The sequence below is a fragment of the Streptomyces sp. NPDC006512 genome (assembly GCF_040611935.1).
In the GTDB taxonomy this organism is placed as follows: domain Bacteria; phylum Actinomycetota; class Actinomycetes; order Streptomycetales; family Streptomycetaceae; genus Streptomyces.
This window is the reverse complement of record NZ_JBEXPG010000007.1, coordinates 1-54,810: the sequence shown is the minus strand read 5'-3', so window position 1 is coordinate 54,810 and position 54,810 is coordinate 1. Positions and strand designations below refer to the sequence as shown.

General features: G+C 73.2%; 54 protein-coding genes and 2 pseudogenes. 30 read left to right on the top strand and 26 right to left on the bottom strand.

Annotation, left to right across the window (positions count from 1 at the left end):
- Positions 1–64 precede the first annotated feature (64 nt).
- Positions 65–586, top strand: coding sequence for a hypothetical protein (locus ABZZ17_RS07305; protein WP_356872971.1), 522 nt, complete (start codon positions 65–67; stop codon positions 584–586).
- A gap of 183 nt (positions 587–769) precedes the next feature.
- Here ABZZ17_RS07305 and ABZZ17_RS07300 read toward each other — a convergent pair whose 3' ends face one another.
- Positions 770–1,087, bottom strand: coding sequence for a hypothetical protein (locus ABZZ17_RS07300; RefSeq protein WP_356872969.1), 318 nt, complete (start codon positions 1,085–1,087; stop codon positions 770–772).
- 257 nt (positions 1,088–1,344) lie between these two features.
- Here ABZZ17_RS07300 and ABZZ17_RS07295 point away from each other — a divergent pair, with 257 nt between their 5' ends.
- The gene (locus ABZZ17_RS07295) at positions 1,345–2,148 is read left to right on the top strand and encodes a polysaccharide deacetylase family protein (RefSeq protein WP_356872967.1); all 804 of its coding nucleotides are present in this window, start codon (positions 1,345–1,347) and stop codon (positions 2,146–2,148) included.
- 15 nt (positions 2,149–2,163) lie between these two features.
- On the opposite strand, the gene ABZZ17_RS07290 is transcribed toward ABZZ17_RS07295, so the two are convergent.
- Both ABZZ17_RS07290 and argG read right to left on the bottom strand, forming a co-directional pair.
- On the bottom strand, positions 2,164–2,613 hold the full coding sequence (locus ABZZ17_RS07290; protein ID WP_356872965.1) for a peptidase inhibitor family I36 protein: 450 nt from the start codon (positions 2,611–2,613) through the stop codon (positions 2,164–2,166).
- Positions 2,614–2,821: 208 nt separating this feature from the next.
- Positions 2,822–4,267 (bottom strand): argininosuccinate synthase, encoded by a 1,446-nt coding sequence (gene argG, locus ABZZ17_RS07285; protein WP_356872963.1) that lies wholly within the window; start codon positions 4,265–4,267, stop codon positions 2,822–2,824.
- A 294-nt stretch (positions 4,268–4,561) separates the two neighbouring features.
- Between argG and ABZZ17_RS07280 the strand changes: the two genes are divergently transcribed.
- The gene (locus ABZZ17_RS07280) at positions 4,562–4,936 is read left to right on the top strand and encodes a hypothetical protein (RefSeq protein ID WP_356872961.1); all 375 of its coding nucleotides are present in this window, start codon (positions 4,562–4,564) and stop codon (positions 4,934–4,936) included.
- Between the two features lie 186 nt (positions 4,937–5,122).
- Positions 5,123–5,479: a metalloregulator ArsR/SmtB family transcription factor gene (locus tag ABZZ17_RS07275; protein WP_356872959.1), complete on the top strand. Its 357-nt coding sequence runs from the start codon at positions 5,123–5,125 to the stop codon at positions 5,477–5,479.
- Positions 5,480–5,537: 58 nt separating this feature from the next.
- On the opposite strand, the gene ABZZ17_RS07270 is transcribed toward ABZZ17_RS07275, so the two are convergent.
- Entirely contained in the window at positions 5,538–6,188 is a 651-nt protein-coding gene (locus tag ABZZ17_RS07270; protein WP_356872957.1) for a maleylpyruvate isomerase family mycothiol-dependent enzyme, read from the bottom strand.
- A gap of 71 nt (positions 6,189–6,259) precedes the next feature.
- Here ABZZ17_RS07270 and ABZZ17_RS07265 point away from each other — a divergent pair, with 71 nt between their 5' ends.
- Both ABZZ17_RS07265 and ABZZ17_RS07260 read left to right on the top strand, forming a co-directional pair.
- Positions 6,260–7,180 (top strand): LysR substrate-binding domain-containing protein, encoded by a 921-nt coding sequence (locus tag ABZZ17_RS07265; RefSeq protein ID WP_356872955.1) that lies wholly within the window; start codon positions 6,260–6,262, stop codon positions 7,178–7,180.
- A gap of 187 nt (positions 7,181–7,367) precedes the next feature.
- On the top strand, positions 7,368–8,816 hold the full coding sequence (locus ABZZ17_RS07260; RefSeq protein WP_356872953.1) for a carotenoid oxygenase family protein: 1,449 nt from the start codon (positions 7,368–7,370) through the stop codon (positions 8,814–8,816).
- 70 nt (positions 8,817–8,886) lie between these two features.
- On the opposite strand, the gene ABZZ17_RS07255 is transcribed toward ABZZ17_RS07260, so the two are convergent.
- Positions 8,887–9,561, bottom strand: coding sequence for a macro domain-containing protein (locus ABZZ17_RS07255; RefSeq protein ID WP_356872951.1), 675 nt, complete (start codon positions 9,559–9,561; stop codon positions 8,887–8,889).
- Between the two features lie 336 nt (positions 9,562–9,897).
- Here ABZZ17_RS07255 and ABZZ17_RS07250 point away from each other — a divergent pair, with 336 nt between their 5' ends.
- The 4 genes from ABZZ17_RS07250 to ABZZ17_RS07235 all read left to right on the top strand — a co-directional run bounded on the left by ABZZ17_RS07250 (position 9,898) and on the right by ABZZ17_RS07235 (position 13,579).
- Complete coding sequence (locus ABZZ17_RS07250; RefSeq protein ID WP_356872949.1) at positions 9,898–11,541, top strand: ADP-ribosyltransferase domain-containing protein; 1,644 nt, start codon at positions 9,898–9,900, stop codon at positions 11,539–11,541.
- Between the two features lie 92 nt (positions 11,542–11,633).
- Entirely contained in the window at positions 11,634–12,038 is a 405-nt protein-coding gene (locus ABZZ17_RS07245) for a VOC family protein (RefSeq protein ID WP_356872947.1), read from the top strand.
- A gap of 201 nt (positions 12,039–12,239) precedes the next feature.
- The gene (locus ABZZ17_RS07240) at positions 12,240–12,791 is read left to right on the top strand and encodes a type 1 glutamine amidotransferase domain-containing protein (RefSeq protein WP_356872945.1); all 552 of its coding nucleotides are present in this window, start codon (positions 12,240–12,242) and stop codon (positions 12,789–12,791) included.
- 359 nt (positions 12,792–13,150) lie between these two features.
- Positions 13,151–13,579: a hypothetical protein gene (locus tag ABZZ17_RS07235; protein WP_356872943.1), complete on the top strand. Its 429-nt coding sequence runs from the start codon at positions 13,151–13,153 to the stop codon at positions 13,577–13,579.
- A gap of 16 nt (positions 13,580–13,595) precedes the next feature.
- Here the strand turns inward: ABZZ17_RS07235 and ABZZ17_RS07230 are convergent, their stop codons facing one another.
- Positions 13,596–13,766, bottom strand: coding sequence for a hypothetical protein (locus ABZZ17_RS07230; RefSeq protein WP_356872941.1), 171 nt, complete (start codon positions 13,764–13,766; stop codon positions 13,596–13,598).
- 386 nt (positions 13,767–14,152) lie between these two features.
- Here ABZZ17_RS07230 and ABZZ17_RS07225 point away from each other — a divergent pair, with 386 nt between their 5' ends.
- From ABZZ17_RS07225 to ABZZ17_RS07190, 8 genes are all read left to right on the top strand, one after another.
- Positions 14,153–14,641: a flavin reductase family protein gene (locus ABZZ17_RS07225; protein ID WP_356872939.1), complete on the top strand. Its 489-nt coding sequence runs from the start codon at positions 14,153–14,155 to the stop codon at positions 14,639–14,641.
- 91 nt (positions 14,642–14,732) lie between these two features.
- Entirely contained in the window at positions 14,733–15,698 is a 966-nt protein-coding gene (locus tag ABZZ17_RS07220; protein WP_356872937.1) for an LLM class F420-dependent oxidoreductase, read from the top strand.
- A gap of 243 nt (positions 15,699–15,941) precedes the next feature.
- On the top strand, positions 15,942–16,445 hold the full coding sequence (locus ABZZ17_RS07215; protein WP_356873250.1) for a 2Fe-2S iron-sulfur cluster-binding protein: 504 nt from the start codon (positions 15,942–15,944) through the stop codon (positions 16,443–16,445).
- The gene (locus tag ABZZ17_RS07210; RefSeq protein WP_356872935.1) at positions 16,442–17,443 is read left to right on the top strand and encodes a xanthine dehydrogenase family protein subunit M; all 1,002 of its coding nucleotides are present in this window, start codon (positions 16,442–16,444) and stop codon (positions 17,441–17,443) included. The genes ABZZ17_RS07215 and ABZZ17_RS07210 overlap by 4 nt, the downstream gene beginning before the upstream one ends.
- A 33-nt stretch (positions 17,444–17,476) precedes the next feature.
- The gene (locus ABZZ17_RS07205; RefSeq protein WP_356872933.1) at positions 17,477–19,564 is read left to right on the top strand and encodes a xanthine dehydrogenase family protein molybdopterin-binding subunit; all 2,088 of its coding nucleotides are present in this window, start codon (positions 17,477–17,479) and stop codon (positions 19,562–19,564) included.
- A 53-nt stretch (positions 19,565–19,617) separates the two neighbouring features.
- Positions 19,618–20,280: an HAD family hydrolase gene (locus ABZZ17_RS07200; RefSeq protein WP_356872931.1), complete on the top strand. Its 663-nt coding sequence runs from the start codon at positions 19,618–19,620 to the stop codon at positions 20,278–20,280.
- Between the two features lie 79 nt (positions 20,281–20,359).
- Positions 20,360–20,902, top strand: a complete 543-nt coding sequence (locus ABZZ17_RS07195; protein ID WP_356872929.1) for a hypothetical protein — start codon at positions 20,360–20,362, stop codon at positions 20,900–20,902.
- Position 20,903: 1 nt separating this feature from the next.
- Positions 20,904–21,515, top strand: coding sequence for a hypothetical protein (locus tag ABZZ17_RS07190; protein WP_356872927.1), 612 nt, complete (start codon positions 20,904–20,906; stop codon positions 21,513–21,515).
- Positions 21,516–21,610: 95 nt separating this feature from the next.
- Here ABZZ17_RS07190 and ABZZ17_RS07185 read toward each other — a convergent pair whose 3' ends face one another.
- On the bottom strand, positions 21,611–22,717 hold the full coding sequence (locus ABZZ17_RS07185; RefSeq protein ID WP_356872925.1) for an NAD-dependent epimerase/dehydratase family protein: 1,107 nt from the start codon (positions 22,715–22,717) through the stop codon (positions 21,611–21,613).
- Between the two features lie 168 nt (positions 22,718–22,885).
- On the opposite strand from ABZZ17_RS07185, the gene ABZZ17_RS07180 reads away from it, so the two are divergent.
- The 3 genes from ABZZ17_RS07180 to ABZZ17_RS07170 are packed head-to-tail and all read left to right on the top strand — an operon-like array spanning position 22,886 to position 24,575.
- A complete protein-coding gene (locus ABZZ17_RS07180) occupies positions 22,886–23,584 on the top strand; it encodes a nucleotidyltransferase family protein (protein ID WP_356872923.1) in 699 nt (232 codons plus the stop codon).
- Positions 23,581–23,835, top strand: coding sequence for a hypothetical protein (locus ABZZ17_RS07175; protein WP_356872921.1), 255 nt, complete (start codon positions 23,581–23,583; stop codon positions 23,833–23,835). Before ABZZ17_RS07180 ends, ABZZ17_RS07175 begins: the two co-directional genes overlap by 4 nt.
- Complete coding sequence (locus tag ABZZ17_RS07170) at positions 23,832–24,575, top strand: metallophosphoesterase (protein WP_356872919.1); 744 nt, start codon at positions 23,832–23,834, stop codon at positions 24,573–24,575. The genes ABZZ17_RS07175 and ABZZ17_RS07170 overlap by 4 nt, the downstream gene beginning before the upstream one ends.
- Positions 24,576–24,643: 68 nt before the next feature.
- Here ABZZ17_RS07170 and ABZZ17_RS07165 read toward each other — a convergent pair whose 3' ends face one another.
- Positions 24,644–25,942: an AI-2E family transporter gene (locus ABZZ17_RS07165; RefSeq protein WP_356872917.1), complete on the bottom strand. Its 1,299-nt coding sequence runs from the start codon at positions 25,940–25,942 to the stop codon at positions 24,644–24,646.
- Between the two features lie 148 nt (positions 25,943–26,090).
- Between ABZZ17_RS07165 and ABZZ17_RS07160 the strand changes: the two genes are divergently transcribed.
- Complete coding sequence (locus tag ABZZ17_RS07160; RefSeq protein WP_356872915.1) at positions 26,091–26,672, top strand: DUF2231 domain-containing protein; 582 nt, start codon at positions 26,091–26,093, stop codon at positions 26,670–26,672.
- Positions 26,673–26,704: 32 nt separating this feature from the next.
- Here the strand turns inward: ABZZ17_RS07160 and ABZZ17_RS07155 are convergent, their stop codons facing one another.
- Positions 26,705–27,796, bottom strand: a complete 1,092-nt coding sequence (locus ABZZ17_RS07155) for a glutamate--cysteine ligase (RefSeq protein ID WP_356872913.1) — start codon at positions 27,794–27,796, stop codon at positions 26,705–26,707.
- Between the two features lie 91 nt (positions 27,797–27,887).
- On the opposite strand from ABZZ17_RS07155, the gene ABZZ17_RS07150 reads away from it, so the two are divergent.
- Positions 27,888–29,402: a hypothetical protein gene (locus tag ABZZ17_RS07150; RefSeq protein WP_356872911.1), complete on the top strand. Its 1,515-nt coding sequence runs from the start codon at positions 27,888–27,890 to the stop codon at positions 29,400–29,402.
- A gap of 23 nt (positions 29,403–29,425) precedes the next feature.
- Here the strand turns inward: ABZZ17_RS07150 and ABZZ17_RS07145 are convergent, their stop codons facing one another.
- Positions 29,426–29,725 (bottom strand): hypothetical protein, encoded by a 300-nt coding sequence (locus tag ABZZ17_RS07145; RefSeq protein WP_356872909.1) that lies wholly within the window; start codon positions 29,723–29,725, stop codon positions 29,426–29,428.
- 167 nt (positions 29,726–29,892) lie between these two features.
- Between ABZZ17_RS07145 and ABZZ17_RS07140 the strand changes: the two genes are divergently transcribed.
- Complete coding sequence (locus tag ABZZ17_RS07140; protein ID WP_356872906.1) at positions 29,893–31,371, top strand: MFS transporter; 1,479 nt, start codon at positions 29,893–29,895, stop codon at positions 31,369–31,371.
- Positions 31,372–31,475: 104 nt separating this feature from the next.
- Here the strand turns inward: ABZZ17_RS07140 and ABZZ17_RS07135 are convergent, their stop codons facing one another.
- From ABZZ17_RS07135 to ABZZ17_RS07115, 5 genes are all read right to left on the bottom strand, one after another.
- A complete protein-coding gene (locus tag ABZZ17_RS07135) occupies positions 31,476–32,048 on the bottom strand; it encodes a hypothetical protein (RefSeq protein ID WP_356872904.1) in 573 nt (190 codons plus the stop codon).
- 32 nt (positions 32,049–32,080) lie between these two features.
- The gene (locus ABZZ17_RS07130) at positions 32,081–32,329 is read right to left on the bottom strand and encodes a hypothetical protein (RefSeq protein WP_356872902.1); all 249 of its coding nucleotides are present in this window, start codon (positions 32,327–32,329) and stop codon (positions 32,081–32,083) included.
- Positions 32,330–32,420: 91 nt separating this feature from the next.
- Positions 32,421–34,133 (bottom strand): glycerol-3-phosphate dehydrogenase/oxidase, encoded by a 1,713-nt coding sequence (locus ABZZ17_RS07125; protein ID WP_356872900.1) that lies wholly within the window; start codon positions 34,131–34,133, stop codon positions 32,421–32,423.
- A 43-nt stretch (positions 34,134–34,176) separates the two neighbouring features.
- Positions 34,177–35,694, bottom strand: coding sequence for a glycerol kinase GlpK (gene glpK / locus ABZZ17_RS07120; RefSeq protein ID WP_356872898.1), 1,518 nt, complete (start codon positions 35,692–35,694; stop codon positions 34,177–34,179).
- A 66-nt stretch (positions 35,695–35,760) separates the two neighbouring features.
- On the bottom strand, positions 35,761–36,609 hold the full coding sequence (locus ABZZ17_RS07115; RefSeq protein ID WP_356872896.1) for an MIP/aquaporin family protein: 849 nt from the start codon (positions 36,607–36,609) through the stop codon (positions 35,761–35,763).
- A gap of 230 nt (positions 36,610–36,839) precedes the next feature.
- Between ABZZ17_RS07115 and dhaK the strand changes: the two genes are divergently transcribed.
- Positions 36,840–37,844, top strand: a complete 1,005-nt coding sequence (gene dhaK / locus ABZZ17_RS07110) for a dihydroxyacetone kinase subunit DhaK (RefSeq protein WP_356872894.1) — start codon at positions 36,840–36,842, stop codon at positions 37,842–37,844.
- 114 nt (positions 37,845–37,958) lie between these two features.
- On the opposite strand, the gene ABZZ17_RS07105 is transcribed toward dhaK, so the two are convergent.
- The 6 genes from ABZZ17_RS07105 to ABZZ17_RS07080 form a co-directional block, all read right to left on the bottom strand.
- Entirely contained in the window at positions 37,959–38,195 is a 237-nt protein-coding gene (locus ABZZ17_RS07105; RefSeq protein WP_356872892.1) for a hypothetical protein, read from the bottom strand.
- Between the two features lie 120 nt (positions 38,196–38,315).
- Complete coding sequence (locus ABZZ17_RS07100; RefSeq protein ID WP_356872890.1) at positions 38,316–39,944, bottom strand: MFS transporter; 1,629 nt, start codon at positions 39,942–39,944, stop codon at positions 38,316–38,318.
- A 92-nt stretch (positions 39,945–40,036) separates the two neighbouring features.
- Positions 40,037–40,489, bottom strand: coding sequence for a hypothetical protein (locus ABZZ17_RS07095; RefSeq protein ID WP_356872888.1), 453 nt, complete (start codon positions 40,487–40,489; stop codon positions 40,037–40,039).
- A gap of 108 nt (positions 40,490–40,597) precedes the next feature.
- Positions 40,598–41,584 carry an alpha/beta hydrolase gene (locus ABZZ17_RS07090; protein WP_356872886.1) on the bottom strand — a complete coding sequence of 329 codons (987 nt, stop codon included), beginning with the start codon at positions 41,582–41,584 and terminating at the stop codon, positions 40,598–40,600.
- A gap of 108 nt (positions 41,585–41,692) precedes the next feature.
- Positions 41,693–42,640, bottom strand: a complete 948-nt coding sequence (locus ABZZ17_RS07085; RefSeq protein WP_356873248.1) for an SDR family oxidoreductase — start codon at positions 42,638–42,640, stop codon at positions 41,693–41,695.
- The gene (locus tag ABZZ17_RS07080) at positions 42,637–42,984 is read right to left on the bottom strand and encodes an SH3 domain-containing protein (RefSeq protein WP_356872884.1); all 348 of its coding nucleotides are present in this window, start codon (positions 42,982–42,984) and stop codon (positions 42,637–42,639) included. Before ABZZ17_RS07080 ends, ABZZ17_RS07085 begins: the two co-directional genes overlap by 4 nt.
- Positions 42,985–43,272: 288 nt before the next feature.
- On the opposite strand from ABZZ17_RS07080, the pseudogene ABZZ17_RS07075 reads away from it, so the two are divergent.
- The 3 genes and pseudogenes from ABZZ17_RS07075 to ABZZ17_RS07065 form a co-directional block, all read left to right on the top strand.
- Positions 43,273–43,401 (top strand): annotated as a pseudogene (locus tag ABZZ17_RS07075) (GNAT family N-acetyltransferase); the annotation flags it as partial.
- A gap of 81 nt (positions 43,402–43,482) precedes the next feature.
- Positions 43,483–43,635: a hypothetical protein gene (locus tag ABZZ17_RS07070; protein WP_356873263.1), complete on the top strand. Its 153-nt coding sequence runs from the start codon at positions 43,483–43,485 to the stop codon at positions 43,633–43,635.
- Positions 43,636–43,860: 225 nt separating this feature from the next.
- Positions 43,861–45,366 carry a UDP-N-acetylmuramoyl-L-alanyl-D-glutamate--2,6-diaminopimelate ligase gene (locus ABZZ17_RS07065; RefSeq protein WP_356872882.1) on the top strand — a complete coding sequence of 502 codons (1,506 nt, stop codon included), beginning with the start codon at positions 43,861–43,863 and terminating at the stop codon, positions 45,364–45,366.
- A gap of 312 nt (positions 45,367–45,678) precedes the next feature.
- Here the strand turns inward: ABZZ17_RS07065 and ABZZ17_RS07060 are convergent, their stop codons facing one another.
- The 3 genes from ABZZ17_RS07060 to ABZZ17_RS07050 all read right to left on the bottom strand — a co-directional run bounded on the left by ABZZ17_RS07060 (position 45,679) and on the right by ABZZ17_RS07050 (position 48,066).
- Entirely contained in the window at positions 45,679–46,680 is a 1,002-nt protein-coding gene (locus ABZZ17_RS07060; RefSeq protein ID WP_356873246.1) for a hypothetical protein, read from the bottom strand.
- A 233-nt stretch (positions 46,681–46,913) separates the two neighbouring features.
- A complete protein-coding gene (locus tag ABZZ17_RS07055) occupies positions 46,914–47,402 on the bottom strand; it encodes a DUF4265 domain-containing protein (protein WP_356872880.1) in 489 nt (162 codons plus the stop codon).
- 58 nt (positions 47,403–47,460) lie between these two features.
- Positions 47,461–48,066: a DUF6461 domain-containing protein gene (locus tag ABZZ17_RS07050; protein ID WP_356872878.1), complete on the bottom strand. Its 606-nt coding sequence runs from the start codon at positions 48,064–48,066 to the stop codon at positions 47,461–47,463.
- A gap of 289 nt (positions 48,067–48,355) precedes the next feature.
- On the opposite strand from ABZZ17_RS07050, the gene ABZZ17_RS07045 reads away from it, so the two are divergent.
- Complete coding sequence (locus ABZZ17_RS07045; protein WP_356872876.1) at positions 48,356–49,765, top strand: SWIM zinc finger family protein; 1,410 nt, start codon at positions 48,356–48,358, stop codon at positions 49,763–49,765.
- Positions 49,762–52,386, top strand: a complete 2,625-nt coding sequence (locus ABZZ17_RS07040; RefSeq protein ID WP_356872874.1) for a DUF6493 family protein — start codon at positions 49,762–49,764, stop codon at positions 52,384–52,386. The genes ABZZ17_RS07045 and ABZZ17_RS07040 overlap by 4 nt, the downstream gene beginning before the upstream one ends.
- Before the next feature lie 12 nt (positions 52,387–52,398).
- On the opposite strand, the gene ABZZ17_RS07035 is transcribed toward ABZZ17_RS07040, so the two are convergent.
- Positions 52,399–54,117, bottom strand: a complete 1,719-nt coding sequence (locus ABZZ17_RS07035) for an ABC-F family ATP-binding cassette domain-containing protein (protein ID WP_356872872.1) — start codon at positions 54,115–54,117, stop codon at positions 52,399–52,401.
- Between the two features lie 327 nt (positions 54,118–54,444).
- Positions 54,445–54,810 (bottom strand): annotated as a pseudogene (locus tag ABZZ17_RS07030) (DNA topoisomerase IV subunit B); the annotation flags it as partial.

Below are 54,810 nucleotides of genomic sequence, written 5' to 3'. Positions count from 1 at the left end.
CCGGATTGCTACGAATCATTGGTACCACTGCCTTGTGGAATACACGCACGAGTAGGTGAGTTCCGTGAGAGCTTCCATCCGGATCCGGCACCTCGCCGCCGGTGTCGCCGCGACGGGTCTGCTCGCCGGAGGCGCCGCCTTCGGCGCCGCGGGCAGCGCGTCGGCCGCTCCCGCCGCGACGTCGGCGACGGTGAGCTCGCCGGTCGCCGACGACCGAGACCGGCAGGACCGCGGGGACGGCCAGCGGGACAGGCATCAAAACAGGTATCAGGACAGGCAGCAGGACGGGCAGGACAGGCGCTATCGCTCCGACAGGCAGGACAAGCACGACCGGCGTGATCGGGACGACAAGCGGGACCGCCACGACCGCTGCAACTGGGTGAAGGGCCACTCGGGCAAGACGTGGGTGAAGGGCCACTACGAGAAGAAGTGGCACTCCGGGAAGTGGCACCCCGGCTACTACGACCACCACGGCCGCTGGCACCCCGGCTGGAAGAGCCCGGGAGGCTGGGAGAAACACTGGGTGCCGGGCCACTACAAGACGTACTGGGTGCAGGGGCACTGGAACTGCCACAGCAAGTGGTGAACGGACAAGAGACCTGCTGCGGGGGCCGGAACACGTGGCGAGCCCCCGCCGCCGGCTCCCGGAACGGTGTGGCGGCAACCGCTCACTCGGGTACAAGACCCGACGGTAACCAGCCCGCGAGTAGACCCGCAGCACCGTTCTGGGCCTCCGGCCGGGGAAACCGGCCGGCCCCCGTTCCCGGCCCTACTCGGTCGCGATGCCCGTGATGACGGGATCGCCCAGCCGGGCCCCGTCAGCGTCCAGCCCGGCGCGCCCCAGCGCCGCCGTGGCCAGGTCGCGCGCCTTCCCCTCGGCCGCACGCGTGTCCGGCGCCTCGACCTCCAGGTGCAGGGCGAAGGCGGGCGAGTCCGGGTAGAGCTTCAGGATGTGCAGGTCCTCCTCCATGCCGACGTCCGTGGTGCGGGGGTCGGCCGGACGGAGGGCGCGGAGCAGCTCGGAGCGGGCGTCCGGCGTGAGCTCGGTCAACAGGGTCCCGGGAACGGTGACGACGTAGAGGGTCATGCGGGACCGGATGCCCACCGCCGCGCAAAGAATGCCCCCGCAGACCGCCCGGCCCCACGGACGGCGCCCAGAAGTGACCCGACTGGCCGCCCCGGGAGGGCGCCCGGCCCACCGGCCGCGGCGCGCCGACCGTGGTGATTGTCACGTCCCCGACGGACAAATGGGGACGTTCGGACGATGGGGGAGCGGCGCTCGCCCCCTAGCCTGGACTGGCAACGCGAGTCCAGGGGGGCCGAGCGCAAGGGAAGAACGCATCCATGGGCACCACCACCTCCGGAAGCCGCCGTCGGGCCGGTATCACCGTGACGGCAGCCGTCCTGGGCCTGCTGGCCGCGGCCGGCGCACCGGCACTCGCCGACGGCAGCGGCACCCCGGGCAAGGCTCCCGCCGCGCCCGGCTCCGGTCCCGTACCGGCGCAGCCGCACGCGCCGCAGGCGGCGCCCGCGAAGATGCCGGCCGGGATATCCCGGGTCGCCCAGGGCGCGGGCCACGACATCGCGATCACCATCGACGACGGCCCCGACCCCCGCTGGACCCCGCAGGTGCTGGAGGTGCTCAAGGAGAACGACGTCAAGGCCACCTTCTGCATGATCGGCACCAAGGCCCAGGCGCACCCCGACCTGGTCCGTCAGGTCGCCGCCGCCGGGCACCGGCTGTGCGACCACTCCGTCGACCACGACGTCACGATGGACCACAAGCCCGTCGCCTACCAGAGCGCGCAGATCCTCGACGGCAAGAAGATGATCGAGAAGGCGGCCCCCGGGGTCTCCGTCGACTACTACCGGGCGCCGGGCGGCGCCTTCACCCCGGAGAGCCGGGCGATCGCGGCCGCGAACGGCATGCGGCCCCTGGGCTGGAGCGTCGACCCCCAGGACTGGAGCCGTCCCGGCCTCGACGCCATCGTCTCGGCCGTGGAGAAGGCCCTGCCCAACCAGCCCACCGTGCTCTTCCACGACGGGGGCGGAGACCGCAGCGAGACCGTCGCCGCCCTGAAGCAGTACCTCCCCTGGCTCTCCGCCCGGGGCTACAGCTTCACCTTCCCGGTCAGTACCGCGCCCTGACCGCGGCCCGCCGGGTCAGGACGGCCGGCACGAGTGGAACCGGTTGGAGCGGACGCCGTCGAACGATGCCGGGAGCCGGGAAACGCCCTGGTCGGGACGGACGGTCAAGCTCTTCCCCCGGTAGCCGGCGCCGCTGTACACGGTGACGCACCTCTTGGTGCTGTTCCACACCGACGCGCCACCGTTGAACCCGACGTACGCGGTCGTCTCCGGGTACCGGGCCATGTCCTGCGACACGAGGCTCACCACCCCGGTGTAGCCGGGATCCGTCCAGCCGCACACCCAGCCGGCGCTGCAGCGCTCGGACGGGGCGGAGAGGCTGCCGGTACCGGCACCGGCCGTGGGTGCGACGAGGAGGCTCAGCGCGAGCCACGCCGCCGCGAGGGCGCCGGTCGCACCCGTCCGCGCACCGGAGCGCCGGCGACGGCCGGGACGGCCGGCGACGGCTTCGTCGGGCAGGGTCACGGGGATCACCGTCGCTCTCCGGCGTACGCCGGACCCGTGGGGATCGCGGCCGGGCGGGGCTTCCATCGCACCTCGCACCGGCCTTGATCGCACCCCGAACACGTTCCGGTCCCCGCGCGGAGCGCGATCGCTGAAGGGGGACGGGGACAGGGCCCGCCCGGCGCCGTGAGCGCCGGGCGGGCCCTGTCGGGGTGCGTCGTGCGTCCGGTCAGTCCGTACCGGACTCCATCGCGGCGCGGTCCAGCACTTCCTCGTCGGCCGAGACCTCGCCGCGCGAGGCGATCGCCTCGGCGCCGCCCTCCTGGAGGCTGCCGATCAGCCCGGTCGCGGCGGCCTGGGCGGCGCCGATCGCGGGGTTCTCGGAGCCGATCAGGCCGAGCACGGCGTACTGCTCCAGCTTGGCCCGCGAATCGGCGATGTCGAGGTTGCGCATCGTGAGCTGGCCGATCCGGTCCACCGGGCCGAACGCCGAGTCCTCGGTGCGCTCCATGGACAGCTTGTCCGGGTGGTAGCTGAACGCGGGGCCCGTGGTGTCGAGGATCGAGTAGTCCTCGCCGCGCCGCAGCCGCAGCGTGACCTCGCCGGTCACGGCCGCGCCGACCCAGCGCTGCAGCGACTCGCGCACCATGAGCGCCTGCGGGTCCAGCCAGCGGCCCTCGTACATCAGGCGGCCGAGGCGCCGGCCCTCGTTGTAGTACTGGGCGAGGGTGTCCTCGTTGTGGATCGCGTTGACGAGACGCTCGTACGCGGCGTGCAGGAGGGCCATGCCGGGCGCCTCGTAGATGCCGCGGCTCTTGGCCTCGATGATCCGGTTCTCGATCTGGTCCGACATGCCCATGCCGTGCCGGCCGCCGATGGCGTTCGCTTCCATCACCAGGTCGACGGGGGAGCCGAACGACTTGCCGTTGATCGTCACGGGGCGGCCCTGGCTGAAGCCGATCGTCACGTCCTCGGTGTCGATGTCGACCGACGGGTCCCAGAACCGCACGCCCATGATCGGCTCGACGGTCTCCACGCCGGTGTCCAGGTGCTCGAGGGTCTTGGCCTCGTGCGTGGCGCCCCAGATGTTCGCGTCCGTGGAGTACGCCTTCTCCGCGCTGTCACGGTAGGGCAGGTCGTGGGCGAGCAGCCACTCCGACATCTCCTTGCGGCCGCCGAGCTCGGTCACGAAGTCCGCGTCGAGCCAGGGCTTGTAGATGCGCAGGTGCGGGTTGGCGAGGAGGCCGTAGCGGTAGAACCGCTCGATGTCGTTGCCCTTGAAGGTCGAGCCGTCGCCCCAGATCTGCACGTCGTCCTCGAGCATCGCCCGGACGAGGAGCGTGCCCGTGACGGCGCGGCCGAGCGGCGTGGTGTTGAAGTACGAACGCCCGCCCGAGCGGATGTGGAACGCCCCGCACGTCAGCGCGGCCAGGCCTTCTTCCACCAGGGCCGCCCGGCAGTCGACCAGGCGCGCGACCTCGGCGCCGTAGGTCTTCGCACGGCCGGGCACCGAGGCGATGTCGGGCTCGTCGTACTGGCCGATGTCGGCGGTGTAGGTGCACGGGATGGCGCCCTTGTCGCGCATCCAAGCGACCGCGACGGAGGTGTCGAGGCCGCCGGAGAAGGCGATGCCGACGCGCTCGCCGGCGGGAAGGGAGGTGAGAACCTTAGACATGGGAAGAGTATGCGCCCTCATGCATGGTCATGCAAAACCAAATCTCGGAAAACCTGTGCCGACCGTTGTCGAAGGCGCTGTCGGAAGGGCCGGCGGCCGGGCCCGGGCGGGCCCGGGCGCCGGCCGTCAGCTCCCTCAGAACCCCGGGATCAGGGGGCGGCCCGTACCGGCACCCGCCGGCCGACACCGGCAGGGGACGGTTTCCGCCATGTTCGTCATTCTCCGCACGCCGCCGGGTGCGCTCAGTAGCGTGATCTCCCGGAATCGAAACCGCATGTGAGGGAGCTGGAGCCCATGGCGAATGTGGAAGTGTCCTTGAAGGAGACGATGACCTCGATCGAGGGCGCGTTGGGGGCGGCTCTGGTGGACTACACCAGCGGCATGGCGCTCGGAACCCTGGGCGGCGGCAAGGACCTCGACCTGATGGTCGCCGCCGCGGGCAACACGGACGTGATCCGGGCGAAGGTGCGCACGCTGGAGATGCTGGGCCTGCAGGACGAGATCGAGGACCTGCTGATCACGCTGGGCAGCCAGTACCACCTGCTGCGGCTGCTCAAGGGGCGGGGAAGCAACGGACTGTTCCTCTACGTCGTGCTGGACAAGGGGAACTCCAACCTGGCCATGGCCCGGCACCAGCTGAAGCGCATCGAATCCGCCCTGGAGCTCTAGCGGCAGCCTTCCCGGGCCCACGCATGCCGTCAAGTTGAAGGGTTCTTCAACTCGACACATCTGAAACCGGTCAACCTCAGACATGCGTGGGCCCGTGGAACGGGAAGATGAGTTCCGACAGGTGTCCGATCGGAACCCCGGAACGGCGAGCACCGTTCCCCGCACACGACAGGAGCATGCGTGGGAATGCAGGTACCCCTGTACCAGGCGAAGGCCGAGTTCTTCCGCATGCTCGGACACCCCGTCCGCATCCGCGTGCTGGAGCTGCTGCAGAACGGCCCCGTCCCCGTGCGGGAACTCCTCGCGGAGATCGACGTCGAGGCCTCGAACCTCTCCCAGCAGCTGGCCGTCCTGCGCCGTTCGGGCATCGTCATCTCCATACGGGACGGCGCCACCGTCAGCTACGCCCTGGCGGGCGGTGACGTGGCCGACCTGTTGCGCGCGGCCCGCCGCATCCTGACCGAGCTCCTCGCCGGCCAGAGCGAACTCCTGGAAGAACTCCGGCAAGTGGAACCCAGCCCCGGCCGCACGGGCAGGACCTGAGCGGGCAGGAGCTGACCGGGGAGGTGCGGACCGCGCGCCGGTGCGCTTGACGGTGGTGTCACGCTCGGGTGAAGCGACCGCTCGGTTCGCCCCGGAGCCGGCCCGCCGGCAGCCTGCGGCCGAAGGCGACCAACAGGAGGTCCTGGGCAGCGCCGTACACGGGGGAGCCGTCGCCGTACGACCAGTCCAGGTCGTCGGCGCACAGTCGCACTCCCGCGAGGTCGACCCCGAAGAACTTCAGGCCGCGGGGACGGATCTCGCCGAGCAGGATCCGCAGCCGGTCCTCGGGGACGCGCCGGTCGAGGCCGAGGGCGACCGAGACGTCCAGTCCGTGCACGACGTCGTGCCCGAGTGCGGCGGCGAGCCCGCCGACGGGCGGTTTCCACGGGTGGTGCGCGTTCTCCCGGAGGAACGCCGAGAGCCGGGCGGTGGAGTGGGCGGCCGCGTCCCGGCGGGCGACCCGGTCGGTCATGCGGTGCAGACTGCCCTTCGCCCTGAGCAGTTCGCCGATCGTCGCCGGAAGGGACAGCCGGAAGCCCATCGACATGTGCGCCGCGACCTCACGCACCCGCCATCCCGTGCAGAGGCTCGGTTCGTTCCACTGCTCGGCCCGCAAGCCGTCGAACAGGTCGGCCAGCTCCTCGCGTTCGGCCGCGATCGCGGCGCCGATGCCGGCCCCGCTCCTCTTGCGGTTCGTCGTGTTCTCCATGTCCGCAAGCGTGCGGGGTCCCCCTCCACAACTCCAATAGCAGCCGGTGCTGCGACCTAGCATTGCCGGTTATGGAACTTCGGCAGCTCCACTACTTCGTCACCGTCGTCGAAGACGGTGGCTTCACGCGCGCCGCGGCGCGACTGCACCTGTCCCAGCCGGGACTGAGCGCGCAGATCCGCCGGCTGGAAAGGGAGTTGGGCCAGCCCCTGCTGGACCGGTCCGGCCGGGCGGTCACACCGACCGAGGTGGGCCGGGCCGTGCTGCCGTACGCGCGAGCCGCACTGGCAGCCGTGGACGCGGTGCGGCAGACGGTGGACGAGTACACCGGGCTGCTGCGCGGCCGGGTCACGCTCGGGCTGGTCTCCGGTGCCACCGGCCACGCCTTCGACGTGGCCTCGTTCCTGGCGGACTTCCACGACGCCCACCCCGCGGTGGAGATATCGCTCGTCGAGGACACCTCGGAGCGGATGCAGGCCGCCCTCATGGCGGGCGAGCTCGACCTCGCCCTCCTCGGGCCGACCGAGGAGACACCGCCACCCGGAGTCTCCTACCGCACGGTGATCGACGAGCCGCTGGCCGTCGCCGTCGCCCCCGCCAGCCGGCTCCTCGCCCGGGCCAGCCGCACCGGCGTCCCGCTGGCCGAGCTGCGGGACCAGCCCCTGATCAGCCTGCCGCGCGGCACGGGAGTCCGCGCGGTGCTCGAACGGGCCTGTGCGCAGGCCGGATTCCGGCCGCAGGTGGCCTTCGAGGCGGCGGCGCCCCACGTACTCGCCCAGCTCGCCGCGCGGGGCCTGGGCGTCGCGGTGCTGCCGGCCGGCGACGGGCTGCCGGCCCCCGGAGGGGGCCTGCGGACGCTGCCGATCGTGGAACCCGAACTGCGCTGCCGGGTCGTCCTCGCCTGCCGGGCCGCCGGCCCGGCGAGCCCCGCGGCCCGCGTCCTCCTCGGCCTCCTGCGCGAGGCCCTGCCGAAGGCCCCCGGGAGGCCGTGACCGCCTGGCCGCGCCGCCTGCCCGGCCCCCTTGCACGGGGGAGCGGTCCGGTGCGTGACCGGGGGCATCGAGGGGCCGGCCGGCCGCCTGGCGCCCGCGCCGGGGCCGCGTTTCACTGGAAGGTGCCGCACACGCGCGCCCGCGCGGGCACGTCTTCGCCGGGAGGGGACCGGTCCGCCCCGGGCGCATGCCGGGAGGTCCCGTGAACACGCACACACCGCCCCGCTTCGACCCCACCCGCGTACCCCACCTGCTGGGTTCGTTCGCGCCGGTGACCGAAGAGGTCGACGCCGCCGACCTGGAGGTCACGGGCGAGCTGCCGACCGCCTTGGACGGCCTGTACCTGCGCAACGGGCCGAATCCGCGCTTCACGCCGATCGGCTCGTACCTCTACCCCATCGACGGCGACGGCATGCTGCACGGCGTCTGGCTCTCGGAGGGCCGCGCCCGCTACCGCAACCGGTTCGTACGCACGCCCGCGCTGGAGGCCGAGGAACGGGCCGGCCGCGCCCTGTGGGGCGGCCTCCAATCGCTGATCATGCCCGAGGCGGACCAGGTCGGACCGGAGCTCGCCGGAACCTTCAGGGACCTCCCCGACATCAACGTCGTACGGCACGCCGGCCGCATGCTGGCCCTCGCCGAATCTGCCTGCCCCTTCCGGGTGGACCCCGGCCTCGGCACCGTCGGCCGCGAGACCTTCGACGGGGCCCTGCCCGCCGGCATCACGGCCCACCCCAAGATCGACCCGGCCACCGGCGAGATGATCGTCTTCTGCTACGGCCTGACGCCGCCCTATCTGACCTGGTCCGTCATCGGCCGTGACGGCTCGGTCACCCGCGGGCCCACCCTGGTCGACGGGGTGGACGAACCGATGATGATCCACGACATGGCCCTCACCGACCGCTACGCCGTCCTCGTCCTCGCCCCCGCCTTCTTCGACCTGGACGCGGCCATGGCGGGCGGCTCCTTCCTGGCCTGGCGGCCCGAGCGGGGCACCCGCGTGGCGCTGATCCCGCGGGACGGCGGCCCGGTGCGCTGGGCCACCGACGAGGCCTTCTGGCTGTGGCACACCGTCAACGCCCACGACGACGGCCCGGGCGCGGACGCCGCGGTGACCCTCGACTACGTGCAGTGGAGCCGGCTGACCGTAGGCGGCAGCCCCGAGGACACGGGAGGGCCGGTACGCGGCGGTCTCGTCCGGGCGCGCATCGATCCGGCCGCCGGCAGCATGACCCGCACGATGCTGGACGACTCCCGCGTGGAGTTCCCCCGGATCGACGACCGCCGCATCGGGCGCCCCCACCGGTACGCCGCGCTGGCGACGGGCACGGGCCGGACCGACCTGCTGACCGGCGAGTACGACGCGGTGCGCTGGTACGACACCCGGACCGGCGCCTCCTGCGTCTGGCCGGCCGGGAACCTCTCCGTCGGAGAACCCGTCTTCGCGCCCGAGCCGGGCCACGACTCCGACGAACGCGGCTACTGGCTGACCTTCGCCACCGACCGCACCGACGGGTCGAGCTGGTTCCTGGTCATCCCCGCCGAGGACCCCGCCTCCGGGCCGGTCGCCCGCGCCCGCATCCCCGTCCGCGTCCCCCTCGGACTGCACGGCTGCTGGCTCCCGACGGAGGAGTGACCCCCACCGCGCCCGGTACTCCTGCTCGGCGTGCGCCGCCGTGCGCCCGTGCGGCGAGGCCGATCGTCCGTCAGCCGACCCGGGGTCGCCGCGGCGGGGCTATGCGTATCCGTGCAGCGGCCGGCGCACTGTCGATGTCGTCGAGTTGCGCGACGACCGTGCGGCGCAGCTCTTCGTAGTCCTCGAAGCGGTGGTCGTGGAACAACGTGTAGCCCGTCCACATCAGGTTCGCGCACACCCGCGCCGGAACCCGCCCGGTCTGGGCGCCCATGCCGACCAGGGCCACCGACCGGATGCTGCCGGGTGTCCGCTGGTTCTGCTGGTGGACCGCCTGGAACGCCGCGGCGCAGGCCAGGGCCACGTTGAGGGTCTCGCTGACGTTCTGCGAGGACGATTCCATGGTCGGCGTCGATATCAGGAACCTCGGACTGGTCGCTCCGGACGCGACCGCCACCGCGCTGCCCACCGGGAGGCTTCCCGCGAACCGGTCGCGGATCGCCCGCTGTACGCGCAGCTGGATGCCCGCGCCGAGGTGCCGCTTGATCGCCGCGTCGACCCCACCGTCCATCCGGCCCCGGGAGTTGGTCGGGCTGACCCAGGCGTCGACGTCCTCGTCGAGGATCGAGCCCCGCCGGATCTCGATCCCGGGGGTGTCCGCGAACGCCGCCCGCCAGGCCTCCACCACCGCGGTGTTGATGTCCGTCAGCACCACCCTCAGCGACGACTGCACAGGTTCCACCGTCATGATCCACTCCGCTCGGATAGGGTTCTTGCACTGCTCACGACGTTAGCGCGGCCCACTGACAACGCCGCGGCCAAGAGCCGTCCGTGACGGTCCGTCACGATGGCTGGTGTCAGAGGCCGGTGTTAGCCTGCGGCCAGATTCCACCGAACGTGGCGCGGCGCCCCGTCCTGCCGGCACGGGGCCGGCGGCGGTCGGCTCCCGTGGCGCGCTCCACGTGGTGTGCCGTCAGCTGCCAGAACCTCCGCGCGAAATCACCTGCTTCGCGGCCCGGGCGGCCGCCTCCCCGAACACCCACGTCTGCATCAGCACCCTCTGACGATTCGGAGTCCCTTCCCGATGCGTGAAGAAAACGTCCCGGCCGAACCCGGCGCGAACGATCCGCTGGCCCTCGCCGAACTGTTCAAGGGCGGCGGTGAACCGTGGCTGCCGCTGCTGAAGCCGGTCATCGAGGCGCAGCCGGACGCGGCGGGTTTCATCGGCCAGGGCCGCGGCCCCGAGGTCGTTCCCGTCCGCGAACTGACCTTCCAGGCACTCAAGCCCCACCCCCCGCACAAGTGGAAGGTGGTGGTCTTCGGCCAGAACCCGTACCCGAGGCCGGAGAGCGCCACCGGCATAGCCATGTTCGACAACACCTTCCACGACTGGAAGGACAGCCAGTTCGGCCGGGTCGTCAGCATCCGCTGCATCATCAAGGCGGCGGCGATGTGGAAGTACGGCATCCCGAAGAAGACTCCGATCGCCGACGTCCGGGCGCTCCTGGCGGAGCGGGACACCGTCCAGCCGCCCGAGTGGTTCCAGGCGATGCTGACGCAGGGCGTGCTGCTGCTGAACGCGGCGCTCACCGCCAGCGGCGACGGGTCGATGGCGCCCGGCCGGCACACCGCGTTCTGGCGCCCGGTCGCCGAGCGGATCGTCGAGGAGATCCTCAAGGCCAAGCAGGACGCCGAGGACGAGGAGGACCGCGGCGTCGTCTTCGCGTGGTGGGGGGCTCACGCGCGCAGTCTGAAGAACGTCGTCCTGCGGCTCCAGAAGAAGTACCCGGACGTCGAGGTCCGTCACATCGACCACGCCAACCCGGCCGCGCAGGGCGACGTCTTCTGCGAGGGCGACCACTTCCGCATGGTGAACGCGGCCCTCGCGTCGCTGGGCGCCGACGAGATCGACTGGCTGCCGAGCAAGGGCTGGAACCAGCAGTCGGCGGAGGCGGGCGGGACGAACGCCGGCGGCACCGCCGATCGCATGGGCGCGTTCATCGCGTCCACCATGGAGCTGCACCAGCTGTACCTGGAGCGTCTCTCCAGCGTCAAGGACGAAGGCCTCGTCCTCCCGGCGATCACCGGCGTGTTCGACACCCCGCTCATGGAGTTCAAGGAGGCCGTCGCCCCGGTCGCCGAGCTGCTGTCCACGCTCGACCGCCACGTCAAGCTGTCGCACGAGTTCGGTCTGCAGCGGGCGGACGAAACGGCGGCCGTCGGGGCCGCGGGCGCCGGCGGCCTGTCCGCCGACGCGATCGCCGCCCTCTACCTCTACACCTGCGAGTCCGCGTTCTACCGGGAGATCAACGCGGTCCTGCGCGCCCCGGACCGGGCCAGGGTCGTCCCGTACCTGCCCTACCTGAGGCTGCTGTTCTCGGCGGTGTCGCAGCTGCCCGCCCGCACGGAACCCCTGTGGCGCGGCGTGTCGCTGGACCTGCGCGCGCAGTATCCGCTGGGCAGGACCGTGACGTGGTGGGGCGTGTCCTCGTGCACGTCGAAGGTGGGCGTGGCCCGGGCGTTCCTCGGCAGCCGCGGCAAACGGACCCTCTTCGAGGTGACGCCCGTCCGGGCGGTGGGGATCCGCCGCTTCTCCGCGTTCACGGACGAGGAGGAGTTCATCCTGTCGCCGGGCACGCAGCTCAAGGTGACGGAGGTGAAGGCCGAACGCGGCGGCCTGTGCACGGTGAAGCTGACCGAACTGGAGGAACAGACCCTCGTGTCCTGAGCGGGGATCCAGCGAGCCCGAGGGCCTCCGGCGCGCGCGTGTCCTAGCCTCGGTTCCCCAGGGCTCACACCATCACCCGGAAGGCAGGCTCGATGGCCTCGACGACGCAGAAGATCACCCCGTTCCTGATGTTCGAGGGCAGGGCGGAGGAAGCGATGACCTTCTACGCCTCCCTGTTCGAGGACGCCGAGATCGTCGAGGTCACGCGCTACGGCGCCGACGGCCCCGGCGAGGAGGGCACGGTGGTGAAGGCCACGTTCGCGCTCGCCGGGCAGCAGTTCATCTGCATCGACAGCCACGTCAAGCACGCCTTCGGCTTCACCCCGGCGCTGTCGCTCTTCGTGCAGTGCGACACCGAGGCCGAACTCGAACGCCTCTACGGGGCCCTGGCCGAGGAGGGTGAGGAACTGATGCCGCTGGATTCGTACGGCTTCAGCACCCGGTTCGGCTGGGTGAACGACCGCTTCGGAGTCTCCTGGCAGCTGAACCTGCCCTGACCGGAGCTGCGCCGACCGAACCCGCCGCCGACCGCCCCGCCCGATCTCTTGGGCCGGGCGGGGCGGTCCGCTGCCGTCACCGGTCCGCTCCTCCCACCCGCGCCGGTTGAGGCGGGTGCGGCGGGGCAGGCGCGAGGAGCACGGACGAGCCACAGGCACGCGCTCCGACCGCGTGCACGCGACCGAAAGAGGTGAACCCCGGTGCGCATCGCCATCCTGACCGCGCCCGAAGGCGTCGAGGAGATCGAACTCACCGAACCGTGGAAGGCCGTCGAACGGGCCGGCTGGAATCCCCGGCTGGTGTCCACGGAGCCCGGCCGGGTCCGCGCGTTCAACCACCTCGACAAGGCGGGCACCTTCGCCGTCGACCACGTCCTGGCCGGTGCGAGTTCGGAGGCCTTCGACGCCCTGGTGCTGCCCGGGGGCGTCGCCAACCCCGACGCGCTGCGCATGGACGCACGGGCCGTCGGGTTCATCCGCAGCTTCTTCGAGGCGGGCAAGCCCGTCGCGGCGATCTGCCACGCCCCGTGGACGCTGGTGGAAGCCGACGTCGTCCGCGGCCGCACCCTCACCTCGTGGCCGAGCCTGGCCACGGACATCCGCAACGCCGGAGGCACGTGGGTGGACGAGTCCGTACGGGTCTGCCACGCCGCGCCCGCGACGCTGATCACCAGCCGCAAGCCCGACGACCTCCCGGACTTCTGTACCGCGTTCGTCAAGGAATTCGGGGCAGCCGGACAAGCGGCGGCATGAGCGGCCGCCGCCGGCGCGCCGCGAACGGCGCCCCCTCCAGGAAGGAATGACACGACGTCATGGGTACTCCTCCCAACGACCCCGTCCCGCCCAGCCCGACCCCCGCCCCGGGACCCGGCCCCGGTCCGCAGCCAGGACCGCTCCCCGGCCCGGTGCCCGCCCCGGGCGGCCCGGACCCGGTACCGCCGGCCCCGCCGCAGCCCGAACCCGATCCGCGGCCCTCGCCGGCTCCGCGCCCCGACCCGCAGCCCCACCCGGGCCCGCTCCCCGGACCCGTACCGGCCCCGGAGCCCGTCACCTGAGACCGCCGGCCGTGGCGGTGCACGCGCCCCCGGCCCACCGAACGGAGTGATCTGGACATGCGTACCGCAGCGGCAAGGGCCATGGGCGTGGCCACCCTCGGATACGGAGTGGCGGTGGCCTGCCGTCCCCGGTTGCTGGCCCGCCCGTGCGGGCTCTCGGAGGTGGGCTCCTCGGCGTTGCTGATCCGGGCCCTGGGAGTCCGGGACGCGGTCATCGGCGCCGCGATGGTGACGGTCCCCGGGGGTGCGGCGCTGCGTACGGCCGTTCTGTGCCGGGTCGCCGCTGACGCGGGGGACGCGCTGCTCTTCGGCACGTTCCTCGCCCGCCGGACCGAGCGCGCCGTGGCCGCCTCGGCGGCGCTGACCTGGGCGGCCCTGTGCGGGTGGACGCTCACCGACGCCGGCCGGGCGACCGCACCGCTCGTGCGGGACGCGGCCAACGTCGCGGTACGGGGCGCCCAGGCCGCCTCGCGGGCGGAACTCTGACGACCCCGAGAAGCCCTCAGGCGGCGTGACGGCCGTGCTGGTCGTCGTGGCCGCGCAGCACGTGGAAGGACCCGGCGCGGGGCGCCGGGTCCTCTTCGTGCGGCGTGAACATGTACTCCTCGTAGCGGCCGAGGGCGAGCACGGCGCACAGGAGGAACGGGGGCACGAGGAGCAGGGCAAAGATCACGGCGGTCCCTTCTCGGGGAGTCGGGTCGGACGGCGCGGATCCGCGAGCTGGCGCTGCTCGTGACGAGCCGGCTCCCTTCCTGAGGGCCTGACGGTCTGATGGTCCGAGGGGTACTGATGTTCACCATGCGACCACAGCGGGCAGCCTGCAATTTGTGCCCGTTTGTCAGGGGTGCCGGGATCGTTGATCCGGTCGGTGCCTGCCCCGCCGCGTATGCCCCCTCGGCCCCGCCCCAAGCGGCCCCGGTTGCCCGCCGTGGCACGGGGTAGCCGCCCGTCAGGCCCACAGGACCACACGCATCACACGGACCGCGCTGGACCACACGAGCCACACGAGCCACACCGATCACACGAACCACACGGACCACGAGGAACCGAGGAGGCGCCGTGACGGAGCTGGACCCCTTCACCGACGTGCACGACGGCCCGATGTACGTGGTCACGGTCGCGTCCGGCGGCGAGCGGGCGGGCTGTCTGGTGGGCTTCGCCTCGCAGTGCTCGATCGACCCGCCGCGGTTCGTCGTCTGGCTGTCGGTCGCCAACCGCACCTACCGCGTCGCGTGCGGCGCCGAACACCTCACCGTGCACCTGCTGCGCCGCGGCCAGCGGGCACTGGCGGCGCTGTTCGGCGAGGAGCGGGGCGACGTGGTGGACAAGTTCGCGCGGGTCGGGTGGCACCCGGGGGAAGCGGGCAGTCCCGTACTGGACGAGGTGCGCACCTGGTTCACCGGACGGATCGAAGGGCGGATCGAGGGCGGGGACCACGTCGGGTTCCTCCTGGCACCCGAAGCCGTCTGCCCGCCGCACGAGGGCCCGCCACCCGCCCTGCTGCGCTTCCGGGAGCTGCAGGACCTGGACGCGGGCCACCCGGCCTGACCGAAGCGGCCCCGGACCGCCGTCGCGGTCCCGTTCGGTAACGCCCGGAAAGCGGGCGTTTCAACCGGTCCGGAACGGCAAGGCGCCCGGCATGGTGCGAATCGGATACACGATGATGACCGAGCAGGCCGGCCCCCGGGAACTGGTGGGCCACGTCGTGGGAGCGGAGCGGGCGGGGTTCGACTTCTCCGTCATCTCGGACCACTCCTTCCCCTGGCTGACCTCCCAAGGGCACGCCCCCTACGCGTGGAGCGTCCTGGGCGCCGCCGCGCAGGCCACCACCCGGATCCCGCTCATGACGTACGTGACCTGCCCGACGTTCCGCTACCACCCCGCGGTGATCGCCCAGAAGGCGGCCACCATGCAGCTCCTGTCCGAGGGACGGTTCCGGCTGGGTCTGGGCTCCGGCGAGAACCTCAACGAGCACATCGTCGGCGCGGGCTGGCCCGCCGCCCACGTCCGTCTGGAAATGCTCGAAGAAGCCGTCGGAATCATCCGCTCCCTGCTGGCCGGCGGAAACGTCAGCCACCACGGCGCCCACTTCGACGTCGAGAACGCCAGACTGTGGGACCTCCCCGACACCCCGCCCCCCATCGGGATCGCCGTCTCCGGGGACCGCTCCTGCGAGATCGCCGGCCGGTACGCAGACCTGCTCATCGCCACCGAGCCGAAGCAGGAACTGCTGACCGCGTTCGGCGCCTACGGGGGCTCCGGCAAACCCCGCGTCGGCCAGCTCCCCGTCTGCTACGACCCCGACCGCGACGCGGCGGTGGCACGCGCCCACGACCAGTTCCGCTGGGCGCTCGGCGGCTGGAAGGTCAACGCGGAACTCCCCGGCCCCGAGAGCTTCGCCCAGGCCTCGCAGCACACCAGGCCCGAGGACGTCGCGGACGCCATCCCCTGCGGAGACGACGTGGACGCCTTCGTCGACGCCGTACGCCCCTACGCCGACGCCGGATTCACCGAGATCGCCCTGGTCCAGATCGGCGGCGACCAGCAGGAACCCTTCCTCGAATGGTCCGAGACCAAGCTGCTCCCCGCCCTGCGGGAGCTGTGAGGGCGTCCACGGGACCGTTCGGCCCTTCCGGGATGCCGGACGGCTCGCGAGGGCCCAGGCTGTCCCCGAGACGGCCCGACGGGACCGGCACGGGCACGGGCACGGACGGAGAACGCGGTGGCGAGTGACGCGGACCCCGGGCACGAGGGCCCCGGGCACGAGGGCTCCTGGCACGAGGGCGCAGCCGGCACGGGGCCCGGCAGCGGGCAGGACGCCCCCGGCGACTGGAGTTCCCCCGTCACCCTGCGCGTCAACGGCGGGCTGAACACCCTCCGGCTGGACCACCGCGTCACCCTTCTCGACGCGCTGCGCGGTCACCTGGAGCTCACCGGAGCGAAGAAGGGCTGCGACCACGGGCAGTGCGGAGCCTGCACCGTGCTGGTCGACGGGCGGCGGGCCAACAGCTGTCTGCTGCTCGCCGTGGCCCAGGACGGCGCGGAGATCACCACCGTCGAAGGTCTCGCGGACCGCGCCGGACACGGCCCGCACCCGCTCCAGCAGGCGTTCCTGAAGCGGGACGCCTACCAGTGCGGCTTCTGCACGCCCGGCCAGCTCTGCTCCGCCGTCGGAGCCGTCGAGGAGGCCGCCGCCGGCCACCCCTCGCACGCCACCCCCGCCTCCGCCCTGTCCCGGTCCGGCCCCGTCGCGCTGACCGCGCAGGAGATCAGGGAACGGCTCAGCGGAAACCTCTGCCGATGCGGGGCCTACCCCCGCATCGTCGACGCCGTGACGGACGTGACCGCGTGAAGCCCTTCGCCTACGTACGCGCCACCAGCCTCCGCGAAGCCGCCGCCGCCCACGCCCGCCACCCGGGCGCCCGCTACCTCGCCGGCGGCACCAACCTCGTCGACCTCATGAAACTGGGAGTCGAGGAGCCCCGGGCCCTCATCGACCTCAGCAGGCTCCCGCTGCACGAGGTGCGGGAGCTGCCCGACGGGACCCTGAGCATCGGCGCCACGGCCCGCAACAGCGACGTCGCCGCACACCCGGCCGTACGCGCCCGCTACCCCGCCCTCGCCCAGGCCCTGCTGGCCGGCGCCTCGGGACAGCTGCGCAACATCGCCACCACCGGCGGCAACCTGCTCCAGCGCACCCGGTGCCCGTACTTCCAGGACGTCTCCACGCCCTGCAACAAGCGCGAGCCCGGCACCGGATGCGCCGCCCGCGACGGGATCCACCGCGATCACGCCGTCCTCGGCCACTCCGCCCACTGCATCGCCACCCACCCGTCCGACATGGCGGTGGCCCTGGCGGTGTTCGACGCCGCCGTGGAGCTGTACGGCGACCAGGGAACCCGTACCGTGCCGGTCACGGAATTCCACCGGCTCCCCGGAGACCGGCCCGAGCAGGACACCGTCCTGCGCGGCGGGGAGATCGTCACCGCCGTCCTCCTGCCGGCCGCCGCACCCGGCGCGGTCTCCCTCTACCGCAAGGCCCGCGACCGGGCCTCGTACGCCTTCGCACTGGCCTCGGTCGCGGCCGTCCTCCAACTCGAAGACGGCCGCGTCCGGCGCGTCGCGCTGGCCTTCGGAGGTCTCGCCCACCGGCCCTGGCGGGCCACCACCGCCGAGGCCCTCCTCACCGGAGCCGAGCCGACGGAGGCCGCCCTCCGGGAGGCCGTCGACGCGGAACTCGCCCACGCCCTGCCCCTGCGCGACAACGCCTTCAAGGTGGGCCTCGCCGCGAACCTCGCCCGCGACGCGCTCGCCACCCTCACCCGCCGGGCGGCCGGGCACGCCCCCTGACGGACGCCGCCGAACACCACGAGGAGTACACCCATGCGGCACGCGGCACTCGGTACCCCCGCCGACCGGACGGAGGGGCCGCAGAAGGTCACCGGCGCGGCGCGCTACGCCGCCGACCACGCACCGCCCGGACGCGTCCACGCCCGGCCCGTCCCCGCCACCGTCGCCCGCGGCCGGGTCACCGCCGTGGACACCGCCGCCGCCCTGCGGCTGCCCGGCGTGCTCGACGTCCTCACCCCCTACGACGCGCCCCGGCTCGGCCCCTCCGACGACCCCACGCTCCAGGTGCTCCAGGACACCCGGGTCCCGCACCGCGGCTGGTACGTGGCCCTGGTCGTCGCGGAGTCCCCCGAGGCCGCCCGGGCCGCCGCGGCGGCCCTCCGGATCAGCTACTCGACCGAGGAACACGACGTCGGCCTGCACACCGGCCACCCCGGCGCCTACACCCCGGAGCAGGCCAACGGCGGCCACCCCGCCCACCGGGAGCACGGCGATCCGGACGCCGCCCTCGCCGCCGCCCCCGTCCGGGTCGACTGCTCCTACACGGTGCCGCCGCTGCACAACCACCCCATGGAGCCGCACGCGGCCACCGCCGACTGGGACGCCGGGCGCGGCCACCTCACCGTGCACGACTCCAGCCAGGGAGCCGGCCCGGTCCGCTCCGCGCTCGCCTCCCTCTTCGCCCTCCCCGAGGACCGGATCACGGTGGTCTCCGAGCACGTGGGCGGCGGTTTCGGCTGCAAGGGAACACCCCGCCCGCACGTGGTCCTCGCCGTCATGGCGGCCCGCCGCACGGGCCGCCCCGTCACCCTCGCCCTGCCCCGGCGCCAGCTGCCCGCCACCGTCGGGCACCGCGCGCCCACCCTGCACCGGGTCCGTCTCGGCGCCCGCCCGGACGGGGTCCTCACCGCACTCACCCACGAGGTCACCACCCACACCTCCCGGGTCAGGGAATTCGTCGAGCAGGCCGCCGTCCCCGCCCGCGTCATGTACGCCGTCCCCGACAGCCGCACCACGCACCGGGCCGTCGCCCTCGACGTGGCGACCCCCTCCTGGATGCGCGCCCCCGGCGAGGCCCCCGGCATGTACGCACTGGAATCGGCGATGGACGAACTCGCCGAAGCCCTCGGCCTCGACCCCGTCGAGCTGCGCGTCCGCAACGAGCCCGCGACCGAACCCGACAGCGGCCGCCCCTTCAGCAGCCGCCACCTCGTGGAATGCCTGCGCGAGGGCGCGGACCGCTTCGGCTGGGCCGCGCGGCGCACCCCGCGCCGGGACGGACCGCTGTGGTACGGCACGGGAGTGGCCGCCGCCACCTACCCGTACCTCCTGGCCCCCTCCACCGCCCGCGCCCACGCCCGGCCCGACGGCGGCTACCTGGTCGAGATCAACGCCACCGACATCGGCACCGGCGCACGTACCGTCCTCGCCCAAGTGGCCGCCGACGCGCTCCGGGTGCCGCTGGAGGCGGTGACCCTCGCCATCGGGCACACCGGGCTGCCGAAGGCCTCCCTCGCCGGAGGATCCTGCGGGACCGCCTCCTGGGGCTCGGCGGTGCACGACGCCTGCGCCGCCCTCGTGGCCCGCCTGGCCCGCCACCACGGCCCGGTCCCCGCCGCCGGCCTGTCCGCGTCCGCCGACACCGCCCAGTCGGCCGCGCAGCAGTCCCCGTACGCCCGTCACGCGTTCGGCGCGCACTTCGCCGAGGTCCAGGTGGACACGGTCACCGGCGAGGTACGCGTCCGGCGGCTGCTCGGCGTCTTCGCCGCGGGCCGCATCCTCAACCCGGTCACCGCACGCTCCCAGTTCGTCGGCGCCATGGTCATGGGCATCGGCATGGCACTGACCGAGCACAGCACCGTCGACCCGGTCCACGGGGGTTTCCTGGAGAGCGACCTGGCCGCCTACCACGTGCCCGTGAACGCCGACGTACCCGACATCGAAGCCCACTGGATCGAAGAGCACGACAAACACCTCAACCCCATGGGCAGCAAGGGAATCGGGGAGATCGGCATCGTCGGCACGGCGGCCGCGATCGGCAACGCGGTCTGCCATGCCACGGGCCGGCGCCTGCGGAGCCTGCCCCTCACCCCCGACCGCGTCCTGCCCGCGCTCGGCTGACACCCGGCCCGCCCGCGAGGAGTGCCCGGGGAGGCGACGGGTAGGCGCCCCCTATGAACCGCGCCGCTCTGTTCGACGTCGACGGCACCCTCGCCGACACCAACCACCTGCACGTCGTCTGCTGGTGGGAGGCCCTCCGGCAGGCCGGCCACGACGTCGCCACGCACGACATCCACCGCGCGATCGGCCTGCCCGGCGAGGACCTCCTCGCCCACCTGCTGGGCGACGACCGGGACACCGGCGAGGACGAGGCGCTCAGCGCCGCCCACACCACCCTCTACGCCACGTACTTCGACCGGCTGCCCGCGCTGGACTCCGCGGCCGGACTGCTGCGCGAGCTGGCCCGCCGGGACTGGCGGGTCGTCCTCGTCACCTCCGCGAAGGACGCGGAACTCGACGCCCTCAGACGGGCCGTCGACGCCGACGACGCCATCACGGCGACGGCCACCTCCGACGACGTGGACGAGGGCAAGCCCGCACCCGATCCGGTGCGCCACGCCCTCGGCCTCGTGGACGCACCCGCGCACGGCGCCGTGTTCGTCGGAGACACCGTCTGGGACATGCGGGCGGGCTCGCGGGCCGGCGTCGCGTGCGTGGGACTGCTCTGCGGCGGCATCCCGCGGCACGACCTCGAAGAGGCCGGCGCCCGCGCCGTGTACCGCCACCCCGCCGACCTGCTCGCCCACCTCGACAGCAGCCCGTTCGCGGACGGATGAGCCCGTGCGCGGGTTTGCCCGGCGAAAGGGCGGGCAGCCGCGCGTCAACAAATGCGAGGCCCCAGGACGGAGGCCGGAGATGTCAACAACCATGCTGATCGTCGTCATCGTCATCGCGGTGATCGTGGTGATCGCGATCGCCGCGCTCGTGGGAATGCAGACGCGACGGCGACACCTGAGAGAACGGTTCGGACCCGAGTACGAGCGCGCGGTCCAGGAAGAGGGCGGCCAGCGGGCCGCCGAACGCGACCTGCGCGCCCGCGAGGAACGGCACGACAAGCTCGACATCAAGGAACTGCCGCCCGAGCGGCGACAGCAGTACGCCGAGGAATGGAGCGGAGTCCAGGAACACTTCGTGGACCGCCCCGAAGGCTCGGTGTCCGAAGCCGACGCGCTCGTGTCGCGGCTGATGGGCGAACGCGGTTACCCGACCGAGGACTACCACGGCGCCGTCCGCGACCTGTCCGTCGAACACGGACGCACCCTGGAGCACTACCGGGCGGCGCACGACATCAAGGAACGCAGCGGGAACGGGCAGGCGACGACCGAGGAGCTCCGCGGGGCGATGGTGCACTACCGCGCCCTGTTCGAGGAACTGCTCACGGACCAGAGGAGCCGGTGACATGCAGATACACGGCGACAACGACAGGGAGGCGCGGGCCACCCAGCCCGGCCTGACCACGGAGGACCTCGCGCACCCGGGAACCGGAGCGGGAACGGGAGCGGGGGACGGACGGGAGGCACCGGTCTACCCGGGCGAGGCGACCGCCGGCCGCGCCGACGAGCCCTCCCGGCTCGGCGAGGAATCCCGGCTGGACGAGCCCTCGCGGCTGGACGAGCCCGACCCGAACGACGTGAACGACCCGAGGACCGGCCGTCTCGACACCGGCACCGGCACTGACACCGGCACTGACGCCCGCACCGACGCCGGTACCGACGTCGGCGCCGACCACGGCGCCGACGAGGCCGGTCCGCTCCTCGGCAGCGCGGAGTCGGAGGGCTACCGCAAGGCGTGGAGCGACATCCAGAGCCGCTTCGTCGACGACCCGCAGGAGGCGGTCAGGTCGGCCGACACCCTGGTGGCCGAGGTCATGCAGACCCTGGCCAGTACCTTCTCCGCGCACAAGCAGGGCCTGGAAGGCCGGTGGGACCGCGGCGAGCAGGTGGCGACCGAGGACCTGCGCCTGGCCCTGCAGCACTACCGCTCCTTCTTCAACCGCCTGCTCAACACCTGAGCGGCTCAACACCTGAGCCGTTCTGAGCGGGAGACGAACGCGGGCCCGCGCCCCGCCCCTTGCCGGGGCCGGGCGCGGGCCCGCGTTCGCGCCGCTCACGCCGTGACGAGCCGGTCGGCGAGACCGTCCAGCCGCTGTCGCAGCGTCCGGTCCGCGGCGAGCGGGGCGGTGTCCGCGCCCGCTCCGGCCCGCAGCCCGGCGAGGAACTCCCCGACGGCCTCCACCGATGTGTACAGGGGCTCCCAGGAGAGTTCCTCCCGGGCCCGGGTCGCGTCCATGAGCGGGAGCCGCAGCACGGCGTCGAACAGGTCCGGGGACGCCGGGACCAGGTGCAGCCGCCACGCCGCCGCGAGGGCGGCCCGCACCGGCCCGGCGGGCATCGACAGGCTCCGCGCGTCGAAGAGGCGCGCCAGGACGTCGGAATCCACGGGAGGCTCGGCGGCCAGGTTGAAGGCGCCCCGCACGGGGAGGGCGACGGCCGCCCGGTAGGCGCTCGCCGCGTCGTCGGTGTGCAGGGCCTGGAACCGCAGCCCGGGCAGGTCGGGCACGGCCGGGACCAGCCCGGGGCGCACCAGCCGGCCGGGAAGGAGCCGTCCCGCGAAGATCCGGCGCTGCTCGGAGGCGGACTCCCGCTTGAAGAGGAAACCCGGGCGCATGCGCACCACGCGGATCTCCGCGTGCTTGAGCTCGTAGGTGTCGAGGACCCGTTCGAGGTACGCCTTCTCCCGGGTGTACGCGGCCTGCGGCCACCCGTGGGTGGGCCAGGTCTCGTCCACCGCACGGTCCTTGGGTCCGGGGGAGTAGGCGCCGACCGACGAAGCGTGGACGAGGGCCGGTACCCCCGCGGCCGCCACGGCGTCGAAGACGCGCAGGCTCCCGAGGACGTTGGTGCGCCACGTGTCGGCCGGGTGGTGGGTGGGCTGGAACTTCCAGGCGAGGTGGACGACGGCGTCCGCTCCGGTGAACAGCGGTACGAGGTCCTCGCCGCCCGGCTCGACGTCCACGGCCCGCCACCGCGTCTTCGCCGGGCGCCAGCCCGGTACGCGCCGGGCCAGGCCCAGCACGGAGGCCACCGCCGGATCCTCGGACAGCGCGCTGACGACGCTGGTCCCGACGTTCCCGGTGGCCCCGACGACCACGACGTGCAGGCCCGCTCCTCCGGCTTCCGGTCGCTCTGGGCTGTCCGCAGGTGTCCGACGCATGGGCCCGGTCCTCTCCAGGGGTACGGTCGGCGTCCGCGGCCCGGGGGCGGGGCACCCGTACCGGCAGGGGCACGGCGCGGACGCACGTGGGGCGCCTACCCTTGCTCCGGTACGGCACTCCAGGGCCGCCGAGGGGTTTCGGCCGGGTGGGCCGGGTACGCGCTCCCTATGACGCCACTGAAGCCGTCGACCCCGTCGACCACGGCCAAGGGACCGGCCATGGGACAGGCGCCGCCCGAAGGCCTGGATCCCCCCGTTCCCGCCGAAGGCCCCCTGCCCAGGGACCACACCCAGGCGATCCTGGAGACCACCAAACTGGTCGCAGCGCTCCTGAAGCGGTCCGGACCGCCGTTCGCCCTGGCCGGCAGCGTGGCCGCGTTCGCTCACGGACTGCCCGCCCGCTTCCAGCACGACACCGACTTCTGCGTCCGCCCCGAGGACGCGGACGCCGCCATCAAGGCCTTGGAGGACGGCGGGATCGAGATGCGCCGGGCCCCGGAGGACTGGCTCGTCAAGGGCCGGTCCGGCGGGGAGGAGATCGACCTGATCTTCGAGCTGGCGCGGCGGCCGGTGAGCACGGAACTCCTGGAGCGGGCCGACGTCAAGGCGGTGGACTCGGTGTGGATGCCCGTCCTCGCGCCGACGGACCTGATGGACAGCCGTCTCTCCGCGCTCTGCGAGCACTACTGCGACTTCGGCGACCTGCTGCCCATGGCGCGCATGCTGCGGGAGCGGATCGACTGGGACCGGCTGGACCGGGACCACCGGTCGGAGCCGCTGGCCGACGCGTTCCTCCACCTGCTGGAGCGGCTCCGCGTCATCGACGGCCGGACCGCCGCCGGCTCCGTACGGAAGGAGACGCCATGACGGCCCACGAGAGGGTGGAGTACCGCATCGAGCACCTGCGTGACCGGATGGCGCGCGAGGACCTCGCGGAACTGGGCGTGCGCGTGGAAGCCCGCGGGTCGGGCGCGGTGATCTCGGGCAGCGTCTCCAGCCCGGAGTGCCGGGCGGAGGTCCTGCGGCTCGCCGCCGAGGAACTCGCCGGACTGGAGTGGCGGGAGGACATCACGATCAGCCGCTCCGCACCGCCCGGCCGGGCCGAGGAGCTGTCGTGATCCGGGTCGCGGCCGTCGGGGACGTCCACCTCGGCCCCGGCAGCGCGGGATTCCTGCGGCCCGCCTTCGACACCCTGGGCGACTGCGCGGACCTGCTGCTCCTGGCCGGTGACCTGACGCGCCACGGCACCCGGGAGGAAGCGCGGGTCGTCGCGGGGGAGGTGGCCGGGCTCGCCGTCCCCGTGGTGGCCGTGCTCGGCAACCACGACTACCAGAGCGACCAGGAGGAGGCCGTGGCCGCGGAGCTGACGGCCGCGGGCGTCCACGTACTGGAGGGCACCTCAGTCGTGCTCGACATCGACGGCACGAGGGTCGGCGTGGCGGGGACCAAGGGCTTCTGCGGCGGCTTCGCCGGTCGCAGTGGCAGCGAGTTCGGCGAACCGGAGATGAAGGCGTTCATCCGGTACACCCGCACCTGCGCCGACGGACTCGCGCGGGCCCTGAGCGACCTCCGGGAGGACGGCAGCGAACTCCGCATCGCCCTCACCCACTTCGCTCCGGTTCCGGACACGCTCGCGGGGGAGCCGCTGGAGATCTACCCCTTCCTCGGCAGCTACCTCCTCGCGGAGGCGATGGACGAGGCGGGAGCGGACCTCGCCGTCCACGGACACGCCCACTCGGGTACCGAGCACGGCATGACGGCGGGAGGGGTGCGGGTCCGCAACGTGGCGATGCCCGTCATCGACCGCGCCTTCGCCGTCTACCACCTCCCGGGCCGTTCCGAGGCCGCCCACGTGTGAGACGGACCGCGCAGACCGAGGGGGCTCCTGGAATCCAGGAGCCCCCTCGGTCTATGCGGTCCGTCGGCCTACGCCTGGTCTCCCGGCGGCTCCGCGGCCCCGCCCGGCTGCTCCGCTCGCTCCGCGTCGAGGACGGGGTCACCGGTCGGCTCTTCCCCGTCGTCGTCGGGCAGTGCGCGGAGGTGGCCGATCACCGTGTTGGCCACGGCCACCAGCGGGACGGCAACGACCGCTCCGCCGATCCCCGCGACCAGCCCGCCCGTGGCCACGGCCAGGATCACCGCGAGGGGATGGACCCGGACGGCCCGCCCCAGGATGAACGGCTGCAGCACGTGGCCCTCGATCTGCTGCACCAGGAGCACCACCAGCAGGGCCAGGAACGCGGTGAACACGCCCTGGGTGACCAGCGCGACGATCACGGCGAGCGCGCCGGAGGCGACGGCGCCGACCAGCGGCACGAACGAGGCCAGGAAGATCACGACACCGATGGGGACGGCGAGGGGCACACCGAGGAGGTAGATGCCCACACCGATGAACAGGGCGTCGATCAGGGCGACGAGCATCGTCCCGCGTACGTACGCGGTGAGCGTCCGCCAGGCCGGCGGGCCCGCGCCGGCCACTCCGGGCCGGGCGGCGGCCGGGACCAGCTTGAGCGTCCACTCCCAGATCCGGCGGCCGTCGTAGAGCAGGAACAGCGTGCAGAACATCGCCAGGAGCATCCCGGTGATGACCTCCAGCAGGACCGTCACCCCTTGGAGCCCCGTCGAGGTGATCTCGCTGGTACTGGTGCCGATCGCCTCGCTGATCTTCTCGGCGATGTCGTTGATCTGCTGCTCGGTGACGTGGAACGGGCTGTCGAGGAGCCACCGTTTCAGCTCGTCGACGCCCTCCTGGAGGCGTCCGGACAAGGTGTCGAGATTGTCGAGAACCTGCCATACGACGAACCAGCCGACCAGGCCGAGCACGAGGAAGCCGCAGATCGCCGTCACCGCGGTGGACAGCCCCTGCGAGAGCCCCCGGCGGTGCAGACGGGCGACCGTCGGCTGGAGCAGGGCGGTGACCAGCAGTGCCACGACGAAGGCGAGGGCCACCAGCCGGACGGCCCCGATCACCCGCATCACGACCCAGAGGGCGCCGGCCAGGACCAGGAACCGCCAAGCCGTCTCGGCGGCCACCCGCACCCCCCAGGGCACCGCCTGGGCCGGGTCCGGGATGCGGGGGCGTGCCCTGCGGGCCCGTGCGGCCCGTTCCCGTTCGGCTTCCGCTTCCTCCTCGGCCTCGCGCCGTGCCTGGGCCTGCGCACGGCGTTCACCGAGCGCGGCCGCGCCGTCTCTCACGCGGTCGAGCCACGTGTGGATTCCGGGCATCCGGATCCCCCTTTCGCGTCGTTGCCCTTCTGCCCCCGTTTCGGGCGATCAGCCCAGTCGATCCGACGTCGCTGGCGCGCCGGCCGGGCCGCCCCGAACACCCCCGGCCGTCGTGGGATGCCGACGCGATGCGGGGTAGGCGCCGTACATGAACAGACACGCCCCCGACACCTCGCCGCGGGCCCGGGAGACATCGGTCCTGGACGCCTTGTCGGCACGGTGGCTGCGGACCCTGGACCGCCTCGAACGGACCACTGCGGCAGACCCCGCGATCCGGGCCCTCCAGCGGCGGATCCGCTCGCTCCCGCTGGGAGACGTACGCGAACTGCTGCGCGGCCGGCCGCTGGGCCATCCCGTCCATCCCCTTCTCGTGCAGGTGCCGATCGGCTGCTGGCTGTCGGCCGGCGTACTGGACCTCGTACCCGGAGCACAGCGCGCGGCGACGACCCTGACGGCCGTCGGACTGGCCGGAGTGGCGCCGGCCGCCATCACGGGCTGGGCCGACTGGGCGGACCTGCCGCCCGAACAGGCCCGGGTCGGACTGGCCCACGCGGCCTCGAACGCCGTCGCGGTCGGCTGCTACGCGATGTCCCTGGCGGCCCGCCTGGGCGGCCGGCCGGCGAAGGGCAGGCTGTGGTCGACGGGCGGGCTGGCGGCGCTCGCGCTGACCGGCGCGCTCGGCGGGCACGTGGCGTACCGGCAGGCGGTCGGAGCCGACCCGGCACCGTGAGCCACGGGCTCAGATGCCGGGCTCAGGCGCGCTCAGGTGACGGACGCCCCGACGACCAGGTCGCACAGGGCGGGCATGCCCCCCTCGGCCAGGGCCCGGCGCTGCCGGTCGGCGGGCGTCCCCTCCTGGAGGAGCCGGTGGACCAGCGAGCCCACCTCGCGGTGGTCGCCGCTCTCCTCCAGCGCGGGAGCGATGTACCGCAGGAGCAGGGACAGTACGTCACCACTGCTGCGCAGCCGGCCCAGGGGATCGACCAGGGCGCCGCTCAGCCCGTGCCGGGCCGCGTGCCAGGTGGCGGCCTGCAAGAGTTCCGGCGCGCACGCGGCGGGATCGGCGCCGGCCCGCTCGTCGGCGATGGCGACCGTGACCAGCGCGCGGACGATCCCGGCGAGCATGACCGCGTCGTCGGCCCTGAGCTGTACGTCGGCGCACCGGAACTCCACCGTGGGGTACCGGTCGGAGAGCCGGGCCGTCCAGTAGATCTGCCCCCGGTCGGCGATCACCCCCGACGCGACCAGCGCGTCGAGCCGTCGCTCGTAGTCGGCGAAGCCCTCGAAGTACGGCGGCGGTCCGCTCACGGGCCACCGGCTGAACACGATGGTGCGCCAGCTGGCGAAGCCGGTGTCCCGTCCGTCCCACAGGGGCGAGTTCGCCGACATCGCCAGCAGCGTCGGAAGCCAGACGCGGATGCGGTTCAGCACCGCCACACCGGTCTCCGGGTCGGGCACGGCGACGTGCACGTGCATGCCGTTGATCAGCTGCTCGTCGACCAGTTGCCGGGCCGCCCCCTCCATGGCGCGGTACCGCGGCTTCTGCGTGACGGGGACCGGCGCCGCGTTCCTGAGCGGCGCGGCCGCCGTCGCCGCGAGCCGGCAGCCGTGCTCCTCGGCGGCGGACGCGAGCGCGTGGCGCAGCCGCAGCAGGTGGCCCCCGACCTCCTCCAGCTTCGAACAGATCGGCGTGGCGACCTCCACCTGCGCCTGGAGCAGCTCGTCCTGCACCTCGCCGTCCTCCGTGATGGACCCGAGACCGGCGGTCGCGCGCACCTCCTCGGCCCGGGACACGGGACGGAAGGTCGCGGGGTCCACCAGCAAGTACTCTTCCTCGACTCCGAGAGTGATCACACGGTGCGGCTACCCCGATTACGGCAGAACACTTACGCGCCCCTGGCCGGAGGTACAGAATTGGTGCCTTCCGGGGCGGGGGAGGACACGGATGGGCCGCAGGCTGATACGCATCGTGATACCGGGGGCGCTGCTGCTCTTCGCGCTGTGGTACGGCTCGTACTACACGACCATCCTGGTGTGGGAGCTGCGCAAGCTCTTCTCGTGGATCTGGCTGCCGGTGCTCCTCGGGCTCCCCTGGGTGATCCGTCCGCTCGTCCTGCGGGGGCGTGCCTCCGCCGGCGGCACGGCCGTGCACGTCCTCGGCGGGGTGAGCGTCGTCGCGGGCCTGGTCCTGGGAGTCTGCTGGCTGGTCTACGGCGCCTACCTCCAGGACCGCGCGTACATGGAACGCACGACGACGGTGACCGAGCCGGTGCCGGACCTGGCCGCCCGCTCGCCCTACGTCGTCGGCCGGGCGCAGGCCGCCCCCCACCTGGGCGACGTGACCGGTGAGATCGCGGACATCACCTACCTTCCGGACTCCGACCGGTTCGCCACCCTCGTCGAGCGGCGCGGCTGGCTCGCGGGGTACGAGGTCGGACTCGTGCAGGAGGTGCCGCTCGGCAGCGGCGGGCGTTCCCAGCAGCGCTGCGAGTTCGAGGTGGACACCGCCGACGCCCGGATCGGGGGCTGGTTCGGCCACAACCTCGGCCGGAAGATCTCCGACCGGCAGCGCTGGGTCCGCTTCGATGCCGACGACGTCTACGTGACCTGCCGGGCGGACGGCACGCCCGTCGTGGTGGTCCCCCTCAAGCGCCAGACCGGGATCCTCGTGGTCACCGAGCGGCCCGCGGGCACCGCCCTCTACGACGGCCGCACGGGCCGGCTCACGATCACCACCGACACGGCCGCCGTTCCGGGCGCGTCGTACCCGCTCAGCCTCGCGGCCCGCCAGCGCGAGGCCACGGCCGCCGTCGGCAGCTTCAGCGACTGGTGGTTCGAGCGCAGCGGCTGGGACGCCTCGGAGGACGGCGCCAACGAAGGGAACGAATCCGATTTCACCCTCCGTTACCGCGACGGCACCGGCAGCGCCTACGTCACCCCCCTCACGCCCCAGGGCGAGGCCAGCTCGGTCGTAGCCGTCTCCACGGTCCCCACCCGCCACCAGGGGAGTTCGCTGGCCCCCCTGACCGTCCACCGCCTCGACCCGACCTGGGCGTCCCCGAAGGCGATCGTCGCCCTGATCAAGGCCGAGTACCGGGACGTCTGCTGCTACAACGACGACAGGGTGTTCGAGGTCGCGCCGACCGGCGGCAGCAGCTGGACGGCCACCATCGGCAGCGAACAGAACATCCGCTACCGGGTGGAGGGCCGGGGCCAGATCGGGGGCCGGGAGGTGACCTGCCTGAAGGCGGCCGACGGCGCACTAATCCGGTGCGCCTACGCGGCGCCCGGTTCACCCGAGGAACAGGAACTCAAACGCCGCGAGGAGGACAAACGCAAGACGGAGACACCGGCCGCTCCTCCGGGTACCGGCGACCTCTCCGCCTACACCCCCGAACAGCTCGCGGAACTCAACCGCCGCCTCAGCGAGGAGATCAACCGGCGCCTGAAGAAGACGTGAGCCGGATCTGAGCCGGACGTGAGCTAGTGGACCTGGATGCCCGCGCCGTACGGTTTGCCGCCGCTGTGGCAGATGGCCGTGCTCGTGGTTCCCACGCGCCGCCACGTCGGGTCGTACACCGTGTAGTCCCGTGCGAGGGGCCGGTCGCAGCGGGTGTAGACGCGGAATTCGCCGGTTCCGTTGGTGCAGGTCCCCGCGGCGGTGCTGCTGGACTGGTACCAGGTCCGGCAGTCGTACGGATCGGCGGCCGCCGGGGTGGCGCCCGCGACCGCCAGACCGAGGCCCAGGGCCGTGCAACTGACCAGTGACAGAAGGCGTTTCATCGCTGTTCGTCCCTCCCCGATGACGGTGGCTCCGAGAGCCCTGTCCGCTCTCCACTATCGGGGCGCGTGCGGCGGCCCTCAACCCCGGCGGGGGAGTTCACCCGTACGGGGGCGGGGACCGCAACGGCCTCCCGTTTGGCCCCGGGTGGCCGGGGCAGACGGTCGGCATGTCCGAGGCCACAGAGTCGTTGAACACGGGAACCGGCACCGTCACCACCAAGGTGCCCGCACGGCTGGACAGGCTGCCGTGGTCACGGTGGCACTGGATGATCGTGATCGGGCTGGGCACCGTATGGATCCTGGACGGCCTGGAAGTCACCGTCGTCGGAAGCATCGCCAGCCGCCTCTCCGAGGACGACAGCGGCCTGTCGGTCACCGACGCGCAGGTCACGGGCCTCGCCGCCGCCCTCTACGTGGCGGGCGCGTGCGCCGGCGCGCTGTTCTTCGGGCGCCTCACCGACCTCTTCGGGCGCAAGAAGCTCTTCCTGATCACGCTCGCCGTCTACCTCGGCGCGACCGCCCTGACCGCGCTGTCCTTCTCCTCCTGGTGGTTCTTCCTCTTCCGCTTCCTGACCGGCTTCGGCATCGGCGGTGAGTACGCGGCCATCAATTCCGCGATCGACGAGCTGATCCCCAGCAAGTACCGCGGCCGCGTCGACCTGATCATCAACGGCAGCTTCTGGCTCGGCGCGGTCGCCGGAGCCCTGCTGTCGGTCGTCGCCCTGAACACCGACATCTTCGCGCCGTCGGTGGGCTGGCGGCTGACGTTCGCCCTCGGCGTCGTCCTCGGCCTGGTCATCCTGCTCGTACGGCGCCACGTGCCCGAGAGCCCGCGCTGGATGTTCATGCACGGCCGGGCGGAGGAGGCCGAGGAACTCGTCGCGGACGTCGAACGGCAGGTGGAGGCACAGACGGGGAAGAAGCTGCCCGAGCCGGGCCGGTCCATCACCGTCACCGTGCGCCGCAGCATCGGCTTCGGCGAGATCGCGAGGACCGTGTTCCGCACCTACCCCCGCCGGGCCGTGCTCGGTCTGTCCCTCTTCGTCGGACAGGCGTTCCTCTACAACGCGATCACCTTCGGCTTCGGGTCGATCCTGGTCACGTTCTTCGACGTCTCCAGCGCGGTCACCGGCTACTACTTCGCCGTGATCGCCTTCGGGAACCTCCTCGGCCCGCTGCTGCTGGGCCGCCTGTTCGACACCCTCGGCCGACGGCCGATGATCTCCGGCACCTACATCCTGTCCGGTCTCCTGCTGTTCGCGACGGCCTGGCTCTTCGGCGCCGGCCGGCTCACCGCCGTGACCATGACGGCCTGCTGGTGCGTGGTCCTCTTCTTCGCTTCCGCCGGGGCGAGTTCGGCGTACCTGACCGTCAGCGAGATCTTCCCGATGGAGACCCGCGCGATGTCGATCGCCTTCTTCTACGCCGTCGGCACGGCGGCCGGCGGCATCTCCGGCCCGCTGATCTTCGCCGGCCTCACCTCCAGCGGCGTGGTCTCCGACGCGGTCCTCGCCTTCTCCATCGGTGCCGGGCTCATGGTCGCGGCCGGGGTGGTAGCCGTCTTCTACGCGGTCGCGGCCGAGGGCCGCTCCCTGGAGGACATCGCCACGCCCCTGTCCGCCACGACCGGGACCGGCCGCGCGTGACGCCCAGGGCGTGACCCACACGGACCGCGCAACGGATCAGGCCAGGGTGCTGTCCCCCCGAACCAGTTCGGGGGGACAGCACCCTGGCCCGGAGTGCCGTGCCCTCACGCCGGTCTGCCTCGCAGGTGACGGCGCGCCGTTCCGGGGGCGGCCGCGCGGGGCCCGGCCGGCGCGAACCGGCTGTCCGCGGCGGCCGTGCGCATGCTCTGCAGCGTGCCGGCCTGCCGCTCGGCCCGTTCCAGCAGCCGGTCGACGCTGGCGCGGTCGACGCGTGCGTCGGAGGTGGCGACCCCCTGGAGGGAGCGCCAGCAGTCGGCCTTCCCCTCCACTCCCATCCGCATCGCCTCCAGCTCGATGACGTCGCTGAGCGGCGAGCGCTTGACGACGGTCCCGTTGAACTTGAGCCGGCCCGCCTTCTCCGCCGCCCAGCCGAGGGCCGCCCGGCCGTACATGAGGGGGACGTCGAGCGCGGTCATGATCTCGCGCAGGCTCTCGCGGTCCTCCGCGATCTCGCGGGCGAGCCGCTCCAGTTCCGGCGAGACGCGGGTGCCGCGGTGCTGCCGGGCGATCCGCCGGATCAGCTCGACCCCGGCGTTGGAGCCCGTGAGGTGGTCGTTGAGGTAGATGGCGAGCAGCCGCTCCGGGGTGGGGTCGGCACGTTCCTTGCTTCCGGGCATGACGGGTCTCCTTTCCCGGTGTGGTGGGTGGCTCAGCCTTCGCCGCTCTCCCGTGACGCGCCCGTGCCGCGCCCCTGGTGCGGCCGGGTCTGCTCCTCGCGTCCGGTACCGGTCCGCTGCCGCTTCGCGGCATGACCGCCCGCGTCCTCGGTGTCCCCGGCGTCGGAGCGGCGTACGACGGCCTCCTCCGCCTCCTGGCGCGCTTCCCGGTCACCGCTCTCGCCGACGGCCTCCGACGGTGTGGTCCGGGGGTGCCCGTGCTCGTGCTCGCGTTCCGTCATCGTTCCTCCTGGCGTGGGACGTACGTATCGGGTACGCCCGGCGCCTACCCGGCGGGGAACGCCCCACTCGCCGTACGCCAGGAACCGGCCCTCACCGCACCGGCACGATGTCGGGGGCGCCGAGCCGTACCGCGTCGGCGGTCCGGTCGTCCGGCTGCCTCTGGGCCTCGCGCTCGGCGGCCACCCGTTTCACGTAGTGGTCGATCTCGCGGTCCCGGTGCGCCCGGTCCCACCCGAGGTGCGGTGCCACGAGTTCCGCCACGGTCCGCGCCGCGTCCACGCCGCGGTCCCAGGACTCGATGGAGATCCGGGTGCGCCGCGCGAGGACGTCCTCCAGGTGGCGGGCCCCCTCGTGGGTCACCGCGTACACGGCTTCGACGCGGAGGTAGTCGTCCGAGCTCGGCAGCGGCGCGCCGAGCGAGGGGTCGGCCACCACCATGTCGAGCAGTTCCGGGACCAGGGATCCGTAGCGGTTCAGCAGGTGTTCGATGCGGGCGACGTGCAGCCCGGAGCGCCCGGCGAGGGTGTGCCGGGAGTTCCACAGGGCCGGATAGCCGTCCGCGCCGAGCAGCGGAACGCGCCGCGTGGCGCAGCCGGGTACCTTCCCGTCGAGGCCCCGGGCCGCCTCGTCGACGGCGTCCTCGGCCATCACGCGGTACGTCGTGTACTTGCCGCCCGCCACGACGACGAGCCCGGGTACGGGGTGGGCGACCAGGTGCTCCCGGGAGAGTTTGCTGGTGTCCGCGGCCTCGCCGGACAGCAGGGGACGCAGCCCGGCGTACACGCCCTCGACGTCCTCGGGCACCAGGGGCGTGGCCAGGACGCTGTTGACGTGCTCCAGCAGGTACGTGACGTCCTTGGAGCTGAGGGCCGGATGCGCCTTGTCGAGGGTCCAGTCCGTGTCGGTGGTCCCGATGATCCAGTGCCGTCCCCACGGGATGACGAACAGCACGCTCTTCTCGGTGCGCAGGATGAGCCCGGTGCGCGAGTTGATCCGGTCGCGCGGCACCAGCAGGTGCACGCCCTTGGAGGCGCGGACGTGGAACTGGCCGCGGGTGCCCGCCATGGCCTGCGTGTCGTCGGTCCACACCCCGGTGGCGTTGATGACCTGTCGGGCCCGTACCGAGGTCTCCTCTCCGGTCTCCAGGTCCGTCACGACGGCCCCCACCACGCGCTCGCCCTGCCGCAGGAAGCGGTCGACGCGGGTGCGGTTGGCGACGGTGGCCCCGTATGCGGCGGCCGTGCGCACGAGGAACAGGGTGTGCCGGGCGTCGTCGACCTGCGCGTCCCAGTACTGGACGGCGCCGACCAGGGCGTCGGAGCGCAGTGCGGGCGCCTCGCGCAGGGCCCGGCGCTGTGACAGGTGGCGGTGGTGGGGCAGGCCCCCGGTGGTGCCGGAGGCCGCGGCCATCGCGTCGTAGAGCAGCACGCCGGCGCCCACGTACGGGCGTTCCCAGATCCGGTGCCGCAGCGGGTAGAGGAACGGCACGGGACGCACCAGGTGCGGGGCCAGGTACCGGAGCATGAGCCCGCGTTCCCCGAGGGCTTCGGCGACGAGCCGGAAGTCCAGCATCTCCAGGTAGCGGAGCCCGCCGTGGATGAGCTTGCTGGAACGGCTGGACGTGCCCGAGGCCCAGTCGCGGGCCTCGACGAGGCCGACGCTCAGCCCCCGGGTCGCGGCGTCCAGGGCCGCCCCGGCGCCGACGACCCCGCCGCCGACGACGAGGACGTCGAGCTCGTCCTCGCCGAGGCGGACGAGGGCCTCCGCGCGCGCTCCGGGCGACAGGGCCACCGGGTTCACCATGGTCTCCTCCTCACGGTGAGGGGTGAGGGCGGGACGACGGGCGCTATTCGACCGTGGCCCAGTCGAGGGTGCGCTCCACCGCCTTCTTCCAGCCGGCGTACCCCTCGGCGCGCTGTTCCTCGGACCACTGGGGCTCCCAGCGCTTGGACTCCTGCCAGTGGGTGCGCAGTTCGTCGGTGTCCCGCCAGAATCCGGTGGCCAGACCGGCGGCGTACGCCGCGCCGAGCGCGGTCGTCTCCGCCACGACCGGCCGGCTGACCGGTACGCCGAGGACGTCGGCCTGGATCTGCATGCACAGGTCGTTGGCCGTCACGCCGCCGTCGACCTTCAGCACGTCGAGGTGCACGCCGGAGTCCTGTTCCATGGCTTCGACCACGTCGCGGCTCTGGTAGCAGATGGCTTCCAGCGCGGCCCGCGCCAGGTGGCCGTTGTCGTTGTACCGGGCGAGGCCGACGATCGCGCCGCGGGCGTCGGAGCGCCAGTACGGGGCGAAGAGGCCGGAGAAGGCGGGGACGAAGTAGATGCCGCCGCTGTCCTCGACGGTACGGGCGAGGCGCTCGCTCTCCGCGGCGTCGCCGATGATCTTCAGCTGGTCGCGCAGCCACTGGATGGCGGAGCCGGTGACGGCGATGGATCCCTCCAGCGCGTAGATGGCCGGGCTGTCGCCGAACTGGTAGGCCACCGTGGTCAGCAGGCCGTGCCGGGAGCGGACCAGCTCGGTGCCGGTGTTGAGCACCAGGAAGTTGCCGGTGCCGTAGGTGTTCTTGGCCTCGCCCGGCGCGTAGCAGACCTGTCCGACGGTGGCGGCCTGCTGGTCGCCGAGCACGCCGGTGATGGGGACGGCCTCGCGCAGTGGCCGTGAGGTGCGGGTCCGCCCGTAAGCCTCCGCGTGGGAGGACGGGTTGATGGTGGGCAGCATCGACCGGGGAACGCCGAAGAAGCCCAGCAGCTCGTCGTCCCAGTCGAGGGTCTCCAGGTCCATCAGCATCGTGCGGCTGGCGTTGGTCACGTCGGTGGCGTGGATGCCGCCGTCGGGACCGCCGGTCAGGTTCCACAGCACCCAGCAGTCGGTGTTGCCGAAGAGGGCGTGGCCCTGCTCGGCGGCCTCCCGGACGCCGTCGACGTTCTCCAGGATCCATTGGATCTTGCCGCCGGAGAAGTAGGTGGCGGGCGGCAGCCCGGCCTTCCGGCGGATGACGTCGCCCTGGCCCGAACGCTCCAGGGCCGCGGCGATGGAGTCGGTACGGGTGTCCTGCCAGACGATGGCGTTGTAGTAGGGGCGGCCGGTGCGGGGGTCCCACACGACGGTCGTCTCCCGTTGGTTGGTGATGCCGATGGCCGCCAGGTCGGAGGCCGAAAGGTTGCCGTGCCGGAGGGCGTTCTGCATCACCGAGTTGGTGCGTTCCCAGATCTCGACGGGGTCGTGTTCCACCCATCCCGATTTAGGGAGGATCTGCGAGTGCTCCAGCTGGTGCTTCGCCACCTCGTTGCCCGCGTGATCGAAGATCATGAACCGGGTGCTGGTGGTTCCCTGGTCCACTGCGCCGACGAAGTCAGCCATGGGGTGCCGCCTTTCCTGGGGCCGCTCCGGGGAGCCGGCCGTTTCGGGCCCGCTCCCCGGAACCGGTCAGCTCTCGTCCGGTGCCGGCACCCGCCCGGGGGGCTCGGGCTCGGCGGTCGGCAGGAACCGGCCGATGAAGAACTTGTACAGACCCGCTCCCAGCAGACCGCCGATGAACGGGCCGATGATCGGCACCCAGAAGTAGAACTGCCCGTACTGGTCGCGCCATGCTCCGCCGTACCCGGTGAGGAAGCTGGCCAGCCGGGGACCGAAGTCGCGTGCCGGGTTGATCGCGTAACCCGCGTTGGTGCCCCACGCCATGCCGATCGCGACGACGATCAGGCCGACGATGAACGGGGCGAGGTTGGCTCCGGGCGGCGTGCCCAGCAGGTCCGTGACCGCCAGGATCAGCAGGAGCAGGATCGCGGTGCCGATGATCTGGTCGCGCAGCGCGCCCCACTCGGTGACCGGCAGGTTCGTGTTGCCGTTGGCCGGCAGGGTGGAGAAGACGCCCTGCGTCTTGATGGTGTGCCCGGGGTCGGCCTTCGCCAGTGCCTCCGTGTAGTTCCAGCGGACGATCATGGCCGCCACGAAGGCGCCGGCCGTCTGGGCGAGCGCGTAGGGGGCCACCTTGCTCCACGGGAAGCCCTTGAACGCCGCCAGCGCCACGGTCACCGCGGGATTGAGGTGAGCACCGCTCAGCCTCGCCGCGACGTAGACGCCCAGGGTGACGCCGAGGCCCCAGGCCCAGGCGATGCTGTCGTGGTTTCCGAGGCCGCCCGCCGGGTCCGTCAGGGCCCCGCCGGCGACGACCTGGGCGACCACGCCACACCCGAAGAGGATGAGGATCATGGTGCCGGCGAATTCGGCCGAGAGTTCGCCGACCAGCCCCGATCTTTTGAGACGCTCAGTCATTGGTTGCCCGCTTCCCGCCGGCCAGGGGGACCGGCCGTCAACTACGTCGGGTGCTCCGCCAAGCAGTTCAAACGGGGCATACCCGGAGAATGCAGCCATATGCCTACGGTGAAATCCTGTCACGGTTGCTCGCCTCCCGCGCCCCCGTGGCACCCGCCCGCGGCTGCGCGGCACACTGTACGTAACGCCCAGCACACGTCGGCGGGACCGCTCCGCTCGGGAGGTATCCGATGAACATGCTGATCAACAGTGCCGAGACCGTGGTCGCCGACGCCCTGCGGGGCATGGCCGCCGCGCACCCGGACCTCGACGTGGACGTGGAGCGGCGGGTCGTCGTACGCCGGGACGCCCGGGAGGGCGGCAGGGTCGGCCTGGTCTCCGGCGGTGGCTCCGGGCACGAACCGCTGCACGCCGGGTTCGTGGGGTACGGGATGCTCTCCGCGGCCTGTCCCGGGGAGGTGTTCACCTCGCCGGTTCCCGACCAGATGGTCCGGGCGGCCAAGGCGGTGGACTCCGGTGAGGGAGTGCTCTTCGTCGTCAAGAACTACACCGGGGACGTGCTGAACTTCGACATGGCGGCCGAGCTCGCCGACGAGGACGGCATCCGCGTCGAGCGGGTGCTCGTCAACGACGACGTCGCCGTGACCGACAGCCTGTACACGGCCGGACGGCGGGGCACCGGGGCCACGCTCTTCGTGGAGAAGATCGCCGGCGCCGCCGCCGAGGCGGGCGCACCCCTGGACCGGGTCGCGGAGCTCGCCCGGCGCGTCAACGGGGCCTCGCGCAGCTTCGGCGTGGCACTGAGCGCCTGCGCGACCCCCGCGAAGGGCAGCCCGACCTTCGACCTGCCGGACGGCGAACTGGAACTCGGAGTCGGGATCCACGGCGAGCCGGGCCGCGAGCGCCGCGCGATGATGCCGGCCCGGGAGATCGCGGACTTCGCCGTGGGCGCCGTACTGGAGGACCTGGCGCAGGTGGCTCCGGCCGACGGGCCGGTCCTGGCCCTGGTCAACGGGATGGGCGCGACGCCGCTGCTGGAGCTGTACGGGTTCCACGCCGAGGTGGCGCGGATCCTGGCGGCCCGGGGCGTGCCGGTGGCCCGGACCCTCGTCGGGAACTACGTCACGTCGCTGGACATGGCCGGCTGCTCCGTGACGCTGTGCCGGGCCGACGACGAACTGCTGCGCCTGTGGGACGCCCCGGTGCAGACCGCCGCGCTGCGCTGGGGCCGCTGACCGCCGTCACGCCGGCGGTCCGGACGGGACCGGCGGCTCCGGTCTCCGAGGGGCGTGGTCAGCCACCCGCGCCTCGGAGGCGGTCCGTACCCGACCCGTCCCGGCCGCCCCTCGTCAGTGCGTCCGCCAGTGGAACTTTCCGCCGCCGACCCACCGGACCTCGCCGGGATCGTCCAGGTCGTGGATCGTGATGCCGACGGCCGCGGCGGTCAGGAGGACGTCCGTCATCGACCTCGCGGTACTGACGAACTCGCCGTCGACCTCCACGATGCGGAACGGCGGATCCCCGGGCTGGACGCCGAGTACGGTGATCCGCGCCGAGGAGATGTAGGGACTCGAACTTTCGGTCATGCCGAGATCGCTTCCACGTTCCGGCCGGCCGTAATCGAAGTCGGCCGCCGTCCACCTCACCCGCCCGGCCCCTTCCCCCGGCCTGCGGGTCCTGCCGGGGGAGGGGCCGGGCGGTGGGGGTCACTCCGTACGGCCGGGCCCGCTCGGTCCCCCGGGCCGGGGCGCCGGCATCAGCAGCAGCCACAGCGGGATCGCGGCCAGGGCCATGACCCCGAGCCAGAACATGACGGACGCGAATCCGTGCGCCAGGCCCGCGGCCGTGGCCCGGTGGAACGCCTCGCGCACCGCCACCCCGCCCGCCCGCTCGGCGGGGAGCACCGCGCCCGACAGCAGCCGGTCAGAGACCGTCGTGCCCGGCCCCGCCACGTCCGCCTCCGCCAGCACCTCGACCAGCCGGGCGGCGCCCCGCGCGAGGAAGACGAGCGTGCCCGCGGAGACGACCAGGGCGGCCGTCACGTACCGGACGACGTTGATGATGCCCGAGGCTTCCCCGGAACGGGCGCCGTCCAGCGCCCCGAGCCCCGCCGCGGACGGCGCCGACAGGGTGATCCCCACCCCGGCGCCCAGCACCAGCGAACCCGGCAGCACCGCACCGTAGCCGCTGTCCGCACCCACCCCCGCCAGCCACAGCGCGCCCGCACCGCACAGGGCCGTCCCCGCCGCCACGGGCCACCGGTAGCCGACGCGGTCGCACAGCGGGCCGACACCCATCGACACCGCGAACACGCACGCCCCGTACGGCAGCAGGGCCAGGCTCGCCGTCACCGCCGAGTAGCCCAGGGTGTCGGGGGACAGGGCGTACAGGTTGAAGAAGTACAGGAAACCGATCAGGAAAAGGGTGTTCACGGCCGTCCCGATGCAGGCGGCCACCAGCGGCGGCTTCCGCAGCAGGTCCAGGTGCAGCAAGGGCGCGGCCCGCCGGGCCTCGACCCGTACGAGCGCCACCAGCGCGACCGCCGCCACCACGAAGCAGACCACCGTGGCGGGCGACCCCGCACCCCACGACGGGATCTGCTGCAACGCCACGAGCAGCGAGGTCAGCCCCACCGACAGCAGCAGCACCCCGGTCACGTCCACACCGCGTTCGCCGGAACCGTGCGGCAGCGACCGCAACGCGAACACGGCCACGAGGGCCACCAGCAGCGCCCAGCCCGCGCTGGTCCACCACAGCCACCGCCACGACGGACCGTCGGTGAACGCGCCGCCGATGAGCGGACCGACCGCGAAGGCCAGCCCGGCGACCGCACCCCACAACCCCAACGCCACGCCCTGCCGCTCCCGGGGCCAGCTCAGGCGCAGCACCGCCATCGTCGACGGCATCAGCGCGGCCGCACCGACGCCCTGGACGACCCGGCCGGCGATCAGCACCGCCTCGGTGCCGCTCGCGGCGACGACAGCGGCCCCGGCGGCGAAGACCAGACAGCCCGCCACGACGGTGACCCGCTGGCCCAGCACGTCACCGAGCCGCCCGCCCGGAACGACCACGGCGGCGACGGCCAACATGTAGGCACCGACGGCCCAGCTGAGGGCCGTGGTACCCACGCCGAGGTCGGCGGCGATGGCACGCAGCGCCGTGTTGATGCCGGTGGTGTTCACGCCGAGCAGGAACAGGGCCGCACCCGAGACCGCGGTCACCGCGCCGAGGTGTCCGCCCGGTGACGCGCCGCCGTCCGCCTCCGCTCCCCGTTCCGGCGCCGGATGCGGTACGTGGAACAGGGCGCCGCCCAGGACCCGCCTGATCGTGCTCACCCCGGGGACCGTACGCCACCGCCCCCGCCCGGAACCGCAGCCGGCGGCGCGGCCCCCGCCGCACCACCCGTCCGGCACGCCACCGGGCCGTGTCAGGGGCGGACGATGCGGGCGAGCCAGGGGGTGAGGCCGATGCCCGCCGGTTCCCGGTACGTCTCGTCGCCGGGCAGCGGGACGACGAGCCACTGGCCCGGAGGGAAGAACCGGCCCTTCACCCACGCCAGCCCGCCGTACACCGAGCGCAGGAACGCCGGGACGGAGTCGCGGGGCACGTCGAGGAACTCGATGCCGTCGACGGTGATGTGCGCGTCGTCCTCGGGGAAGAACCGGATGCTCACCGACGGGACGCCGGCCAGCTCCACGTACGCCTCGTGCGGCAACGAGCCGTCGGGGTCGGCCACCGTGAACAGACCGGCCGACGAACGGCGCGACGTCAGGTCCGCGCCGATGTCCTCGGTGACCGTCATCGCCAGACCGTACTCGGCCGCGATCTCGCGGACGGCGGTGACGGCGGCCTCGGTGGTGGGGAGGGAGGGGTGGCTCATGGTTCCTTGCCTGCGGGAGACGCTACTGCGGCCAGTCTGGCACACCGGTACCGGGCAACTCGGCGTCGCCGGGGGCCCGTCGGCAGGCGCACGGCCCCCCGCGGGCCGTCACACGGGCAGGGCGGCCAGCCAGTCGGTGAGCAGCCGGTTGACCTCCGCCGGACGTTCCTGCTGGACCCAGTGGCCACAGCCGTCGAGGACGTGGGAGGAGCTCAGGCCCGGCAGCGTCGCGGGGTGGGCGTCGATCGCGGCGGCCAGCCAGCCCGTCGAGGCGTCCAGGGCGCCGCCGATGAACAAGGACGGCTGGGTGATCGGGGAGCCGTCGAAGCCGGCCAGGTCCTCCCAGTCGCGGTCCATGTTCCGGTACCGGTTGAGGGCTCCGCTCATGCCAGTCCGCTCGAACTCCCCGGCGTAGAAGTCGAGATCGTCCTCGCCGAGCCAGGCGGGCCTGCGGCCGTCCGCCGGGAACCGGTCGCGCAGCGTGCCGTTCCGGCCGACGAAGTGGGGGAGGGGCGCCCCCGGGGCCGGCATGGTGTCGGCGGACAGGGCGGCGTAGAAACCCGCGAGCCAGCCGCGCACGTCGGGCTCGATCTCGGCCTCGGCGCGCCCGGGTTCCTGGAAGTACGAGACGTAGAACTCCTCCTCCCCGCCGCTCATCCCCGCGAAGACCTCGCTGGGCCGTGGGCCGCCGCGCGGGACGTAGGGAAGGCCGAGCAGTCCCGCCGCGCGGAAGACGTCCGGCCTGACCAGGGCGGAGTTGGCGGCGATGGCCGCCCCCCAGTCGTGGCCGACGACCACCGCGGACTCCTCGCCCAGGGCGTGCACGACGGCGGCGTTGTCCTCCACCAGCGCGAGCATCCGGTACGCGTCCGCGCGGTCCGGCGCGGAGGAGCGGCCGTAGCCGCGGACGTCCACGGCCACCGCGCGGTACCCGGCCGCGGCCAGTGCCGGGAGCTGGTGACGCCAGGAGTACCAGGACTCGGGGAACCCGTGCACGAGCAACACCAGCGGCCCGGACCCCTGTTCCACGAGGTGGATCCGGCCCGCGGGCGAGGGGACGAGCCGGTGGGTGACGTCCGGGGCCTGCTGTGACATGAGGGTCCTCCACGGTTCTCGCCCCGCCGTGCGACGGGCGCGTGACCCGATCGTGCGGGGCACGGCACGCCCCGCGCGAGTCGTGTTGCCGTTCCGGCAACGCAGGCCTCAGGGCGCGCTCCAACCGTCCGGCCGCGTACCGTCGATGTCGGTGAAGCCGTACTCCCGCGCGAGTTCCGCGGAGGTGACCGACCGCTGGTTCCACCGCGCGCGGTCCGGGTCCGCGGCCAGGGCCGCGACGGCCCGGCCCACGTACCGGGGGGACTCGGACCGCGCGAAGCCCTCCGGCGCGGTGGGGCGGCCGTCGCTCCGGTCAGCGGCCAGGGCGTCGCGCCAGTTGTCCTCCGTGACACCGAAGTTGTCGAGCATCATCTCGGAGCGGAGCCACCCCGGGGTGATGGCGACCGCGGTGGCACCGTACGGCCGCAGTTCGTGTCCCTGCGAGAACGCCAGCCGGTTCACGGCGGCCTTGGCGAGGTCGTAGAACACCGAGATCCGGTACCAGGCCGCGTTGGTCTCGGCCGTCCCGTCCGTCACCTCGACCAGCAGTCCTCCGGGTTCCCCGATGAGCAGGGGCAGGAGGTGGTGGGAGGTGATCAGGTGCGTGTCGACGGCGAGCCGCAGGATCCGCAGCCCGTCGTCGAGGTCGTGCTCCCACACCGGGGTGTTCCACTGCGCGGGGCCCCCTTTGAGGAGCTCACCTCCCCAGATGTCGTTGACCAGCACGTCGATCCGGCCGTGTTCGGCCCGTACGCGTTCGGCCAGACGGCGGACCTGACCGGAATCGAGGTGGTCGACCTGAACGGCGATGCCCGTTCCGCCCAGCCGCGTGACGAGGTCCGCCGTCTCCTCGATCGTCTCCGGCCGGTCGTAGTCGGATGCCTGTCTTCCGCTCACGCTGCTGCGGCCCGTGCAGATCACCGTCGCACCCGCCTCGCCCAGCGCGGCCGCGAAACCGCGCCCCGCGCCCCGCGTCGCTCCCGCCACGACGGCGACGCGCCCGCGCAACGCCTCGGGATCCGGCGACCACACCGTGCGCGCCGACGAGGACGTCAGCAGGGACGGACCGGCTGGAGGTTGTGGACGTAGCGGGCCGAGACCCAGCCCTTGGACCCGTGCAGCCGGTACCACACCGGGTTGCCGTCGACCCAGCCCCCGCGCTTCTGGCAGGAGAGGGCCACCCGCTGGTTCGGGCGCAGCTTCTTCACCACCTTGGAGTACACCGTCGGCTTCTCGCGGACGTTCAGCGCCGCACGGGAGTCCACCACACCCACCGGGTGGGCCGCGGCCTGCGCGCGTCCCCCGGCCGCGAGGCCGTCGGCGGCCCATCCGGCCGTGCCCAGCGGGCCGATGAGCACACCGGCCGCCAGCGCGTACGTCAGCAACGCCTTCTTCACCATGGAACCCACACTCCTCGTATCGCTCGGCCCTGACCGGCGGGCAGCCGAGCCGTCGGCCACCGGACGACTATCCACCGTCCGGGCGGCGGACCCGGGAGAACACGCCCCCGGTTACTCCGGACGGCCCTGGGGCGGGGGCGCCGGAACCCCGCGGCGGCAGCGCGACGGGCCGTGATCATGACGGCGTGTACGGCGAACCGAGACGGACAACGGTGGCGCCCGCCGTGCCGGGCGAACCGGCCACGGGACCGCGCGAGCTCCTCCACCCCGGCCGTCCCCGGGTGGTGCCTCGCGACGGCCGCGCGCCGACCGGTCCCGGCCGACTTCGCGGGGGCGCAGGTCTCACCCGGCAACGCCCGCGGCATGCGGACCTTCCAGGCCGCGGGTTTCCGGCCGGTGGGTGCGGAGGCCCTGTTCTCCGCCACCGGGAACCCGCCCACGACGTCACGCGTCACCGGCGCGGCGTACGGGTGGCGTGAGCGCACGTACACTCGGCCCATGAACCGCACGCGAATCACGGGGGAGCGCCTGCCGCAGGCCGCCCCTGCCGCGCCTGCGGTCCCCGCGGCCCGGAGCGGCGTCAGCCCCCGGACCGCCGCCGACGGCCAGGCCCCCACGGTCGGCCGCGGCGCCCTGCACGGTCACGGCTAGCGCTTCCCGCCGCGCCCGGGCCCGGCCCCTCCCGCACCACGTTCCGCGACGGGCCCCGCCCGCCGGCCCGGCCGGACCACCGCGCCCGGGCCGGGCCAGGCCCCGGCCCCGTCACCCTGGGGGCGCACCGCCCCCCACACCACCACCAGCAGTCCCGACCTCCGTCGGCGCTGCCGCCAGGCGAGGGCCGCACGCCGGGCCGTAGCCGCCTCCGAAGGGACCACCGTGAAGTTGAGCGGGTTGCTGACCGGCCACGAGCACCACGTCATCCAGGGCGACACCGAATCGACGCGGATCACCGCGGGCACCACCTTCGACGTCGACCGGGTGGTGCCGGGCTCGCTCTTTATCGCCGTACCCGGACACCACGGGGGCGGCCCCGCCGCCATCGGCGCGGCGCTCGCGCGCGGGGCGGTGGCGGTGCTCGTCGACGCGGCCGGAGCCGCCGCGGCGCCACCCGGCCGGGAACTGCTGCCCGAGGTGTGCCTCGTACGGGTGTCCGACACCCGGAAGGCGGCCGCGATCGCCTCCTCCCGCTACTTCGGCGAGCCGGGCCGGCAGATGGACGTGGTGGCGGTCACCGGCACCAACGGGAAGACCTCGATCTCCTACATGGTCGAGTCGCTGCTCAGGATCTCCGAGGGCGCCTCGGTCGGCGTCATCGGCACGGCCGGCAGCCGGATCGGCGACGAGATGATCCCGATGCCGCCCTCGGTACTGACCACCCCGGAGTCGCCCGACCTGCAGTACCTCCTGGGCCGCATGCGGGACCGGGGCACCGGCAGCGTGGTGCTGGAGGCGACCTCGATGGCCCTGCAGACGTACCGCGTCGACCGGACGTTCGTCGACGTCGGCGTCTTCACCAACCTGACCCAGGACCACCTGGACGACCACGGCACCATGGCCCGCTACACCGACGCCAAACTGCGCCTCTTCCAGGGCCTGTGCCGGCACGCGGTGGTCAACGTGGACGACGCCGTCGGAGCCGGGATCCGGGCGATGATGCCGGGCGCCGTGACCACGTACGGCCTCGACGCGGAAGCCGACTTCCGGGCCACCGGCCTCATCGCGGACGCCTCGGGCACGCGGTTCACGCTGCACCACGAGGGCCGTACGTACGAGGCGGCCATTCCGGTTCCGGGCCGCTTCTCCGTGTCCAACGCGCTGGCGGCCGTGGCGGCCTGCCGTGTCCTGGGGCACGACCTGGACGGACTCGTCGCCGCGCTCGCGCAGATGCCGCCCGTACCGGGCCGGTTCGAGCGCTTCGTGACCCCCGGCGGCACCTCCGTGATCGTGGACTACGCCCACTCGCCCGACTCCCTGGACAAGGTCCTCACGGCCATCCGCGGCTTCGCCCGCGGCCGGGTCATCACCGTCTTCGGCTGCGGCGGGGACCGGGACACCACCAAGCGGGCCGAAATGGGCCGGATCGCCGGAACCCACTCCGACCTGTGCGTCCTGACCTCGGACAATCCCCGCACCGAGGACCCGGAGACGATCCTGGACCAGATCGCCCCGGGCATCGAGGGCACCGGCACGCCGTACGAGCGGTCCGCCGACCGGCGCCGGGCCATCGGGTTCGCGCTGGCCGCCGCGCGGCCCGACGACGTCGTCCTGATCGCCGGCAAGGGCAGCGAGCCGCACCAGATCGTGGGCGAGGAACTGCTGCCCTTCAGCGACATGGCGACCGTGCGCGACCTCGTCCGGACCACCACGGCGCAACACGACTGACGCACGCCGCCCGGGGGTCGTCGTCGGCGGCGACGACCCGGGTGTGCGCGGCAGCGGCCCGGGCAACGCGTCGAGCCGCGTGCCCGGTTCGGCCACCCGCCGGCGTTCTTCGTGCTCGTCGACGATGTCGAGGGCGGAGCCGAGCGGGTGTGCGCTGGTTGCGGCGGCCGCGCGTTCATTGCGGACAGCGAGGAGTTCTGGGAGGACGCGGATCCGGGCGAGGCCGGCTGCCCGTGCGGGAGCGAGGAGTTCGAGACCGCCGTTGCGTTCTCCCTGGCCGACGACGGATGGGTCCGCACGACCTCTGACGGGTCAGCAGGCTCGGTCGTAGATCGCCCGCAGCCACGGTTCCCTGACGGCGGGCATCCGCGCGAGCGTGTACCGGAACGCCTGTCTGGACGGCTGGAACGGATAACACGGGTGCGGCGGCAGCGGGTCGTCCCGCTCCACCCCTTCCGGCAGCCCGCCGACCACCGGTAGCCGGGTCCGGTGTGGCGGGAAGGCGAGCTCGGCCCAGAGCGCGGCATCCACAGGTACCGGCACCGCCCCGGCGCGCGGCTGCCACATGTCTCCGGTCTGCGGATGGACCGGCACCAGCACCAGGTCAGTGGCCGGCTCGGCGAACCCCGGCCCCGCCAGGTCCAGCCGCTTCGCACCCTCCCCGGCAGGCAGCAGCGCGCCGAGCGCCCGGCCGAGGAGCTCAGCTACCGGCCCGGGCACCACCTCGACCGGCGCGCCCCCGGCGGCCACCACCACCTGGGCGAGAGCCACGCCCGCCGGGATGTCCCGGTACTCGCTCAGCCGGTGCCACAGCGCGCCTGTAGCGAGCAGCTCGGCCCAGTCCATGACCGGCCGCTCCGGCGGGCCGGGCAGCCGCACTACCGCCTGAGGGTCGAGCCGGACGACCTGCCAGCACCCGCAGTCGTCCATCCTCGTTGCGACCGGCAGATCGCAGCGCAGACAGGCAAGGTTCAGCCCGTCCCTCCCGTCGATCCCCATGCAGTAGCCCCCGGCCCGCTCGAGGACCAGCCCTGTGCCGCGCATGTCACCGGGCGCGAGGAGCACGGTGTCCGAGGGTCCGTCGGACAGCGCGCCCAGCGGCGCGAAGCGCCCCCGCTCCGCTGCCTCGCGTGCCCCGACTTCGTCCCACTGCTGCCACGGCGGCCCGTACGGCGCGGGGTCGACGGCGTAGGACCCGGCCGCAAGCAGTGGCGGGTGCAGCGTCTCCCAGTGGGTGTCGGCCAAGTGGATCGGCAACGCCACCTCGGACACCGCCGCCGTCAGGACCGCACCGCAGCCCGCACACCCGAACACCGCCAAGCTGTCCCTTCCCGCCGTCGAAACCCCCGCATCCCACCAAGCGCCGTTCGTCGAGAGGCATGAGACCGGCGATCTTCGTTCACCATCGCCCCCGGGATATCAGGCGGCACTCGGCCGCGCCGCTGGCGCGGATTCACATCCGCCCTGGTCAGGACGCGTGCCCCCAGCTTGCCGTGCGCAGCCGCTCGAGCACCAACTCATTTGCTGGGGAAGGAACTCAGCTGCCCTCAGGCAGGAGCAGCGGCTTCCCAAGCAGGGGTGACACAGCCTTCCTCCCAGTGCCACCACTCCTTCGCTTCACCGTCTTCCAAGAGTGCGCGGATCCGAGGCAGGTCCGCCTCAGGCGGGACATCCAGGGCCACCATCCGGAACTGCTCGATCCCCTCGCCGGTCGTACCGAGGCGGTGGAAGACCTCCAGCACGCTTTGCCGGGCGGCGGCTGAGCCGTCGTCCTTCAGTACGATCAGCCGGATCGTGCAGTTCTGAGACGGTCGGACCGTCTCCCCGGCCCAGAGAACACCGTCGCCATCGGACTCCACCTTGACGATGTCGCCGCTGGCGACTCCGCGTACGAACCAGGGCGTGTTGTCCAACCGCACCGTGCCGTCGCCGAGGTCCACCGCCCACAGGCTCTCGACGCTTGCCGGCGGCCAGCCATCCTCATCTATGTCCATCCGGAAGCGGACCTTCACGTGGGCGTCTCTGATGTTCGTCACCGCGCCAGTATCCACACCGCATTCACGGGGCAGGCCAGGAGAGGGCGGTCGCGCGATGTCATCGGACCTGGACAGTGGCGCAGATGAAGTTCGTGTCCTGGAGCAGCTCCGGAGTGATGGCCACGCTGGTCAGGTGCTCTGCCAGAGCGAACGCTGCTGGTGAGGACAGATCGGTGTCCGGAGACTCGTCTTGGAGGTGGAAGCCGATCCGCTCCATGGCGTCGAGGAGTTCGTCGGGTGCGGCCCCCCATCGGTCTTCCGGGAACATGGGGTCGAAGCAGAGTCGCAGCACCCGGTCCTCTGCCCAGAGGAACGTGCCGACAGCGTTGACGTTGACGAAGTGAGAGACCCAGCTCGCCCCGGCCGAGGCCGGCAGGACGCGATCTTCGGTGACTCCGAGGTAGCCGTTGGGCTCGATCAGGAGCGTCCAGGCACCCACGGTCGTCATGGCGACCAGCTGACGGTCACCCTCCTCCAGGTCGTACTGGGCAAAAGCGGCGTCGACCACGGCAGCTATGCCCTGCAGAGGAGCCTCCGGTCGTCCTTCGAACCGGGCCATCAGCTCAGCAGGCGACAGACCTCGTACCAGGTTGAAGCAGTACGCCTCGGCGATGTCTGGAAAGTCGTTCTCGAACCACGCGTAGTCCGCTCCGGTCTTCGTCATGCCGCCCATCCTTGCCCCTGCGTCTGGCAGCGGCTGGTCCGGCCGCCGGCAGGGTCGGAGACGACTCCGCCGATTCGGGAAGCGATCTTCGTGTGCCTCTGGAGTGCGTCTGACGCCGTCAGCGGTGTCGCGTCAAGTCGCCCGGCTGTAGCGGGAGTTGGGTGCGCCACTGATCGGACGCCAGGCCGCGGTCGACCAGAGTGATTCCGCCACACCGCCGGCGGGGAACGCCCCGGTCCTTCCACAGCGTTCCGGCACGTTGTCAGTGGGTCCGCCTAGCGTCCCGGGCATGACGCGAACCGCACACACCTTCGCCTATGCCCGCCCGTCCTCGCTGACCGCCGCCGGCACCGGTCGGGCCCTCGGCCTGGAGACGGCGGGCGGTCTGACCCCGGCCGGGGCCGAGGCCCACCCCCAGTTCTTCGCCGGGTTCCTGAGCGCACCTCAGGCCGCCGCCCGGGCCCTGCTCGCCGTCGCGGACGTGGCCGCGGCCCGCTACTACCGGCGCACCCTGCGCGCCTCCCTCGACCCCGTGGTCACGGGCAACGGCGACCGGCTGCGCTTCGAATCCTTCTCCGGATGCTGCGGGGTGTACGCCCGCCTCGACGTCCTGCCCGACGGCCTGCGCGGCGCCGACACCGGCCACGGCACCACCAACGTCGACGTCAACAACCCGCTGCGCGAGGCACTGTCCCGGCTCACCGGCGACGACCCGCTGCACCTGCGGGTCGGCCCCGACGAAATGGCGGTGACCACCCTCGAAGGACCGGTCGTCGAGAAGAAGGTCCCCCTGCCCGACCGCTGGCTGCGCGGCTTCGCCGAGTCCCAGGCCGTCACCACCGGCTTCGACCTGCGGGCCGAACTGACCGCCGCCGAAACCGCCCGCTTCCTCCGTTCCCTCCCGCGCACCCCGGCGGGCGGCGGCGCCGCGGGCGGCGCCTTGTGGGTGGTCCCCGCGGGCCGTACGCTGCGCCCCACCACCCGCCCCGTCCCCGGCGCGGTCTGCCTCCCCGGCCCCGAACGCCTCGCCGCCCTCCAGCGGGTGCTGCGCCACGCCACCGGCCTGCGCGTGTACGGCCCCGTCCCGGACGGCGCCAACCCCACCGCCTCCGCCTGGGAGATCGGCCTGCCCGGCATGCGGCTCACGCTCACCCTCTCCCCGGAGGCCGACCGCGGGTTCTCCGGCGAAGGCGGCGTCCTGGAGGCCCTCGCCACCGACACCGCGGCCGAGGACGCCGAACTGATCTCCGTCCTGCTCGCCTGGGAACCCCGCATCGACCCCGCCGACCTCGCCGAACAGTCGGGCCTTCCCGTGGACCGGGTGCGCGCCGCCCTCACCCGCCTCGGCACGGCCGGCCGCGTCGGGTACGACATCGCCGAAGCCGCCTACTTCCACCGCGAACTCCCCTACGACGCCCGGCGCGCCGAGCGCCACAACCCGCGACTGGTCGCCGCCCGCGCCCTGCTGGAGGCGGGCGCCGTCACCCTGGACCGCCCCGGCACCGCCGTCGTGGCCTCCGGCGAACGCCGCTACCAGGTACGCGAGTCCGGTGGCGCCCTCAGCTGCACCTGCCAGTGGTGGGCCGACTACCGGGGCCGCCGCGGCCCCTGCAAACACGCCCTCGCCACCCGCATGGCCCTACGGGCCGCCACCACCGCCACCACCACGGCCATCACCTCCGCCGGAGCCGCACGATGAACACCTCCCACGCCGTCTTCGAAGCCGTCCGCGCCGGCCGCACCGCCGAAGTGCCCGGACTGCTCAAGCCGCTGGACCGCGCACAGCTGCGGCCCCTGCTCGCCGAGCTGAAGCAACTGCGCGGTGAACTGCGTGCCGCCGGCTGGGACCGCTGGCAGGAACGGGACCTCATGAGCCCGGCCCTGCTCGTCGCCGGAGCCGGCTGCCACACCGGCGCGGCGGCCGCCGCCGCCTGGATCGGCGGCCGCGACCTGCGGCGCTGGCGGCAGGTCCCGACCGGCGTCCTGCTCGACGTACTGGCCGGACGGGATCCGCAGTGGCTCGGCGACCTCGCCCACCGGCTCGCCGCCCGCGCCGCCACCGCCGCAGAGGACCATCCGCTGATCAGCGAACTCGTCCGGCTCGCCGGCTGCCCGATGCCGACCACCGACGGCTGCGTCGAGGGCTGGGCCAGGGCCGTGGGGGCGTCCCGCACCCCGCTCGCACTCGCCCTGCGCCGCGACCCCCACACCACCGCACTCGTCCCGCGCCTCTTCGAGACCGCCGAACCGGTCAGCGTCCTCACCTGGCGCTGCGACCCGGAGGACCCCCACCACTGGCCCCGCGCACTGGCCGGACTCGCCGAGGACGGGCACGTGGACCGGGCCGTCCTCCTGGACGGATCCACCGCCCGCCTGCTGCGCGGCGGCAAGCCCGCCCAGCTGAAGCCCTACCGGGCCATCCTCCAGGCGCTCCGCCCGAGCGAGGAAGAGGAGCGGGAGCGTGCCGCCGACTGGATCGCGCTGGCCGCCGACGCCCCGTCGGCCGTGGCCGGGTACGCCCAGCAGATCCTGGCCCGGCTCGCCGCATCGGGCCACCTCACCCCCCGCCTGCTCGCGGAGATGTCGGGCGCCGTCCTCTTCCGCCCCGAGAAGAAGCTGGTCCGCGCCCAACTGGTGCTGCTCGGCAAGGAGCTGAACCGCGACCCGGCCGCCGCCCCCGAGCTGCTGCCCGTGCTCGGCGAGGCCTTCGGGCACTCCGACACCGACATCCAGGAGCGGGCGCTGAAGCTGGCCGCCGCCCACCTCACCGACGACCCCGGCCTGCGCGCCGAACTCGCCGACCAGGCGCAGCTGCTGAGCCCGGCCCACCGCGCCCGGGCGGTGGAACTCCTCGGACCGGCCGCGGCCCCCGCCGAGGACACCGGTCCGTACGAGGAGATCCTGCCGCCCCCGCCGGTCCCGGTCCCGGTCGCCCCGGCTCCGGAGACGGTCGCGGAGACCGTCGAACTCGTCGCCGCGGTGATCAACTCCCGCAGCGCGACCGTCGAGGAGTTCGAACGCGCCCTGGACGGCCTGGTCCGCCACGCCCACCGGGACCGCGCGGCCCTCGCCGAGGCACTGCGTCCCGCACTGGCCGGCCAGTGGTGGCTCGATCCCGCCCGGCTCCACCACTACACCGGTGGCCTGCCCGGTCTGGCACACCTCGCCGCCGCCGTCCTGGACGTCAGGCCGTCACGCGAACCGCACGCCGCGCTCCCGGCCTGGGGCGGCGACTGCCACCACGCCGGGCTCCGCACGGTCGGCCAGGCCCGCCTGAGAGAGGCCGCCCAGCGCCTCACGACCCGGCCGCTGCCCTTCCTGCTCGCCACCCCCACCCAGCAGACCGGCTCACTGGACCCCCGGATCCTCATCGCGCGCCTCGCCGCATACCACCGCCTCGGCGAGGAGCCCGCCCCGGTCGACTTCGCGCAGGCCCTGCTCCGGGTCCACCGCGACGCCACCGCCATCCCCGGGGCCACCGCCCTGGGCACGCCCGAAGGGGACCGGCTGGAGGCCTGGCTCGGCGAGGCGGGCCTGCCCGCACCCCTCACCCGCCGCACCGCGGCGGCCGTGCCGCACGCCTACACCGGAACCCCCGCGCACCTCGTACTGGACATCGGCGAACGCACCACCGTGCTGCGGGAGTTCCCGGCCGAGTTCCACGCGACGGGACGGGCGCGCAAGGGATCCCACCGCTGCTGGGACGGAGACGACGGCACCGTCTCAGTGATCGCGGCCCTGCCCGAGGACCGGGAGACGTTGGCCGCCTCGTGGCTCCAGGCCGTCACGGCCTGCGCCCTCCACGACATACGCGGCGGCGCCACCGCCCTGCCGTGGCTCGCCGCGGCCGGCGGACCCGCCGGCCCGGCCCTGCACCTCGTGGTCGCCATCGGGCTCGGCGCCCGCCACCCCGAAGACCGGCTGAGGGCCGTCGACGCGCTGCTCACCCTCGCCGCCCGGGACGAACTCGACGCCGTACGCCTCGGCGGCGACCTGGCCGAACTGCTGGGCCTGGGCACGGTCAAGACCAACCGGCTCGCCGACTCCCTGCGCGCCGCCGCCGCGACCGGCGCCTACGCGACCACCTGGGGCGTACTGGCAGCCGCACTGCCCGCGCTGCTGACCGGCACCGGCGGGGGCACCTCCGACTCGCGCGGCACGGGCGAACTCCTCGCGCTGGCCGCCGACTGCGTGGAACAGTGCGGCGCGGCCTCACCCGAACCCGCCGGACTCGCCGACGCCGCGGCCCGCGGCGGCCGGTCCCGCCTGGTCACCCAGGCCGGCCGCCTGCGCGACGCCCTCCGCCGCGCCGGCGGCTGACCGGCCGGCCGGTCAGTGCGACGCCACTGGGCGGCCCGCCACCAGGTGGAGGCGGTCGCCGGGGAAGGCCTCCCGCAGTACCCGGTCGTGGGTCACGAGGACGATCGCGCCGGGGTAGCGGGTCAGCGCCTCCTGGAACTCGTCCGTCAGCGCCGGGGCGATGTGGTTCGTCGGCTCGTCCAGGACGAGGAGGCCGGTGGGACGGGACACCAGCCGGGCCAGTTCGATCCGGCGGAGCTGGCCGGCGGACAGGCCGGCGGCCGGGAGCAGCAGGTCCTCCGACCGGAACAGGCCCATGGCGAGGAGTTCCTCCGCGTGCTCCTCGGCCGGACCGGGCCGCCCGGCCGCGTAGGCGGCCAGCAGGGTGACGCGGGGCCCCGTGGGCAGCGGCGCCGGTTCCTGGGGGAGGTAGCCGACCCGTGCCCGGACCCGGACGTGCCCGGCGTCGGGCCGCCCCACCCCGGCGAGCAGCCGCAACAGGGTCGTCTTGCCCGCCCCGTTCGGCCCGGAGACCAGCAGGCGGCCACCGGCCGGCACCCGCAGCGCCGCCACCCGGAGCCGGTTCCCGACCACCGCCCCGTCGACCTCCACCACCGCCGGACCCGGCACGTGCGGACCCGGTACGTCCGGGCCCGGCGCCCCGGCCCGGTCGGTCCGCAGCGAGGCGGTGAACCGGAGCGGTTCCGGAGGCGGCGGCACCGGATGGCTCCGCAGGAGTTCCAGGCGGGCCCGCGCGGCCCGCACCCGGCCGGACAGCTTCGCCTCGGAGGACCGCCGGTGCTTGCCGAAGCCCTGGCGGGGATCCTTGCCGGTGCCCGCCAGCCGGGTGCCGGCCGCGTCGACGAGGGCTTCCGCGCGGGCCGTCTCCTCCTGCCACTCGCGGTGCTCCTGGTCCAGCCGGCGCCGCTCGGCGTCCCGGGCGGCCCGGTAGCCGTCCCAGCCGTCGCCGTAGCGGCGTACGGTCCGCGTGTCCGCGTCGACCTCCAGGACCGTCGTGGCGTACTCCCGCAGGAAGCCGCGGTCGTGGGTGACGACCACGACCGTGCCCCGGTGGTCCGTGAGCCGTCGCCGCAGCCAGGTGACGGCGTCGGCGTCGAGGTGGTTCGTCGGCTCGTCGAGCAGGAGCAGTTCGGCGCCCGCGCACAGTGTGCCGGCGAGCGCCAGCCGGGAGCGTTCGCCGCCGGACAGGGTGCCGAGCTGCCGGTCGCGGTCGATCCCGCCGATCCCGAGCCCGTCGAGGGCGGCGGCGACCCGGGCGTCCGCCTCGTACCCGCCCCGTTCGGCGAAGGCCTCCAACAGCTCGCCGTAGTGGGTGAGTTCGTCGGCCGAGGCGTCGGCGAGGGTCTCCTCGGCACGACGCAGCCCGCGCTCCAGGGCGCGCAGTTCGGCCAGGTCCGCGTCGATGGCGTCGGCGACGCGCGCCGTGGGCGGAAGCGCGGTGGTCTGGGCGAGGTGCGCGACCCCGCCGGGGGCGCGGAGGGTGATCTCCCCCTCGTCGGGGACGTCGAGGCCGACGAGGAGGCGGACCAGCGTGGACTTGCCGGATCCGTTCTCACCGACGACGGCGACCCGCTCGCCGGGGCGGACGGTGAACGAGACCCGGTCGAGGACGCGGCGGGGCCCGAAGTCCTTGGAGAGGTCACGGACCGCGAGCTGGAACCGGTCGGCGCGGGCGTCGGCCGGCGAGGGGTCCGCGAGGGCGGGCGACAGGTGGTGGGCGCGTTCGCGCATGATGCGTACTTCCCTGACATGGGAGCGGCCGGCCCCGACGGAGGGGCCCTCGGCCGCGAGGGCACGGGACACGTCGTGGGAACGCGGGGAGCTCCGGTGCACGCACGTCACGGGACGTGCGTGCACCGCCGGTCAGCCGAGAGGCGAGAGCGCGCGGTGCGGGGCCGCCCGATCAGGCGGGCCGGCACGTCGGCGCGCGGCCGGGGAGCGGCGTGTTCCCGGTCCCGGGAATCAGAGGAAGTAGTGGAAGTGACCCATGGACCCACCCTAACCGCCCCCCACCGCCCCCTGCATTCCGTTTTCCCCGCGCACGAGCCCCCGGCGGTCTCAGATGTCGAGGAACCGGACGTCCTTGGCGTTGCGCTGGATGAAGGAGCGCCGGGCCTCGACGTCCTCTCCCATCAGGACGGAGAAGAGGGCGTCGGCGAGGGCGGCGTCGTCCAGGGTGACCTGGCCGAGGACACGGTGGTCGACGTCCATGGTGGTGACGCGCAGCTCCTCGGCGTTCATCTCTCCCAAGCCCTTGAACCGCTGGATCGAGTCGTCGCGCAGGCGCTTCCCGTTCCCGGTGCCACGGGCGACGAGCGCGTCACGCTCGCGGTCCGAGTACGCGTACTCGAAGTCGTCGCGGCCCCACTTGATCTTGTACAGCGGCGGGCGGGACAGGTAGACGTGTCCGGCCTCGACCAGGGG

Bases quoted from the DNA above. Each gene is read 5' to 3' on its own strand.
- ABZZ17_RS07135 (WP_356872904.1), bottom strand. From the start codon at position 32,048: ATGCCCGGAAGCAAGGAACGTGCCGACCCCACCCCGGAGCGGCTGCTC.
- ABZZ17_RS07070 (WP_356873263.1), top strand. From the start codon at position 43,483: ATGAACCGCACGCGAATCACGGGGGAGCGCCTGCCGCAGGCCGCCCCT.
- ABZZ17_RS07220 (WP_356872937.1), top strand. From the start codon at position 14,733: ATGGTGCGAATCGGATACACGATGATGACCGAGCAGGCCGGCCCCCGG.
- ABZZ17_RS07090 (WP_356872886.1), bottom strand. From the start codon at position 41,584: ATGTCACAGCAGGCCCCGGACGTCACCCACCGGCTCGTCCCCTCGCCC.
- ABZZ17_RS07235 (WP_356872943.1), top strand. From the start codon at position 13,151: ATGCGTACCGCAGCGGCAAGGGCCATGGGCGTGGCCACCCTCGGATAC.
- ABZZ17_RS07095 (WP_356872888.1), bottom strand. From the start codon at position 40,489: ATGAGCCACCCCTCCCTCCCCACCACCGAGGCCGCCGTCACCGCCGTC.
- ABZZ17_RS07080 (WP_356872884.1), bottom strand. From the start codon at position 42,984: ATGGTGAAGAAGGCGTTGCTGACGTACGCGCTGGCGGCCGGTGTGCTC.
- ABZZ17_RS07265 (WP_356872955.1), top strand. From the start codon at position 6,260: ATGGAACTTCGGCAGCTCCACTACTTCGTCACCGTCGTCGAAGACGGT.
- ABZZ17_RS07260 (WP_356872953.1), top strand. From the start codon at position 7,368: ATGCCGGGAGGTCCCGTGAACACGCACACACCGCCCCGCTTCGACCCC.
- ABZZ17_RS07130 (WP_356872902.1), bottom strand. From the start codon at position 32,329: ATGACGGAACGCGAGCACGAGCACGGGCACCCCCGGACCACACCGTCG.
- ABZZ17_RS07140 (WP_356872906.1), top strand. From the start codon at position 29,893: ATGTCCGAGGCCACAGAGTCGTTGAACACGGGAACCGGCACCGTCACC.
- ABZZ17_RS07190 (WP_356872927.1), top strand. From the start codon at position 20,904: ATGCAGATACACGGCGACAACGACAGGGAGGCGCGGGCCACCCAGCCC.
- ABZZ17_RS07195 (WP_356872929.1), top strand. From the start codon at position 20,360: ATGTCAACAACCATGCTGATCGTCGTCATCGTCATCGCGGTGATCGTG.
- ABZZ17_RS07185 (WP_356872925.1), bottom strand. From the start codon at position 22,717: ATGCGTCGGACACCTGCGGACAGCCCAGAGCGACCGGAAGCCGGAGGA.
- ABZZ17_RS07255 (WP_356872951.1), bottom strand. From the start codon at position 9,561: ATGACGGTGGAACCTGTGCAGTCGTCGCTGAGGGTGGTGCTGACGGAC.
- ABZZ17_RS07145 (WP_356872909.1), bottom strand. From the start codon at position 29,725: ATGAAACGCCTTCTGTCACTGGTCAGTTGCACGGCCCTGGGCCTCGGT.
- ABZZ17_RS07300 (WP_356872969.1), bottom strand. From the start codon at position 1,087: ATGACCCTCTACGTCGTCACCGTTCCCGGGACCCTGTTGACCGAGCTC.
- ABZZ17_RS07175 (WP_356872921.1), top strand. From the start codon at position 23,581: ATGACGGCCCACGAGAGGGTGGAGTACCGCATCGAGCACCTGCGTGAC.
- dhaK (WP_356872894.1), top strand. From the start codon at position 36,840: ATGAACATGCTGATCAACAGTGCCGAGACCGTGGTCGCCGACGCCCTG.
- ABZZ17_RS07295 (WP_356872967.1), top strand. From the start codon at position 1,345: ATGGGCACCACCACCTCCGGAAGCCGCCGTCGGGCCGGTATCACCGTG.
- ABZZ17_RS07205 (WP_356872933.1), top strand. From the start codon at position 17,477: ATGCGGCACGCGGCACTCGGTACCCCCGCCGACCGGACGGAGGGGCCG.
- ABZZ17_RS07275 (WP_356872959.1), top strand. From the start codon at position 5,123: ATGCAGGTACCCCTGTACCAGGCGAAGGCCGAGTTCTTCCGCATGCTC.
- ABZZ17_RS07035 (WP_356872872.1), bottom strand. From the start codon at position 54,117: ATGCGCGAACGCGCCCACCACCTGTCGCCCGCCCTCGCGGACCCCTCG.
- ABZZ17_RS07165 (WP_356872917.1), bottom strand. From the start codon at position 25,942: ATGCCCGGAATCCACACGTGGCTCGACCGCGTGAGAGACGGCGCGGCC.
- ABZZ17_RS07200 (WP_356872931.1), top strand. From the start codon at position 19,618: ATGAACCGCGCCGCTCTGTTCGACGTCGACGGCACCCTCGCCGACACC.
- ABZZ17_RS07050 (WP_356872878.1), bottom strand. From the start codon at position 48,066: ATGACGAAGACCGGAGCGGACTACGCGTGGTTCGAGAACGACTTTCCA.
- glpK (WP_356872898.1), bottom strand. From the start codon at position 35,694: ATGGCTGACTTCGTCGGCGCAGTGGACCAGGGAACCACCAGCACCCGG.
- ABZZ17_RS07250 (WP_356872949.1), top strand. From the start codon at position 9,898: ATGCGTGAAGAAAACGTCCCGGCCGAACCCGGCGCGAACGATCCGCTG.
- argG (WP_356872963.1), bottom strand. From the start codon at position 4,267: ATGTCTAAGGTTCTCACCTCCCTTCCCGCCGGCGAGCGCGTCGGCATC.
- ABZZ17_RS07270 (WP_356872957.1), bottom strand. From the start codon at position 6,188: ATGGAGAACACGACGAACCGCAAGAGGAGCGGGGCCGGCATCGGCGCC.
- ABZZ17_RS07125 (WP_356872900.1), bottom strand. From the start codon at position 34,133: ATGGTGAACCCGGTGGCCCTGTCGCCCGGAGCGCGCGCGGAGGCCCTC.
- ABZZ17_RS07280 (WP_356872961.1), top strand. From the start codon at position 4,562: ATGGCGAATGTGGAAGTGTCCTTGAAGGAGACGATGACCTCGATCGAG.
- ABZZ17_RS07115 (WP_356872896.1), bottom strand. From the start codon at position 36,609: ATGACTGAGCGTCTCAAAAGATCGGGGCTGGTCGGCGAACTCTCGGCC.
- ABZZ17_RS07045 (WP_356872876.1), top strand. From the start codon at position 48,356: ATGACGCGAACCGCACACACCTTCGCCTATGCCCGCCCGTCCTCGCTG.
- ABZZ17_RS07040 (WP_356872874.1), top strand. From the start codon at position 49,762: ATGAACACCTCCCACGCCGTCTTCGAAGCCGTCCGCGCCGGCCGCACC.
- ABZZ17_RS07245 (WP_356872947.1), top strand. From the start codon at position 11,634: ATGGCCTCGACGACGCAGAAGATCACCCCGTTCCTGATGTTCGAGGGC.
- ABZZ17_RS07105 (WP_356872892.1), bottom strand. From the start codon at position 38,195: ATGACCGAAAGTTCGAGTCCCTACATCTCCTCGGCGCGGATCACCGTA.
- ABZZ17_RS07150 (WP_356872911.1), top strand. From the start codon at position 27,888: ATGGGCCGCAGGCTGATACGCATCGTGATACCGGGGGCGCTGCTGCTC.
- ABZZ17_RS07180 (WP_356872923.1), top strand. From the start codon at position 22,886: ATGACGCCACTGAAGCCGTCGACCCCGTCGACCACGGCCAAGGGACCG.
- ABZZ17_RS07160 (WP_356872915.1), top strand. From the start codon at position 26,091: ATGAACAGACACGCCCCCGACACCTCGCCGCGGGCCCGGGAGACATCG.